This window comes from Streptomyces canus 299MFChir4.1 (assembly GCF_000383615.1).
GTDB lineage: Bacteria > Actinomycetota > Actinomycetes > Streptomycetales > Streptomycetaceae > Streptomyces > Streptomyces canus_C.
In genome coordinates, this window is the sequence record NZ_KB911600.1 from 56,764 (window position 1) to 114,434 (window position 57,671).

At 70.8% G+C, this 57,671-nt stretch carries 44 protein-coding genes (1 of these 44 running past the window's edge); 32 read left to right on the forward strand and 12 right to left on the reverse strand.

All coding sequences use genetic code 11. The features are described from left to right. Positions 1-469 carry the 5' portion of a cation:proton antiporter regulatory subunit gene (locus H293_RS0131675; protein WP_020121841.1) on the reverse strand. 17 nt of this gene lie to the left of the window's left edge, so 469 of the gene's 486 nt are visible here — the first part of the coding sequence; its start codon is at positions 467-469; its stop codon lies beyond the left edge, outside the window. Between the two features lie 74 nt (positions 470-543). Between H293_RS0131675 and H293_RS0131680 the strand changes: the two genes are divergently transcribed. Both H293_RS0131680 and H293_RS0131685 read left to right on the forward strand, forming a co-directional pair. Beyond that, positions 544-1,578, forward strand: a complete 1,035-nt coding sequence (locus H293_RS0131680; RefSeq protein ID WP_078612709.1) for a HAMP domain-containing sensor histidine kinase — start codon at positions 544-546, stop codon at positions 1,576-1,578. After that, positions 1,578-2,231, forward strand: a complete 654-nt coding sequence (locus H293_RS0131685) for a response regulator (RefSeq protein WP_020121843.1) — start codon at positions 1,578-1,580, stop codon at positions 2,229-2,231. Before H293_RS0131680 ends, H293_RS0131685 begins: the two co-directional genes overlap by 1 nt. Here the strand turns inward: H293_RS0131685 and H293_RS0131690 are convergent. Together H293_RS0131690 and H293_RS0131695 are read right to left on the reverse strand one after the other, a co-directional pair. Continuing rightward, positions 2,218-2,673, reverse strand: a complete 456-nt coding sequence (locus tag H293_RS0131690; protein ID WP_020121844.1) for a hypothetical protein — start codon at positions 2,671-2,673, stop codon at positions 2,218-2,220. The two genes, H293_RS0131685 and H293_RS0131690, sit on opposite strands and share 14 nt — an antisense overlap. Before the next feature lie 101 nt (positions 2,674-2,774). Further along, positions 2,775-5,663 (reverse strand): SpoIIE family protein phosphatase, encoded by a 2,889-nt coding sequence (locus H293_RS0131695; protein WP_020121845.1) that lies wholly within the window; start codon positions 5,661-5,663, stop codon positions 2,775-2,777. 169 nt (positions 5,664-5,832) lie between these two features. Between H293_RS0131695 and rutA the strand changes: the two genes are divergently transcribed. Continuing rightward, positions 5,833-6,906 (forward strand): pyrimidine utilization protein A, encoded by a 1,074-nt coding sequence (gene rutA, locus H293_RS0131700; protein ID WP_020121846.1) that lies wholly within the window; start codon positions 5,833-5,835, stop codon positions 6,904-6,906. A 55-nt stretch (positions 6,907-6,961) separates the two neighbouring features. On the opposite strand, the gene argG is transcribed toward rutA, so the two are convergent. Beyond that, complete coding sequence (gene argG, locus H293_RS0131705) at positions 6,962-8,416, reverse strand: argininosuccinate synthase (RefSeq protein ID WP_020121847.1); 1,455 nt, start codon at positions 8,414-8,416, stop codon at positions 6,962-6,964. 172 nt (positions 8,417-8,588) lie between these two features. Here argG and H293_RS58555 point away from each other — a divergent pair, with 172 nt between their 5' ends. Genes H293_RS58555 through H293_RS0131725 form a run of 4 tightly spaced genes read left to right on the forward strand, consistent with a single transcriptional unit; the run spans position 8,589 to position 11,370 of the window. Next, positions 8,589-8,726, forward strand: coding sequence for a hypothetical protein (locus H293_RS58555; RefSeq protein WP_158694458.1), 138 nt, complete (start codon positions 8,589-8,591; stop codon positions 8,724-8,726). 56 nt (positions 8,727-8,782) lie between these two features. Continuing rightward, complete coding sequence (gene miaB, locus H293_RS0131715; protein ID WP_028808364.1) at positions 8,783-10,309, forward strand: tRNA (N6-isopentenyl adenosine(37)-C2)-methylthiotransferase MiaB; 1,527 nt, start codon at positions 8,783-8,785, stop codon at positions 10,307-10,309. 40 nt (positions 10,310-10,349) lie between these two features. Further along, on the forward strand, positions 10,350-10,646 hold the full coding sequence (locus H293_RS0131720; protein ID WP_020121850.1) for a hypothetical protein: 297 nt from the start codon (positions 10,350-10,352) through the stop codon (positions 10,644-10,646). A gap of 10 nt (positions 10,647-10,656) precedes the next feature. Beyond that, positions 10,657-11,370, forward strand: a complete 714-nt coding sequence (locus H293_RS0131725) for a class III extradiol dioxygenase subunit B-like domain-containing protein (protein WP_028808365.1) — start codon at positions 10,657-10,659, stop codon at positions 11,368-11,370. Positions 11,371-11,507: 137 nt separating this feature from the next. Here the strand turns inward: H293_RS0131725 and H293_RS0131730 are convergent, their stop codons facing one another. Beyond that, on the reverse strand, positions 11,508-11,777 hold the full coding sequence (locus H293_RS0131730) for an antitoxin (protein WP_020121852.1): 270 nt from the start codon (positions 11,775-11,777) through the stop codon (positions 11,508-11,510). Positions 11,778-11,801: 24 nt separating this feature from the next. After that, positions 11,802-12,155: a hypothetical protein gene (locus H293_RS0131735; RefSeq protein WP_020121853.1), complete on the reverse strand. Its 354-nt coding sequence runs from the start codon at positions 12,153-12,155 to the stop codon at positions 11,802-11,804. Positions 12,156-12,338: 183 nt separating this feature from the next. On the opposite strand from H293_RS0131735, the gene miaA reads away from it, so the two are divergent. From miaA to hflX, 6 genes are all read left to right on the forward strand, one after another. Then, the gene (gene miaA / locus H293_RS0131740; protein WP_020121854.1) at positions 12,339-13,277 is read left to right on the forward strand and encodes a tRNA (adenosine(37)-N6)-dimethylallyltransferase MiaA; all 939 of its coding nucleotides are present in this window, start codon (positions 12,339-12,341) and stop codon (positions 13,275-13,277) included. Positions 13,278-13,385: 108 nt separating this feature from the next. Further along, on the forward strand, positions 13,386-13,889 hold the full coding sequence (locus H293_RS0131745) for a hypothetical protein (protein ID WP_020121855.1): 504 nt from the start codon (positions 13,386-13,388) through the stop codon (positions 13,887-13,889). Between the two features lie 125 nt (positions 13,890-14,014). Next, positions 14,015-14,884: a diaminopimelate epimerase gene (dapF, locus tag H293_RS0131750; RefSeq protein ID WP_020121856.1), complete on the forward strand. Its 870-nt coding sequence runs from the start codon at positions 14,015-14,017 to the stop codon at positions 14,882-14,884. A 287-nt stretch (positions 14,885-15,171) separates the two neighbouring features. After that, positions 15,172-17,442, forward strand: a complete 2,271-nt coding sequence (locus tag H293_RS0131755; protein WP_020121857.1) for a RelA/SpoT family protein — start codon at positions 15,172-15,174, stop codon at positions 17,440-17,442. A 757-nt stretch (positions 17,443-18,199) separates the two neighbouring features. Continuing rightward, complete coding sequence (locus H293_RS0131760; protein ID WP_020121858.1) at positions 18,200-19,738, forward strand: M1 family metallopeptidase; 1,539 nt, start codon at positions 18,200-18,202, stop codon at positions 19,736-19,738. A 134-nt stretch (positions 19,739-19,872) separates the two neighbouring features. Then, complete coding sequence (hflX, locus tag H293_RS0131765) at positions 19,873-21,369, forward strand: GTPase HflX (RefSeq protein ID WP_028808366.1); 1,497 nt, start codon at positions 19,873-19,875, stop codon at positions 21,367-21,369. A 145-nt stretch (positions 21,370-21,514) separates the two neighbouring features. Here the strand turns inward: hflX and H293_RS0131770 are convergent, their stop codons facing one another. Next, the gene (locus tag H293_RS0131770; protein WP_020121860.1) at positions 21,515-22,744 is read right to left on the reverse strand and encodes a trypsin-like serine peptidase; all 1,230 of its coding nucleotides are present in this window, start codon (positions 22,742-22,744) and stop codon (positions 21,515-21,517) included. Between the two features lie 416 nt (positions 22,745-23,160). Between H293_RS0131770 and H293_RS0131775 the strand changes: the two genes are divergently transcribed. The 4 genes from H293_RS0131775 to H293_RS0131790 all read left to right on the forward strand — a co-directional run bounded on the left by H293_RS0131775 (position 23,161) and on the right by H293_RS0131790 (position 30,629). Beyond that, positions 23,161-24,702, forward strand: a complete 1,542-nt coding sequence (locus tag H293_RS0131775) for a diaminobutyrate--2-oxoglutarate transaminase family protein (protein WP_020121861.1) — start codon at positions 23,161-23,163, stop codon at positions 24,700-24,702. A gap of 651 nt (positions 24,703-25,353) precedes the next feature. Further along, the gene (locus tag H293_RS0131780) at positions 25,354-27,366 is read left to right on the forward strand and encodes an IucA/IucC family protein (RefSeq protein ID WP_020121862.1); all 2,013 of its coding nucleotides are present in this window, start codon (positions 25,354-25,356) and stop codon (positions 27,364-27,366) included. A gap of 39 nt (positions 27,367-27,405) precedes the next feature. After that, positions 27,406-28,290: a GNAT family N-acetyltransferase gene (locus H293_RS0131785; RefSeq protein WP_020121863.1), complete on the forward strand. Its 885-nt coding sequence runs from the start codon at positions 27,406-27,408 to the stop codon at positions 28,288-28,290. A gap of 320 nt (positions 28,291-28,610) precedes the next feature. Continuing rightward, positions 28,611-30,629 carry an ATP-dependent DNA helicase gene (locus tag H293_RS0131790; protein WP_020121864.1) on the forward strand — a complete coding sequence of 673 codons (2,019 nt, stop codon included), beginning with the start codon at positions 28,611-28,613 and terminating at the stop codon, positions 30,627-30,629. 142 nt (positions 30,630-30,771) lie between these two features. Here the strand turns inward: H293_RS0131790 and lexA are convergent, their stop codons facing one another. Continuing rightward, the gene (gene lexA / locus H293_RS0131795; RefSeq protein ID WP_007385161.1) at positions 30,772-31,551 is read right to left on the reverse strand and encodes a transcriptional repressor LexA; all 780 of its coding nucleotides are present in this window, start codon (positions 31,549-31,551) and stop codon (positions 30,772-30,774) included. A gap of 561 nt (positions 31,552-32,112) precedes the next feature. Here lexA and nrdR point away from each other — a divergent pair. The 3 genes from nrdR to H293_RS0131810 all read left to right on the forward strand — a co-directional run bounded on the left by nrdR (position 32,113) and on the right by H293_RS0131810 (position 36,605). Next, the gene (gene nrdR / locus H293_RS0131800) at positions 32,113-32,691 is read left to right on the forward strand and encodes a transcriptional regulator NrdR (RefSeq protein ID WP_020121865.1); all 579 of its coding nucleotides are present in this window, start codon (positions 32,113-32,115) and stop codon (positions 32,689-32,691) included. Positions 32,692-32,854: 163 nt separating this feature from the next. Continuing rightward, complete coding sequence (locus H293_RS0131805) at positions 32,855-35,755, forward strand: vitamin B12-dependent ribonucleotide reductase (protein WP_020121866.1); 2,901 nt, start codon at positions 32,855-32,857, stop codon at positions 35,753-35,755. A gap of 142 nt (positions 35,756-35,897) precedes the next feature. After that, complete coding sequence (locus tag H293_RS0131810) at positions 35,898-36,605, forward strand: DUF6215 domain-containing protein (RefSeq protein WP_199790218.1); 708 nt, start codon at positions 35,898-35,900, stop codon at positions 36,603-36,605. Between the two features lie 4 nt (positions 36,606-36,609). Here the strand turns inward: H293_RS0131810 and H293_RS0131815 are convergent, their stop codons facing one another. Beyond that, positions 36,610-37,134 (reverse strand): TerD family protein, encoded by a 525-nt coding sequence (locus tag H293_RS0131815; protein ID WP_020121868.1) that lies wholly within the window; start codon positions 37,132-37,134, stop codon positions 36,610-36,612. A gap of 148 nt (positions 37,135-37,282) precedes the next feature. Between H293_RS0131815 and H293_RS0131820 the strand changes: the two genes are divergently transcribed. The 3 genes from H293_RS0131820 to H293_RS0131830 all read left to right on the forward strand — a co-directional run bounded on the left by H293_RS0131820 (position 37,283) and on the right by H293_RS0131830 (position 39,585). After that, positions 37,283-37,888, forward strand: a complete 606-nt coding sequence (locus H293_RS0131820; protein ID WP_028808368.1) for a YdbC family protein — start codon at positions 37,283-37,285, stop codon at positions 37,886-37,888. A 119-nt stretch (positions 37,889-38,007) separates the two neighbouring features. After that, positions 38,008-38,667, forward strand: a complete 660-nt coding sequence (locus tag H293_RS0131825) for a histidine phosphatase family protein (protein WP_028808369.1) — start codon at positions 38,008-38,010, stop codon at positions 38,665-38,667. Between the two features lie 12 nt (positions 38,668-38,679). Then, the gene (locus H293_RS0131830) at positions 38,680-39,585 is read left to right on the forward strand and encodes an ADP-ribosylglycohydrolase family protein (protein WP_020121871.1); all 906 of its coding nucleotides are present in this window, start codon (positions 38,680-38,682) and stop codon (positions 39,583-39,585) included. A 276-nt stretch (positions 39,586-39,861) separates the two neighbouring features. Here H293_RS0131830 and H293_RS0131835 read toward each other — a convergent pair whose 3' ends face one another. Further along, the gene (locus H293_RS0131835) at positions 39,862-41,409 is read right to left on the reverse strand and encodes an MFS transporter (RefSeq protein ID WP_028808370.1); all 1,548 of its coding nucleotides are present in this window, start codon (positions 41,407-41,409) and stop codon (positions 39,862-39,864) included. 187 nt (positions 41,410-41,596) lie between these two features. On the opposite strand from H293_RS0131835, the gene H293_RS0131840 reads away from it, so the two are divergent. From H293_RS0131840 to H293_RS0131850, 3 genes are all read left to right on the forward strand, one after another. Further along, positions 41,597-42,220, forward strand: coding sequence for a TetR/AcrR family transcriptional regulator (locus tag H293_RS0131840; protein ID WP_020121873.1), 624 nt, complete (start codon positions 41,597-41,599; stop codon positions 42,218-42,220). An 81-nt stretch (positions 42,221-42,301) separates the two neighbouring features. Next, positions 42,302-43,003: a ribonuclease HII gene (locus H293_RS0131845; RefSeq protein WP_020121874.1), complete on the forward strand. Its 702-nt coding sequence runs from the start codon at positions 42,302-42,304 to the stop codon at positions 43,001-43,003. 68 nt (positions 43,004-43,071) lie between these two features. Continuing rightward, entirely contained in the window at positions 43,072-43,737 is a 666-nt protein-coding gene (locus H293_RS0131850; RefSeq protein WP_078612712.1) for a hypothetical protein, read from the forward strand. 259 nt (positions 43,738-43,996) lie between these two features. Here the strand turns inward: H293_RS0131850 and H293_RS0131855 are convergent, their stop codons facing one another. Then, positions 43,997-44,629 carry a hypothetical protein gene (locus H293_RS0131855; RefSeq protein WP_020121876.1) on the reverse strand — a complete coding sequence of 211 codons (633 nt, stop codon included), beginning with the start codon at positions 44,627-44,629 and terminating at the stop codon, positions 43,997-43,999. 300 nt (positions 44,630-44,929) lie between these two features. After that, on the reverse strand, positions 44,930-47,101 hold the full coding sequence (locus H293_RS0131860) for a RecQ family ATP-dependent DNA helicase (RefSeq protein WP_028808371.1): 2,172 nt from the start codon (positions 47,099-47,101) through the stop codon (positions 44,930-44,932). A 142-nt stretch (positions 47,102-47,243) separates the two neighbouring features. Between H293_RS0131860 and H293_RS0131865 the strand changes: the two genes are divergently transcribed. From H293_RS0131865 to H293_RS0131890, 6 genes are all read left to right on the forward strand, one after another. Continuing rightward, on the forward strand, positions 47,244-49,040 hold the full coding sequence (locus H293_RS0131865; protein WP_020121878.1) for a DUF4192 domain-containing protein: 1,797 nt from the start codon (positions 47,244-47,246) through the stop codon (positions 49,038-49,040). Positions 49,041-49,699: 659 nt separating this feature from the next. After that, entirely contained in the window at positions 49,700-51,622 is a 1,923-nt protein-coding gene (locus H293_RS0131870) for a glycogen debranching N-terminal domain-containing protein (protein ID WP_028808372.1), read from the forward strand. A gap of 128 nt (positions 51,623-51,750) precedes the next feature. After that, positions 51,751-52,509, forward strand: a complete 759-nt coding sequence (locus H293_RS0131875) for an NUDIX hydrolase (protein WP_007385176.1) — start codon at positions 51,751-51,753, stop codon at positions 52,507-52,509. Between the two features lie 40 nt (positions 52,510-52,549). Continuing rightward, entirely contained in the window at positions 52,550-54,544 is a 1,995-nt protein-coding gene (locus H293_RS0131880) for an ABC transporter ATP-binding protein (protein ID WP_020121880.1), read from the forward strand. 162 nt (positions 54,545-54,706) lie between these two features. Beyond that, the gene (locus H293_RS0131885; RefSeq protein ID WP_078612714.1) at positions 54,707-55,594 is read left to right on the forward strand and encodes a FadR/GntR family transcriptional regulator; all 888 of its coding nucleotides are present in this window, start codon (positions 54,707-54,709) and stop codon (positions 55,592-55,594) included. A gap of 421 nt (positions 55,595-56,015) precedes the next feature. After that, complete coding sequence (locus H293_RS0131890) at positions 56,016-57,554, forward strand: RNA polymerase sigma factor (protein WP_028808373.1); 1,539 nt, start codon at positions 56,016-56,018, stop codon at positions 57,552-57,554. Positions 57,555-57,671: the final 117 nt, after the last annotated feature.

A 57,671-nucleotide genomic window follows, 5' to 3' on the forward strand; every position in this document is an offset into this window, starting at 1 on the left:
TCGCCGCGGCGGCGTCCACGCCCTCGCGGGTGCCCACGACGATGAGGATGTCGCCGCCCGCCAGGCGGAAGTCCGGTGCCGGGGACGGGATCGCCTCCGCTCGGCGCAGGGCCGCCACGACGGAGGCTCCCGTGTCGGTGCGCATCTTCGTGTCGCCCAGGACCCGGCCGTTCCAGCGGGAGCCGGCCGCCACCTCGACGCGCTCGGCCACCAGGCCCAGGTCGGAGGCGTAGAGAAGGCTCGCGCTGTGGTGGGAGGGCTTCAGCGCGTCGATCAGGGCGCCCGCCTCGGAACCGGTCAGACGCAGCGACTGGGCGCAGGAGTCGGGGTCGTCGGCCCGGTACACGCTCACCGTGCGGGCACCGTCGCGGTGCGCCACCACGGAGAGATGGCGGTCCTCGCGGGTCATGAGGTCGTACTGGACCCCGATGCCCGGCAGCGGCGTCGCCCTCAGGCGTGGAGCAGACACGTTTCTTCCCCTTGTGTTTCGAGTGGTCGCGGGTGCCGGGTTCGCATGCTGCCAGGCACCCGTACGGTGGCGATATGGGTGACGTGACGGATATACGCGAGCGGCGGGGACCGGTGAGGCTGGGTTCTCGGGCGCCGTACGAGAGGAGTGAGCGCAGGGCCGTGTCGCTGTTCTGGCGGATCTTCTCACTCAACGCCGCGGGCCTCGTCGTCGCCGCCGCGCTGCTGCTGGGGCCGGTCACCGTGTCGACGCCCGTACGGCAGGGGGAGGCCGTGGTCGTCCTCGCGGGGCTCGCCCTGTTGCTGGTCGCCAATGCCCTCGTGCTGCGGGTGGGGCTCGTCCCGCTCCAGCGGCTGGGTCGGGCCATGGCCGCCGCCGATCTGCTGCGTCCCGGCGTGCGCGCCCCCGTCTCCGGCCCTTCCGAGACGGCCGTGCTGATCACGACGTACAACACCATGCTCGACCGGCTGGAGGCAGAGCGGGCCACCGGCGCGGCCCACGCGCTCTCCGCGCAGGAGCGGGAGCGGCATCGCATCGCGCGCGAGCTCCACGACGAGGTCGGGCAGACCCTCACCGCCGTGCTTCTTCAGTTGAAGAGGGTTGCCGACCGGGCGCCCGAGGAGCTGCGGGGGGAAGTGGGGCAGGCCCAGGAAGCGACCCGGGCCGGGCTCGACGAGATCCGTCGGATCGCGCGCCGGCTGCGGCCCGGGGTCCTGGAGGAGCTCGGGCTGTCGAGCGCCTTGCGGTCTCTCGCGGCCGAGTTCACGACGCACGGGCTGACCGTGCGGCATCACGTCGGCGGCGATCTGCCCCGGCTGACCGAGGAGTCGGAACTGGTGGTCTACCGGGTGGCCCAGGAGGGGCTCACGAACACCGCGCGGCACTCCGCCGCCGACCGCGCCGAAGTCCGGCTCCGGCAGGTCGCGGGGGGAGTCGAGCTCCTCGTGCGGGACAACGGCAAAGGGCTGGGCGGGGCGCCCGACGGGGCCGGGATCCAGGGGATGCGGGAGCGGGCGCTGCTGGTCGGGGCGGTGTTCTCGGTGCAGGCCGGTCCCGGGCGGGGGACGGACGTGCGGTTGCGCATACCGGCCCCGGCGCAGGTGCGCTGATGGCTCGGCCGACCCGGGTGCTGCTCGCCGACGACCACACCCTCGTACGACGAGGGGTCCGGCTGATCCTGGAGGGGGAGCCGGACCTCACGGTCGTGGCCGAGGCGGGGGACGGCGCCGAGGCGGTCGAGCTGGCACGCGCGCGTGAGGTCGACCTGGCCGTGCTGGACATCGCGATGCCCCGGATGACGGGACTGCAGGCGGCCCGTGAGCTGTCCCGGCGGCTGCCGGACCTGCGGATCCTGATCCTGACGATGTACGACAACGAGCAGTACTTCTTCGAGGCGCTCAAGGCCGGGGCCAGCGGATACGTGCTCAAGTCCGTCGCCGACCGCGATCTCGTCGAGGCGTGCCGGGCCGCCGTACGCGACGAGTCCTTCGTCTACCCCGGGGCCGAGCGGGCCCTCGTGCGGTCCTACCTCGACCGCCTGCACCGCGGTGACGACCTGCCCACGCGGGCCGTCACCGAACGCGAGGAGGAGATCCTCAAACTGGTCGCCGAGGGTCACACCACCAAGGAGATCGGCGAGCTGCTGTTCATCAGCGCGAAGACCGTCGAGCGGCACCGGGCGAACCTGCTGGCCAAGCTGGGGATGCGGGACCGGCTGGAGCTGACGCGGTACGCGATACGGGCGGGGCTCATCGATCCCTGAGCCGGGGGTGCGGGTGCGCGGCACGACGCCGCCGCACCACGTATGCGCCCGCGAGGCCGACTCCGCCGACGGCGAGTGCCACCCCGATCGCCCGCTCGAAACCCGCAGGGCCGACGCTGCCGCCGGACCCGCCCTGGACACCGAGCGTCGGAAGCGGCGTGCTGAGTGGCGTGAGGAGCGGTGTGGCGGTTGGCGTGGCGACGCTCACGGTCTCGGTGCCTCTTCGGGGGAGCGCCTCGCAGGCGATGCCGTCGTCGGGACCCTGGTCCTCGTCGAGCCGGTCGGGGTCGCTGCGGTCGAGGTCGAACTCCGCCTGCGCGTCCTCCTGGAAGGCGAAGTCGGCGCAGTCCAGGTCGCCTTGAGCGTGTGCGACGCCGGTCAGCGGTCCGGTGGTGGCCAGAACGGCCAGCGCGGCGCCGGTGAGCGCGATGCGTATTGCCATGGGTCGGGTGCCTTTCGGGGTGGGGCCGGAACAGCCGTCACCGCGAATCTAGGGACGCGCCCCGCATCCGGCCCGTGGAGCTGGGCCGAACGGGCGCGCCGTCACAGGAGCGCCTCCCAGTCCTCGTCGAAGTCCGCGGGGTTCAGGAACAGCACGTCCTCCGGCTCGGCGGCGCCCCGCAGGGACTGTTCCGTCCAGATGCACTTGCCCGTGGGGGTGTAACGGGCGCCCCAGCGGGAGGAGAGGGCCGAGATGAGCTGGAGTCCCCGGCCGCCCTCGTCGGTGTCCGCGGCGTGGCGGATACGGGGCATGGTCTGGCTGCCGTCGTAGACCTCGCAGATCAGCTCGGTGGTGTGCAGCAGGCGCAGCCGGACCGGGCCGCGGGCGTGCCGGACGACATTGCCCACCAGTTCGCTGACCAGGAGTTCCGTGGTGGGGGACAGATCGTCCAGGTCCCAGGCCGCGAGCTGTTCGCGCACATGCCGGCGGGCCTGGCTCGCCGCCTTCGGGTCGTCGTGCAGGGACCAGGTGGCCATCCGGTCGGCCGGTAGCGCGTGCAGCCGGGCCACCAGGAACGCCGCGTCGTCCGCCGCCTGCTGGTCCGCCGGCAGCAGACCGGCCGTCAGCGTGTCGCACAGCCGTTCAAGGTCCACGGCGGTCCCGTCGGCGTGGGCGGCGCCGAGCAGCCGCGCCAGCTCGGCCATGCCCTCGTCGATCTCCCGCTTCGCCGACTCCACAAGGCCGTCGGTGTACAGCACGAGCAGACTGCCCTCGGGCACCTCCAACTCGGCCGTCTCGAACGGCGGTTTGGCCGCGCCCAGCGGGGGATCGGCGTCCGGTTCGGGGAAGTGCACGGTTCCGTCGGGCCGTACCAGCGCGGGCGGCGGATGACCGGCCCGGGCGATGGAGCAGACCCGGGTCGTCGGGTCGTAGAGCGCGTACAGACAGGTGGCGTACGACGCCTCGCCCATGCCGCCGACGATGTCGTTGAGGTGGCCGAGGATCTCGTCGGGCGGCAGCTCCAGGTCGGCCAGGGTGTGCACCGCGGTGCGCAGCCGGCCCATGGTGGCCGCCTCCGGCAGGCCGTGGCCCATCACGTCGCCGACGACCAGCGCGACCTGTCCGCCGGACAGCGGGATGATGTCGTACCAGTCGCCGCCCACGTCCGCGCCCTGCCCGGCCGGGAGATAGCGGGCGGCCGCCGTGCACGCGGGCAGATCGGGCAGCGCCTGGGGGAGCAGGCTGCGCTGGAGTTCCCGGGACCGGGTGTGCTCGGCGTCGTAGAGCCGGGCCCGCTCCAGGGACTGGGCGACCAGGGCGGTGATCGTGGTGAGCAGGGCGCGTTCCTCGTCGTCGAGCAGCCGCGGCCGGTCGAAGGAGACCACGCAGACGCCGAAGGTGTGGCCGGACGCCGTCAGCGGCAGGAACGCCCAGGACTTCTTCTCGCCCCGGGTGGGGAAGTCGGCCAGTTCGGGGTAGCGGGTGGCGTACTCGCGCGCCGAGGACATGAACAGCGGGAGGCCGGACGCGATCGTGTCCCAGGCGGGGTCTCCGGTCGACGCCCGGGGGCGGCTGTCGAGGTGGGCCACGAAGTCCCGGGGATAGCCGACCGCCCCGACGTGGTGGAGCCGATTCCCCTCGCTGACCTGGACCATCAGCCCGGAGGCGGCGAACGGCGGCAGCACCCGGCGGGCGACCGCGTCCACCACGTCCCGGGAGGTCGTCGCCTTGGCGAGTTCCGTGGTCAGCTCGGCGATCCGCACCGCCCGCTCGGCCGTGGCCCGTTCCGCCGCCTGGCGCTCCTGGGCCAGCCGGCGTTTCTCCGTGACGTCCTGGAAGTAGAGGGTGCGGCCGTCCGGGCCCGGCACCAGCCGTACGTGCAGCCGCCGCCGGCAGTCCGCGATGTACACGTCGAACCCGGCGGACTTCTCCTCGGCCCCGGCCTTCAGACAGCTCTCCTTGAGACCCGGGACCTGTCGGGTGGCCGGCAGGTCCCACAGCAGGCGTCCGAACAACTCCTCCTCGGAGAAGCCGAGGAAGCGTTCCGCCTCCAGGTTGGCGAAGGTGATCCGCCACTCGTCGTCCACCGCGAGGAAGCCGTCGCTCATGTGTCTCAGGGCCCTGCTGAGGGCGTCCCGCGCGATGCGGGACTCGTTGCTCTCCCAGCCGACCCCGATCATCCGCAGGGGCTCGCCCCGCTCGTCGTAGGTCGCCCGGCCGCGGGCCTGCGTCCAGCCCCACGTGCCGTCCAGGCGCCGTACGCGGTACTCGGCCTCGAAGACGCTGTGGTCGAGGATGGCCCGCTGTGCCGCCGCCAGCGTGGGTGCCAGATCGTCGGGATGGACGATCCGCATCCAGTTGTCGATCCGGCCGGTGAAATCGGCCGGGCGGGTGCCGTACAAGGCCAGGGCGGCCTCGTCCCAGCTCAGGTCACCGTTGCGGATGTCCCAGTCCCACGAGCCGACCTGAACCTCCTTCAGGGCCTGCCGCAGCCGTTCGCCGCCCAGTTCCCCCTGGGAGGGACCGGACGGCGGCGGGGCCTGGGCCATGCGCTCCTCGGTCCAGGCGACCACGTCCCGCAGGAAGTCCCAGTGCTCCGGGGTGGGTTCACCCCGCTCGCCGACCAGGACCGTCAGCGCGCCGATGCTGCGCCGGCCGCCGAACAGGGGCAGGGCGGCGAGGCCGGTGCCGGGCCAGGCGGCCTCCTCCGGCGCGTCCGGGGACACCGGTACCCAGACGCCCCTGCCCTGCTGGAGCGCGCGGGCGGGGGCCAGGGGGCCCTCCTGGTCGACGATCTCCCAGGAGCGGGTGAGGGCGGGCGGCAGACCGACGGAGGACACCAGGCGCAGCGCGGACATCGGGCCGCGCAGGTGCACGGTCCCGCCGAGCGCGCTCAGCTCACCGACCGCGTGCCCGAGCGCCAGCCGGAAGACCTCGCTCTCCGTCGCACCAGGGGTGACCGAGCCGAGGAGGGCGAGCCGCGCGTTCATGGAGGGAACTTATCGTTCCCGATTCCGGTCGAAACCTGCTTCACAGTTTCCGACGAGCTGTTTCCCGGCATTGCCTTACTTCAACTGCCCCTGTTTCCAGGGAAGTTGCCGAAATTCCGGCCGTGTACCGTGCCGTCGGACCGGGCAGTCTCCGATCATGAGGAGCGGCATGGACATCGGTGTCTTCATCCCCATCGGCAACAACGGCTGGCTCATCTCGAAGAGTTCCCCGCAGTACATGCCGACCTTCGAGCTCAACAAGGCCGTCGTGCAGAAGGCCGAGGAGCACGGGTTCGACTTCGCCCTCTCGATGATCAAACTCAAGGGCTTCGGCGGGGAGACCGAGTTCTGGGACCACTGCCTGGAGTCGTTCACGCTGATGGCGGGGCTGGCCGCGGTCACCGAGCGGATCAGGTTGTACGCCTCCACGCCGATCCTCGCCCTGCCGCCGGCGATCGTCGCGCGCATGGCGGTCACCGTCGACTCCATCGCCCCCGGACGGTTCGGCGTCAACATCGTCACCGGCTGGGCGCCCGGCGAGTACACACAGATGGGCGTGTGGCCCGGCGACGAGCACTTCGGCAACCGGTACGCGCGGGCCGAGGAGTACGTGACGGTGATGAAGGAGCTGTGGAGCGAGGGCGTCAGCAACTTCAAGGGCGAGTTCTACGCGATGGACGACTGCGTGCTCTCGCCGCGGCCGGCGAACGGGCACATCGACATCGTGGCCGCCGGGCAGAGCGGCACGGGCATGCGGTTCGCCGCCGGGCACGCCGACTACAACTTCATCCTCGGCAGCGGCGTGAACACCCCGCTCGCCTTCGCGGACAGCGCGGCCACGCTGGTGGAGGCGGCGCGCGAGACCGGCCGGGACGTCGGTGCGCTGTCCCTGTTCATGGTCATCGCCGACGAGAGCGACGCGGCCGCCCGCGCGAAGTGGCAGGACTACCACGCGGGCGCCGACCGCGCGGCGCTGGCCTACATGGCGGGGGAGTCGGCCACGGACACCACCGCCGACGACTCCTCCACGGCCCGCACCATCGTGCTGCCCGAGGGCGCCGTGAACTTCAACATGGGGACGCTCGTCGGGTCGTACGAGAGTGTCGCGCACATGCTCGACGAGATCGCCGGGGTCGACGGGACCAAGGGGATCATGCTGGTCTTCGACGACTTCCTCGACGGGATCGAGACCTTCGGGACGCGGATCCAGCCGTTGATGCGGTCGCGGGAGGGGCGGGTGTGAGAAGGGGCCGGCGCTGTCTCGCGCCGGCCCCTTCTCACGTATGTCGTGAGGTGCCTCAGTCCGTGCCGAACTCCATGGCGGCCCGGTCCAGCAGGGCCTCGTCCTCCGAGACCTCGCCGCGGGAGGCGATCGCCTCGGCGCCGCCCTCGGGGAGTTCCGGCATGGTGCCGATCAGCCCGGTCGCGGCGGCCTGGGAGGCGCCGATGGTGGGGCTGCCGGTGCCGATCAGGCCGAGGCCCGCGTACTGCTCCAGCTTGGCGCGGGAGTCGGCGATGTCGAGGTTGCGCATGGTGAGCTGGCCGATCCGGTCCACCGGGCCGAAGGCCGAGTCCTCGGTGCGCTCCATCGACAGCTTGTCCGGGTGGTACGAGAACGCCGGGCCCGTGGTGTCGAGGATCGAGTAGTCCTCGCCGCGCCGCAGACGGAGGGTGACCTCGCCCGTGATCGCCGCGCCGACCCACCGCTGGAGCGACTCGCGGATCATCAGGGCCTGCGGGTCCAGCCAGCGGCCCTCGTACATGAGACGGCCCAGGCGCCGGCCCTCGTTGTGGTACTGGGCGACGGTGTCCTCGTTGTGGATCGCGTTGACGAGACGCTCGTAGGCCGCGTGCAGCAGGGCCATGCCCGGGGCCTCGTAGATGCCGCGGCTCTTCGCCTCGATGATCCGGTTCTCGATCTGGTCGGACATGCCGAGGCCGTGCCGGCCGCCGATCGCGTTGGCCTCCATGACCAGGTCGACGGCGGAGCCGAACTCCTTGCCGTTGATGGTCACCGGGCGGCCCTGGTCGAAGCCGATCGTCACGTCCTCGGGCGCGATCTCGACCGAAGGGTCCCAGAACTTGACGCCCATGATCGGCTCGACGGTCTCGACGCCGGTGTTGAGGTGCTCCAGGGTCTTGGCCTCGTGCGTGGCGCCCCAGATGTTGGCGTCGGTGGAGTACGCCTTCTCCGTGGAGTCCCGGTACGGCAGCTGGTGCGCGACCAGCCACTCCGACATCTCCTTGCGGCCGCCGAGCTCGGTCACGAAGTCCGCGTCCAGCCACGGCTTGTAGATCCGCAGGTTCGGGTTGGCGAGCAGGCCGTAACGGTAGAACCGCTCGATGTCGTTGCCCTTGAAGGTCGAGCCGTCGCCCCAGATCTGGACGTTGTCCTCCAGCATCGCCCGCACCAGGAGGGTGCCGGTGACGGCACGGCCCAGCGGGGTGGTGTTGAAGTACGCCCGCCCGCCCGAGCGGATGTGGAACGCCCCGCAGGTGAGCGCGGCAAGCCCCTCCTCGACCAGTGCGGCCCGGCAGTCGACCAGGCGCGCGATCTCGGCACCGTAGGTCTTCGCGCGGCCGGGCACCGAGTCGATGTCGGGCTCGTCGTACTGGCCGATGTGCGCGGTGTAGGTGCACGGGATGGCGCCCTTGTCGCGCATCCACGCGACCGCGACGGAGGTGTCGAGACCGCCGGAGAAGGCGATGCCGACGCGTTCGCCGGCGGGGAGGGACGTGAGGACCTTGGACATAGGAAGATTATGCATCACCACGCATGGTCATGCAAAGCCCAAGGTCCCGCCTCCCGCGTGATTCACGTCATCCGCGATGCGTGCCGTGCCGCCCCCCTGTGCAGGCGGCGGCACGGCAGGAGCGACGCGGGCAGCAGCCGGGGCGGCGGCCGGACCTCCGGCGGCCGGAGAGGTGGCGGCGGCTGCTGGCGAAGGCCGGGTCCCCGGAGTGCGCTTCGCGGTCGTGGCCGACCGTCCCCTGGCCGGAGCGGCCGGCTTGAGCCCTTCCATGGTCGGTGCGAGCGCCCTGGAGCGGCTGCTGCGCCCGTGAGCGGCCATGGCTGAGCGCCGGGGCGACGGTCCCCGCGGAGCGCCTACCCTTGAGCCATGACCAGCAGCAGCGACCGGAGCCCGGCAGTGGACGTTTCATCTCCGAAAACGTACGAAGTGCGCACTTATGGGTGCCAGATGAACGTCCACGACTCCGAGCGATTGTCCGGACTGCTGGAGGAAGCGGGGTACGTGCCCGCCCCCGAGGGTTCCGACGGGGACGCGGACGTCGTCGTCTTCAACACCTGCGCGGTGCGGGAGAACGCCGACAACCGGCTCTACGGCAACCTCGGCCGGCTCGCGCCGCGCAAGGCCTCGCGGCCCGGCATGCAGATCGCGGTCGGCGGCTGCCTCGCCCAGAAGGACCGGGACACCATCGTGCGGAAGGCGCCCTGGGTGGACGTCGTCTTCGGCACGCACAACATCGGCAAGCTGCCCGTCCTGCTGGAACGCGCGCGCGTGCAGGAGGAGGCGCAGGTCGAGATCGCCGAGTCGCTGGAGGCGTTCCCGTCCACGCTTCCCACCCGGCGCGAGAGCGCCTACGCGGCCTGGGTGTCGATCTCCGTCGGCTGCAACAACACCTGCACCTTCTGCATCGTCCCCGCCCTGCGCGGCAAGGAGAAGGACCGCCGTACCGGCGACATCCTCGCCGAGATCGAGGCCCTGGTCGGCGAGGGCGTCTCCGAGATCACGCTGCTCGGCCAGAACGTCAACGCGTACGGCTCCGACATCGGCGACCGCGAGGCCTTCAGCAAGCTGCTGCGCGCGTGTGGCTCGATCGAAGGCCTGGAGCGGGTCCGCTTCACCTCTCCGCACCCCCGCGACTTCACGGACGACGTGATCGAGGCGATGGCCGAGACCCCGAACGTGATGCCGCAGCTGCACATGCCCCTGCAGTCCGGCTCGGACACGGTCCTCAAGGCGATGCGCCGCTCGTACCGCCAGGAGCGCTACCTGGGCATCATCGAGAAGGTCCGCGCCGCCATGCCGGACGCCGCGATCTCGACCGACATCATCGTGGGCTTCCCCGGCGAGACCGAGGAGGACTTCGAGCAGACCATGCACGTGGTCCGCCAGGCGCGCTTCACGAACGCCTTCACCTTCCAGTACTCCAAGCGCCCCGGAACCCCCGCGGCGACCATGGACGGGCAGATCCCCAAGGAGGTCGTGCAGTCGCGCTACGAGCGTCTCGTCGCCCTCCAGGAGGAGATCTCCTGGGAGGAGAACAAGAAGCAGGTCGGCCGCACCCTGGAGCTGATGGTCGCCGAGGGCGAGGGCCGCAAGGACGGCGCCACCCACCGCCTCTCCGGCCGCGCCCCGGACAACCGCCTGGTCCACTTCACCAAGCCCGACCAGGAGGTCCGTCCCGGCGACGTGGTCACGGTCGGGATCACCTACGCCGCCCCCCACCACCTCCTCGCCGAGGGCGCCGTCCTCGACGTGCGCCGCACGCGCGCGGGGGACGCGTGGGAGAAGCGGAACGCGGCCGAGGCCGCCAAGCCGGCGGGTGTCATGCTGGGCCTCCCGAAGATCGGGATCCCCGAGCCGCTCCCGGCGGCTACGGGCGGCTGCGCGGCGCACTGAGCGTCCGCCGCCGGTCACGCGGGAGGGGGCGGGGCGGGGCATGGAGCGCTGGGTGGTCCTGATCGACCGGGGTGCCGGAAACCATCAGGACGTCGACGAGGTGGCGCATTTCGAGTGCACCCGGGAGGAGGCCCGCGCCCGCCTGTACGAGATCGCCTGCACCCACCGTCCGGGCGTCGGCCTGCGCCAGAAGCGCCGGCAGGTCTACCGCGTCGGTGACGGGGACGCCTACTACGTGAGCATCGAGGGCGCGCTGTCCACCTCTCGCGTGGTGTACCGGCTGGGCGCACTGGCGTGGAGCACCCATCCCGAGTCCTGGCCCTGGGCCTGGAAGTAAGCTGCCGATCATGCTTGTAGCAGCCGCCGTCTGCCCGTGTCCGCCCCTTCTCGTGCCACCGGTCGCCGCTGGGGCCGCGCCCGAGCTCGACGGGGCCCGCGCGGCCTGCACGGACGCCCTGGGCGTCCTCGCGGCGGCCCGGCCCGACCTTCTCGTCGTCGTGGGGCCCGCCGAGCGGAGCGGACGCGGCCCGCACCCGCAGGGCGCCAGGGGCTCGTTCCGCGGCTTCGGCGTGGAGGTGGACGTACGACTCGGACCGGGACGGGGTGCGGTCCCGCAGGGGCCGCTGCCGACCTCCCTGGCTGTCGCCGCCTGGCTGCTGGAGCGCACGGGCTGGTCCGACGCCCCGATCGAGGGACTCGGGGTGGGGGAACCCCTGGAGCCCGAGCGGTGTATCCAGACCGGAAGGGACATCGCCGCCCGGGCCGAGCGGGTGGCGCTGCTGGTGATGGGCGACGCCAGCGCCTGCCGCACGCTCAAGGCACCGGGCTACCTCGACGAGCGCGCGGCCCCCTTCGACGCGGAGGTCGCGCGGGCCCTGGGCGCGGCCGACGTGGCGGCCCTGCGCGCGCTGGACGCCGAGCTGGCGTACGAACTGAAGGCCTCCGGCCGGGCCTGCTGGCAGGTTCTCGCGGGCGCGGCCGAGGGCGCGGACCTCGGCGGCTCGCTGCTGTACGAGGACGCGCCGTACGGCGTGGGGTACATGGTCGCGACCTGGTCCTGACGGTCGAGGAGCACCGGCCGCGAGAGCCGTAGGGGCCGTCGAGGAGTCCGTGGCGGAGTCCTCGACGGGCCCGGGAAACGGCGGACGGCCGGGGGCGTCCTGCCCCGCGGCCGTCCGTCGGTGTGCCGTACCGCCGTTCAGGAAGCCGGCGGCGGTGAGGGCGGCGGCGCGCTGCCGTCCCCCGGTCCCTTGGTGCCGTCGGTGTGCGCGAGGCGCTCCATGGCGTCCTTGGCCTTGCCCGTGCCGGTCTGGATCCTGGCGCTGTACTTGCCCTTGGTCTTCTCGTCCACGACCTTCGCGGCCTTGTCGATGCCGTGCTGGATCTTGTCCCCGTGCTGCTGCGCGAGGCCGGAGACCTTGTCCTTGGCCGGGCTGAGCTTGGCCTTCACATTGTCCAGGAGACCCATCGTTCACCTTCCCACTAGGGACAGTTACGTGCGGGCGCCTTCGTCGGCCTCATGATCGGCCGTCGCTTCGGCGGACTGCTGCTTGGGGATCTCGACGCCCTCGGCGGCAGCGTCCTCGACGGCCTCCGTCGCCGTCGATCCGTCCGTGTCCTCGGCCGCGTCGGTCTCGGTGACCTCGACCTTGACCTCGACCCGGGCGTCGCCCTCGACCTCAATCCCAGTCCCAGACCCGGCTTTGGCCTCGGCGTCGGTCGATCCCTTCGCTTCTGCCGCCTCCTCCGCCGCGGACCCGGCCGTCAGGATGTCGGCCTGCGTCTCGGCGGCTGACGCCCCCTCCGTGGCCTTCGACCTGCGGAGAAGTCGTGCGAAAACGCCCATATCCACTCCATACGTTACTCGTGCGGGGGAAATCCCGCGTCGTCCGGTGCGCCCGTTCGCGCCGTCCGGAGCGCCGCCTCCATGAACAGGGCGGCGGAAACCACGCAACTGGCAACGACGCCGGACCCGCGCCGTCACGTAACTCGTTCGAGGTGGGGCTTCGAGGTTTGCGAGACTGGGGCGGTGAGCAGCACACCCCCCGCCCCCCGCGTCATCGCCGTCGTCGGCCCCACTGCGGCCGGAAAGTCCGATCTGGGCGTCTTCCTCGCCCAGCGACTGGGAGGCGAGGTCGTCAACGCCGACTCCATGCAGCTCTACCGAGGGATGGACATCGGCACCGCCAAGCTGACGCTCGCGGAACGCGACGGCGTCCCGCACCACCTCCTGGACATCTGGGACGTGACCGTCACCGCCTCCGTCGCCGAGTACCAGCGGCTGGCCCGCGCCAGGATCGACGCCCTGCTCGCCGAGGGCCGCTGGCCGATCCTCGTCGGCGGTTCCGGCCTGTACGTCCGCGGGGCCGTCGACAACCTGGAGTTCCCCGGTACCGACCCCGAGGTCAGGGCCCGGCTGGAGAAGGAGCTCGTCCTGCGCGGCTCCGGCGCGCTCCACGCCCGCCTCTCCGCCGCCGACCCCGGGGCCGCGCAGGCGATCCTGCCCAGCAACGGCCGCCGTATCGTGCGGGCTCTCGAGGTGATCGAGCTCACCGGCAAGCCCTTCACCGCGAACCTCCCCGGCCACGACTCCGTCTACGACACCCTCCAGATCGGCGTCGACGTCGCCCGGCCCGAGCTCGACGAGCGCATCGCGCGCCGGGTCGACCGGATGTGGGAGGCGGGTCTCGTGGACGAGGTGCGGGAGCTGGAGGCGCGAGGGTTGCGCGAGGGGCGCACGGCCTCCCGCGCGCTCGGGTACCAGCAGGTGCTCGCGGCGCTCTCGGGGGAGTGCACGATGGAGGACGCGCGGGCCGAGACCGTCCGTGCCACCAAACGCTTCGCGCGCCGTCAGGATTCATGGTTCAGGCGCGATCCCCGGGTGCACTGGTTGAGTGGGGCTGCGGCGCATCTCACAGAACTTCCGCAGCTCGCACTGGCGTTGGTCGAACGACCGGTTACAGCCTGATCACGTCCTGGCATCGGGACGCTCCGGGCGTCATCCCGGCCTCCGGCGCCGTGCCATCATCGAGCTTCGATCGACCAAGTGGAGTCCGAGTTGGGAGGGCGCGTGGCGATGGAGGCCGGCCCTCGCGACACCGCACAAGGCACCGAGCCCCGCGCCGCCGAGAGCGGTGAGCCGGAGCTTGACGCGGAGCGTCTGAGCCCCGACGGGCCCGACGACACCCTCGGCGGTGTGACCGCCGACGGTCCCGAGCCCGAGGAGATGTTCCCGGGCGGGGAAGAGGTCGAGGTCGAGCTGCGCCCACAGCGCCGTCTGCGGATCTGGCAGCTCGCCCCCATCGTCTCGCTGGCCGCGGTCGGCTCCCTGATGTTCGCCTTCCCGCTGGCCTTCGACTTCGGCGACAGCGGAGCGGTGATCGCGATGCTGGGCCTGCTGATCTGCTCGTGCGCGGCCGGCTGGGGCATGATGGCGGCGCGCCGCGTTGGTTACACGTGGCCGGGACTGCCGCAGCGGGGGTCCGGCCGTCGCGCGGACTGGCGGGTCGCGCTCGGGTACGTGGTGCTGGTGGCGGTTGTGGTCGTTCTCGCGGTCTGGCGCGTGGCGAGGCTCCGCTAGAGGCTTCCGGGGTGCGCGGGGCGGTGTCGGTCTGCGGCTTCCAGGACGCCTGGGGCCGCGCCGATCTGCGGCTACCGCCGCGTGAGCGCCATCAGCCCCCACCGGCCTACACGTACGATCGAGACATGAGCACCCGGATCCCCTTTCTCAAGGGCCACGGCACCGAGAACGACTTCGTGATCGTCCCGGACCCCGAGAACACCCTCGACCTGCCCCCCGCCGCCGTCGCCGCCCTGTGCGACCGCCGGGCCGGCATCGGTGGTGACGGCCTGCTCCACGTCGTACGGTCCGCCGAGCACCCCGAGGCCGCGCACCTGGCCGGGGAGGCCGAGTGGTTCATGGACTACCGCAACGGCGACGGCTCCGTCGCGGAGATGTGCGGCAACGGCGTACGCGTCTTCGCCCGCTACCTCCAGCGCGCCGGTCACGTCACCGAGGGCGACCTCGCGGTGGCCACGCGCGGGGGAGTGAAGACCGTGCACATCGCGAAGGACGGTGACGTCACCGTCGGCATGGGCAAGGCGCTGCTCCCCGAGGGAGACGTCACGGTGAGCGTCGGCGACCGCAGCTGGCCCGCCCGGAACGTGAACATGGGCAACCCGCACGCCGTGGCCTTCGTGGACGACCTCGCGCACGCCGGCGACCTCTACTCCCCGCCGCCCTTCAGCCCGGCCGCCGCCTACCCGAGCGGGGTCAACGTCGAGTTCGTGGTCGACCGCGGCCCCCGCCACGTCGCCATGCGCGTGCACGAGCGCGGGGCGGGCGAGACCCGGTCCTGCGGCACGGGCGCGTGTGCCGTCGCCGTGGCCGCGGCCCGCAGGGACGGCGCCGACCCGGCGACGACCGGCAGCCCGGCGACGTACACCGTCGACGTGCCCGGCGGCACCCTGGTGATCACCGAGCGGGCCGACGGCGAGATCGAGATGACCGGCCCCGCGGTGATCGTCGCCGAGGGCGAGATCGACGCCGACTGGCTTGAAAACGCGGTTGGTTGACCATATGAATCGTCATGATCAGAGTCCCGGAGGCGTGGAAGCGCAGCCTCTGACCCCTTGTTCGATGCGGAACCACAGCCAGGGGCAGGTCAGGTGGCGCGAAATCGTAAACCTACAAACCTTCGCTCGAATGGGTGATCCGTTTCACGCTCGCCGAGAGGCGGTCAGCCGGGCGTGATGGGCTCGGTAGCATCAAGCACCGGCCCGGACGGGGGACAGCTGCCATCCCCTGAGCCGTGTCCGCCATGGGGCACCCCGTCCGCCGGTCCACGCAGCCGGAGGTGCCCATGAGTGCGGAGGCGACGAACCCCGCGACCCCAGGTCCGGTAGCAGGCCCGGCCGCCCGTTGGCGGGCGCGGATCGACCTGCGCCGTCTGGGCCGTGCCGCGCTGCTCGGCCCGGCCGCCCGCGACCGGCTGCCCGACGCCATCGGCCACGTCGCCGAGGCCCACCGCGCCCACTATCCCGACGCCGACCTCGAGCCCCTGCGCCGCGCCTGGGTCCTGGCCGAGTCCTCGCACCGCGGCCAGATGCGCAAGAGCGGTGAGCCGTACATCACACACCCGCTCGCGGTGACCCTGATCCTCGCCGAACTCGGCGCCGAGACCACGACCTTGACGGCCTCCCTGCTCCACGACACCGTCGAGGACACCGAGGTGACGCTCGATCAGGTCGGTGAGGAGTTCGGCGCGGAGGTCCGCTTCCTCGTCGACGGCGTCACCAAGCTGGAGAAGGTCGACTACGGCGCCGCCGCCGAGCCCGAGACCTTCCGCAAGATGCTCGTCGCCACCGGCAACGACGTCCGCGTGATGTCGATCAAACTCGCCGACCGGCTGCACAACATGCGCACCCTCGGCGTGATGCGCCCCGAGAAACAGGCCCGCATCGCCAAGGTCACCCGCGACGTCCTCATCCCGCTCGCCGAACGCCTCGGCGTCCAGGCCCTCAAGACCGAACTGGAAGACCTGGTCTTCGCGATCCTCCACCCCGAGGAGTACGAGCACACGCGCGAGTTGATCGTCGACAACGCCTCCCGCGCGGACGACCCGCTCGCCGAGATCGCCGACGAGGTGCGGGGGGTGCTGCGCGAGGCCGGGATCCAGGCCGAAGTCGTCATCCGGCCACGCCACTTCGTCTCCGTGCACCGGACGGCCCGCAAGCGCGGCAGACTGCGCGGCGCGGACTTCGGCCGCCTGCTGGTCCTGGTCGGCGAGGACGCCGACTGCTACGCCGTCCTGGGTGAACTGCACACCTGTATGACGCCGGTCGTCTCGGAGTTCAAGGACTTCATCGCCGTACCGAAGTTCAACCTGTACCAGTCGCTGCACACCGCCGTGGCACGCGGCGACGGCCAGGTCGTCGAGGTCCTGATCCGCACGCACCAGATGCACAAGGTCGCCGAGGCCGGGGTGGTAGCGCTCGGCAATCCGTACGCCTCGCCTTCGGACTCCTCTTCGAACCCCTCTTCGGACGCCTCGGGGGAGCAGGGCGCGTCCCGCGGTGTCGGCGCCGACGAGGAGCGGGTGGACCCCACCCGGCCCGGCTGGCTCTCCCGCCTCCTCGACTGGCAGGCGGCCGCGCCCGACGCCGACACCTTCTGGTCCACCCTGCGCGAGGACCTCGCCCAGGACCGCGAGATCACCGTCTTCCGGCCCGACGGCGGCACTCTGGGCCTGCCCGAGGGCGCGACCTGTGTGGACGCCGCGTACGCGCAGTACGGCGAGGACGCGCACGCGTGCCTGGGCGCTCGTGTCAACGGCCGGCTGGCGACCCTGAGCACCGTCCTGAAGGACGGCGACACCGTCCAGCTCCTCATGGGGCAGGACCCCGCCGCCGAACCCTCCAAGGAGTGGCTGGAGCACGCGCACACGCCCGCCGCCCGGATCGCCATCCAGCGGTGGATCGCGACGCATCCGACGCCCCCGACGCACGAGGCGCCGGAGGAGACCGCGGAGCGGGGCGGGACGGCCGGTACGACGGCCGACGTCACGACTCGGGGCGCGAACCCGTTCCGGCCCTACGTCGCGGAGCCGCCGTCTGCCGACACGCCCGACAGCGCGGGTCGGATCATCGCCGAGCCGCAGACCCACGACGACCAGGCCGCCGAACGCCCGGGCGCCGCCGTCGCCCTCGTCGACCAGCCCGGCGCGACCGTACGGCTGGCCGGCTGCTGCACGCCCGTACCGCCCGACGAGATCACCGGCTTCGCCGTGCGCGGGGGAGTGGTCACCGTGCACCGCGTCGAGTGCGCCGCGGTGGCCCGGATGAAGGGGCGCAAGGAGGTCGACGTGCGCTGGGGCGACACCGCCGAGTGCCGGGTCACGCTGTTCGCGGAATCGTTCGGCCGCCCGCACCTCCTGGCCGACCTCACCGAGGCCATGGCCGGCGAGGGCGCCGAAATCGTCTCCGCGACCGTCGAACCCCCCAGCCAGCAGCGGGTTCGCCACACGTACACGGTCCAACTGCCGGACGCGGCCCAACTCCCCGCTCTGATGAGGGCGATGCGGAACGTGGCCGGCGTCTACGACGTGAGCAGGGCGCAGACGACTGGGGACTGACAGGGGTGTCGGGGGCGGGGTCGGCTGGGGGTGAGGTGTCCTGGGGCTGGGGCTGGGGCTGGGGTCGCCGGGGGCGATGTCTTAGGGGGCTGGGCCCGCGGGGATCGACGTCTCAGGGGGCCGGGCCCGCCGGGCCTCAGGCGGTTGTTGGTCGAGTTGGGGCGAGGCCCATCCTCAGGGGGCCGGACCGGCTGGGGTCGACGCCTCGGAACGTTTGCCGGGTCGGGCCAGGCCGAGTCTCCGTGTCCGGTGTCCGGGATGGGGCCGGTACCTCAGGGGGACCCAGTTCGCACACAGCGATCGATGTCTCAGCGGGCCGGGCCCGCCGCGGCCGACGCCTCAGAGGGCTCGCCGGAGTGGGGCCAGGCCCACGCCCAGTCTCAGTGCCCCGCGTCCGGGCCGGTGCCGGCCCCCCCCAGAGGTCTCGCCCACAGGAATCTCCGTCTCAAGGGGCTGCGCCGACTGGACGAGCCCGATTCTCAGCGGCCCGCCCCCAGGACGGTGCCGAAACAGGGAGCCGCTCCCGACCCGCTTGGCGCCCGCAGGCCCCACCGCGCGCGGGGACCGATCCGCAGGCCTTGGCGCGGGGACAGCAGCCCGCAGTCCCGCGTGTGAGGACCGCTCGACACGCCTCACGCGCGCGCGTGACGGGCACAGGACCGTACGCGTCCACCTCAACGGGACCGGAGGACCCCGTTCGAGTGGGCCGGTCGCGCGTCGCCGCCGTGGCGCCCGCGCGCGCTGGTAGCGGTGGTGCATGCCGCTGACCCCCCACACCCACCCCGGCCCCGCCCACGCCGACCGGTCCGAACCCGACGCCCCCCGTCGCCGTACCGGACGCGCCCGACGACGCAAGGCGGCCGCGCTGCTCGCCTCCGCCGTCTCCGTCTGTCTGCTCGCCGCGAGCGCTCCGGCCGAGCCGCTCGGCGTCGGTGACCGCCTCTTCCCGCAGCTCGGCAACCCCGGCTACGACGTGGCGTCGTACGACCTGTCCTTCCACTATCCCGGCAGCAACAGCAAGCCGCTCACGGCCGTCACCACGATCGACGCCTGGACGACGACCGACCTCGACCGCATCAACCTCGACTTCGCGCACGGCGAGGTCCGGTCCGTCCAGGTCGACGGACGGCCCGCGGACTTCACCGGCGCGGGCGAGGATCTCGTCGTCACCCCCGACGAACCGCTGCCCCGCGGCAGCTGGATGCGGATCACCGTCCGGCACACGAGCGACCCCGTCTCCGTCGCGGACCGGGACGGCGGCTGGGTACGCACCGCGGACGGGCTCGCCATGGCCAACCAGGCCGACGTCGCCCACCTGGTGTTCCCGTGCAACGACCACCCCTCCGACAAGGCGATGTTCACCATCCGGATCACCGCGCCCGACGGTTACACGGCCGTCGCGAACGGACTCCCGACGGACGTGGACCGCGTCGGCCGGTCGACCACCTGGACGTACCGCACCCAGCACCCCATGGCCACCGAGCTCGCACAGGTGTCCATCGGCCGCTCCACCGTGCTGCACCGCGCCGGACCGCACGGACTGCCCGTCCGGGACGTCGTGCCCGCAAAGGACCGCGCCGAACTCGAACCCTGGCTCAAGAAGACCCCCGGCCAGCTCGCCTGGATGGAGAACAAGGTCGGGACGTACCCCTTCGAGACGTACGGCCTCCTCATGGCCACCGCCGACACCGGCTTCGAGTTGGAAACCCAAACCCTCTCCCTCTTCGAGAAGGATCTCTTCACCGAGCCCGCCTACCCCAAGTGGTACGTCGAGTCGATCATGGTCCATGAGCTCTCCCACCAGTGGTTCGGCGACAGCGTCAGCCCCCGCACCTGGTCCGACCTGTGGCTCAACGAAGGCCACGCCACCTGGTACGAGGCCCTGTACGCGGAGGAGAAGGCGGGCCGCACCCTCGAGGCCCGCATGAAGGCCGCGTACGGCGCCTCCGACCGCTGGCGCGCCGCCGGCGGCCCACCCGCCGCGCCCAAGCCGCCCAAGCCCGGCCAGAAGATCAGCATCTTCCGCCCGAACGTCTACGACGGCGCCGCCCTGATCCTGTACGCCCTGCGCCAGGAGATCGGCCACAGGTCCTTCGAGAGCCTGGAGCGGGCCTGGGTGCAGGAACACCGGGACGGCACGGCGTCGACCGCAGACTTCGTGCGCCTCGCCTCCCAGATCTCCGGACGCGACCTCGGCGGCTTCCTCCAGGGCTGGCTCTACGGCGAGAAGACCCCGCCGATGCCCGGCCACCCGGACTGGAAGGCCGTGGCACCCGCCGCCGCACCGGTGAAATAAGGCGGTGACGAGACGCCCCGTGCCGTGCGACCATCTTCAGGTCGGCGCGGCACGGGGCGCGGGAATCTCCCGGAGTGCTCGTGCGTTGAGTTCTGTGACCGCCGAATCGGAATCCCCATCGACGTAAGGATCAAATGACCTCCTCTTCATCCCCTTCCCAGGACACGCAGCGCCTCGCGCACACTTACGCCGAAGGTCTTCGGGCCGATGCCCTGATGGAAGAGGACGTCGCCTGGAGCCACGAGATCGACGGAGAGCGGGACGGCGAGCAGTTCGACCGCTCCGAGCGCGCGGCCCTGCGCCGGGTCGCCGGCCTCTCCACCGAGCTCGAGGACGTCACCGAGGTCGAGTACCGCCAGCTCCGTCTGGAGCGGGTCGTCCTCGTCGGCGTCTGGACCACGGGGACCGCGCAGGACGCCGACAACTCCCTCGCGGAGCTCGCCGCCCTCGCGGAGACCGCGGGCGCACTCGTGCTCGACGGCGTGATCCAGCGTCGCGACAAGCCCGACGCGGCCACCTTCATCGGTTCCGGCAAGGCCTTGGAGCTGCGTGACATCGTCGTCGAATCCGGCGCGGACACCGTCATCTGCGACGGTGAGCTCAGCCCCGGCCAGCTCATCGCCCTCGAAGACGTCGTCAAGGTCAAGGTCATCGACCGTACGGCCCTGATCCTCGACATCTTCGCCCAGCACGCCAAGTCCCGTGAGGGCAAGGCGCAGGTCGCGCTCGCGCAGATGCAGTACATGCTGCCGCGACTGCGCGGCTGGGGTCAGTCGCTGTCCCGTCAGATGGGCGGCGGCAAGGGCGGCGGCCTCGCCACCCGTGGTCCCGGTGAGACCAAGATCGAGACGGACCGGCGTCGGATCCGCGAGAAGATGGCGAAGATGCGCCGGGAGATCGCGGACATGAAGACCGGCCGCGAGATCAAGCGCCAGGAACGCAAGCGCCACAAGGTGCCCTCGGTCGCCATCGCGGGTTACACCAACGCCGGCAAGTCGTCCCTGCTCAACCGCCTCACGGGCGCGGGCGTCCTGGTCGAGAACTCCCTGTTCGCGACCCTGGACCCCACCGTCCGCCGGGCGGAGACCCCGAGCGGCCGTCTGTACACACTGGCCGACACCGTCGGTTTTGTACGGCACCTGCCGCACCACCTGGTCGAGGCGTTCCGCTCCACCATGGAGGAGGTCGGTGAGGCCGACCTGATCCTGCACGTGGTGGACGGCTCGCACCCGAACCCGGAGGAGCAGTTGGCCGCCGTACGCGAGGTGGTCAGGGACGTCGGCGCCACCGGCGTGCCCGAGATCGTGGTGATCAACAAGGCCGACGCGGCGGACCCGCTGACGCTGCAGCGGCTGATGCGGATCGAGAAGCGCTCCATCGCTGTCTCGGCCCGTACCGGCCAGGGCATCACCGAGCTGCTCGCCCTGATCGACAACGAACTGCCCAGGCCGTCCGTCGAGATCGAGGCGCTCGTGCCGTACACCCACGGCAAGCTGGTCGCCCGCGCCCATGACGAGGGCGAGGTGATCTCCGAGGAGCACACGGCGGAGGGCACCCTGCTCAAGGTGCGGGTGCACGAGGAACTGGCCGCGGAGCTCGTGCCGTACGTGCCGGCACCGGTCGTGGCCTGAGTGCCGTAGCTCTCCTGACAGGCCCGCCCCTTTTCGAGAAAGGGGCGGGCCTTCAGCGTGTTCGGGTCAGCGGCGCCGCCGCTCGCGCCTCACGACGCGGGCGGGTTGTCGGTCGCGGGCTCGGGCCGACCGCGGCCGGGAACTCTCACGGGCCGGCGAACTTCTGACTGACCGAGTCGTACACCCCCTTGGCCACCTCACCCAGCCGGGGCCCGGCCAGCCAGCCCGCGTTCACCGGACCGATCGAGGTGTTGGACACCAGCGCCGGCTCGCCGTCCGCACCCGTCGCGACCCAGCCGCCGCCGGACGAACCACCGGTCATGGTGCAGCCGATCCGGTACATCGTCGGATCCGAGGCGTTGATCGACAGCCGTCCCGGCCTGTCCTGGCACTGGTACAGCGTCTCCCCGTCGAACGGTGCCGCCGCCGGATACCCGTCGACCGTGATGCTCTCCACCCGCGGCACCGCCGGCGCCGCGAAGTGCACCGGCAGGGCCGAACCGACCGTCTCCTCCAAGGACTTGCCGCTGCCCCCCTTCTCCGGCGTCACATGGATGACGGCGAAGTCGTACGGGGCGCCTTCCCCGCCGGTCGGACCGCCCTGCGCGATCCACTGGTCCGAGGTCCCCGCCCAGTCGGCCCACCAGACGCCGTACGGAGCAAGCTCGTCCTCGGTCGCGCCGGCCAACTCCGCTGCCGAGAGCGCCTGGTCGTTGTACGACGGCACGAACGCGATGTTGCGGTACCAGCCGCCAGTCCTGCCCGCGTGCACACAATGTCCCGCCGTCCACACCAGGTTGGACCTGCCCGGGTGGGCCGGGTCCGCCACGACCGTCGCCGAGCAGACCATCGTGCCTTCGGGGGAGTCGAAGAACACCTTGCCCGCCTCGGGGACGTTGTCGTGGTACGTAGGCGACACGGCCTTCGCGTCCACCGGCGTCGGCTCCGGATCGGTCACACCCTGGTCACCCGAGAGGTCGCTCTCCTGGACACCACGGTCGGGGTCCTCGGCCCCCTGCATCCGATCCGGGTCCCACAGGCCCTCGATGACGGGGTTGATGTAGTCCTGGGCCTCGCGCAGCCAGTCGTCCCTGTCCCAGTTCTTCCAGGCGCCGTCCTTCCACTTGTCGACATCGATCCCGTGCTCCTTGAGCCGGTCCCTGATGTCGTCCGGGATCGTGATCTTGCCGTCTCCCTCGGACGCGGCCGAGGCGGAGGCCTGCGCGTTCGCCTCCGGGTCGCCCGAGCCGCAGCCGGTGGCGGTCAGTGCCAGCACCGAGGCGAGGGCCACGGCAGCGAGCACGGGGGAGGTTCTGCGGCGCGCGACCTTTTCGCCTTCGCCGCGAGCGGTCAACAACAGCGGTTCGGATCGCATTCTCTGCCTCCCCGTGGTGCGAACGAACCCAGTGCCGGAACCCGTTGCGGAACCCGGCGCCGGGACCCGGGACTTCCCGCAGACGCCCACCAGTTGGCTGTCCGGCACCGCGCCTTGGAACGGCATCACCACTATGCGCCCGTTATGGGGGACTTCACGCCGAACCGCAATGGTTCCGTCATGTCAAAGATCTGCGGACAACCCGTAACCCGCCGAACAGTCCGCGGTTGGTAGCGGTGGGGGCCTGCTGCCGGCGGACCGTCGGTCCCCCACGCCCCAATCCCCGGAGTTTTCCAGACAGTCGGGGCATCGATGTTCCGAGATGTCGAGCAAAGGGTTCCGGGGCTCCGTATGTCGGGGCGGGCGAGTCCGCGAGGGAACCGCTTGCCCCTGCGCAGCGCGACGACGGGAGAACCATGGCCGTGACCGAGACCGCATCCGGGGAGGCCATGGCGGGGCCCGCCGCCGTCGCAGAACCGTCGCAGGCCCGCTCGGCGCACGAAGGGATCCTCCGGCGCCAGTCGGCCCGTGAGTCGGCCGCGCGCACCTACGCCCGCGCCCTCCCGATCGTCCCGGTACGCGCACGCGGCCTGACCATCGAGGGCGCCGACGGTCGCCGCTACCTCGACTGTCTCTCCGGCGCGGGCACCCTGGCCCTCGGACACAACCACCCCGTCGTCCTGGAAGCCATCCGCAAGGTCCTCGACTCGGGCGCGCCCCTCCATGTCCTCGACCTCGCGACCCCCGTCAAGGACGCCTTCATCACCGAACTGTTCCGCACCCTCCCTCCCGGGCTCGCCGACCACGCACGCGTGCAGTTCTGCGGCCCCGCCGGCACCGACGCGGTGGAGGCCGCCTTCAAGCTCGTACGCGCCGCGACCGGCCGCGACGGCATCCTCGCCTTCGCCGGCGCCTACCACGGCATGACCTCCGGAGCACTCGAAGCGTCCGGTGACGCCCCCGACGTACGGGTCGCCCGGCTGCCGTTTCCGCAGGACTACCGCTGCCCCTTCGGGGTCGGTGGCCCGCACGGCGCCGAACTCGCCGCGCGTTGGACGCAGTCCCTCCTCGACGACCCCAAATCCGGGGTGCCGCTGCCCGCCGGGATGATTCTCGAACCCGTCCAGGGCGAGGGCGGGGTGCTTCCGGCCCCGGACGAGTGGATGCGGCGCATGCGCCGGATCACGGCCGACCGTTCTGTCCCGCTCATCGCCGACGAGGTCCAGACGGGGGTCGGCCGAACGGGCGCCTTCTGGGCCGTGGAGCACAGCGGCATCACCCCCGACGTGATGGTCCTTTCCAAGGCCATCGGCGGCAGCCTGCCTCTCGCCGTCGTCGTCTACCGCGACGACCTCGATGTCTGGGAACCAGGCGCCCACGCCGGCACCTTCCGCGGCAACCAACTCGCCATGGCCGCGGGCACGGCCACGATGGCCTACGTCCGTGAGAACGACCTCACAGCGCGCGCGGCAACGCTGGGAGCACTGATGCTGCAGCAACTTCGGTCTCTGGCCCAGGAGTTCCCTGTGATCGGTGATGTGCGAGGGAGGGGGTTGATGATCGGGGTCGAGATGGTGGACGGGGAGATGGAGGGAGAGGGCGAGAGCGCGGAGGGGGAGGGCTCCGCTGGGCTGTTGGGCACGGGCGGGTTCGCCGGCGCCGCTGGAGCTGGCGCCGCGGTGGTGCCCGGAACCATCCCTCCTCCTCGTCCTGCCTCTTCCGAGCTGGCCGCCGCCGTCCAGCGAGAGTGCCTCCGGCGTGGCCTGATCGTCGAGCTCGGTGGCCGTCACGCGAGTGTCATCCGTCTGCTCCCACCCCTGACGATCACCGACGAACAGACCACCGCCGTCCTCGACCGCCTCGCCGACGCCGTGGCAGCGGTGGCCCGCAGCCACGGCCCGGACGGGGAGAGACAACGGCAGCATCGACGGCGGAGCCGGGGTGAGGGGACGGGGTAGCTGCCGGGGCGGCGAGGCGATCCGGAGGAGCGGCGGGAGCTGGTGTGTCGACTGAGGTCGGGAGAACGGCGGAGGCTGATGTGTCGGCTCGGGCGGATGGAGGGGGAGGGGCTGGTGTGCGGGCCGGAACGGCACAGCTTGCCGGAATGGCAGCCGCGCCCTCGGCCGCAGCGACCGCTCCTCCGGAAGCCGGTGTGACAGCCGCCACCAGTGTCGGAGCTGGAGCCGGAGCAGACTTGGGGGCCGAGGTCGGGGGCAGGAGCCGGGTCGGAGCCGGAGCCGGAGCCGGAGCCGGAGTCGAGGCCGAGGGCGGAACCGCGGCCGGATCAGCAGCCGGAGTCCCGCCTCGCCCCGCAGCTGCCACCGTCCCTCGCGCCATAGGCCGAGTCGCACGCCGCTCGCCGACACCTCCGAGCAGCCGCCCCCATCACGTCGATTGCTCACCGATTCCCTTCCGACCACCACTCACCTCCACGCGACTAGACCGCCCTTCTCTCACCAAGCCCAACCAGCCGCCCAGGCACCAACACCGGACCGGCCCCGTCTCGGCACCACCACCACCGCCACCGGTCTCGGCATCGACACAGCCGCTTCGACCCACCGCCCACGAGTCAGCAGCCCCCGAGGCAGACCCACCGAGGAACACCGAACGTGAACACCACCCCCACCCCCCACAGCCCCACCCCCACGCACCCGCGCAGCCACTCCGACACGCCTCCCGCCCCGCAACCCCGCTCCCGCCCCGCCCATACTCCGTCCCAGGGCGGTCCGCCCGAACTGGAACGCCTGCGCGGCGGCACCACCGACCTCCTGACCCACCCCGATCCACACACCGCGGCCGAAGCCGCGACCGTGGAGAATCTGTTGCGTTGCTGGGTCCGCGAGACCGCCCTGTCTGCCCCCACGGGCGGCACCCTCCGCATCCCACTTCCCGCCAGTGGCACATCCCTCCTCGTCCCCGTCCACTACTGGTCGCCGACGGGATGGCACCGCTTCGGCCTCCCCCGTCTCGCCGACGCCCTCGAACAGGCCCCGCCGGCCGACGCCGTGACCGTCGCGGCACTGCTCACCCGTGAGTCGGCGGAGACAGAAGCTCCCGCCTCTGCCGGTGGTGCCGAACTCGTGGCCCGTGTGGCCGACTCCGTCCGCCGCACCGCCACCTTCGTCCGCGAGCGCCGCAAGGACTCCGAAGAGCGCCCCGACTTCGTCCTCGACCGTCCCGCTCCCTTCCTCGACCGCCCCGACCTCTTCCTCACCGCCGAACAGTCGCTCGTCCTCGGCCACCCTCTGCACCCCGCCCCGAAGAGTCGCGAAGGTCTCTCCGAAGCCGAAGCGGCCCTGTACTCACCCGAACTGCGCGGCTCCTTCCCCCTGCACTGGCTCGCTGTCGATCCCTCTCTCCTCGCCACCGACTCGGCCTGGACCGAAGGCGGCCGTCCCGTCGACGCCGCCCAGCTCACCCGGCGCCTGGCCGGCCCCGACCTGGCACTGTCCGAAGGACGCACGGCCCTGCCACTGCACCCCTGGCAGGTCCGCGAGGTTCGGAATCGCACTGAGACCAGCCCTCTTTTCGATGCCGGACTGCTCCAGGACCTGGGCGCCCACGGCTCCCCTTGGCACCCCACCTCCTCCGTACGCACTGTCCATCGCTCCGGCGCCTTCGCCATGCTCAAGCTCTCGCTGGGCCTGCGCATCACCAACTCCCGCCGCGAGAACCTCCGCAAGGAGCTCCACCGTGGCGTCGAGGTGCACCGGCTCCTGCGCAGCGGCCTTTCCACGGAGTGGCAGGCGGCCCACCCGGCGTTCGACATCGTCCGCGACCCGGCGTGGCTCGCCGTCGACGGACCCGACGGCAGTCCCGCCCCCGGAATCGACGTGGTGATCCGGCACAACCCGTTCAGCCCCTGGCACGACGTCTCCTGCATCGCAGGACTCGTCTCACCGCGCCCCCACGCCCGAGCCGGCGCCACCGATGACCGTCCGGACCGGGGCGGCCCGGGGGGCCGCCAGGGCAGGGACCGCTCGGAGACAGACCGACCGGCCTGGCGGTCGCGGCTGGTCGACGTCGTCACGCGCCTGGCCGCCCGTACCGGCCGCCCGAGAGGAGCCGTCGCCGCCGAGTGGTTCCTGCGCTACCTGGAACACGTCGTCCGCCCGGTGCTGTGGCTCGACGGGGAGGCAGGGATCGCGCTGGAGGCACACCAGCAGAACACCTTGGTCCTGCTGGACGGCGACGGCTGGCCCGCCGGTGGCCGCTACCGCGACAACCAGGGCTACTACTTCCGTGAGTCCCGGCGGGCGGAACTCGACGCCCGGCTGCCCGGCATCGGTACACACAGCGACACCTTCGTCTCCGACGAGGTCACTGACGAGCGTTTCGCCTACTACCTCGCGATCAACAACGTCCTCGGCCTCATCGGTGCGTTCGGCTCCCAGCACCTGGCCGACGAACGGCTGCTGCTCGCCGCCTTCCGCCGCTTCCTCACGGACGTGGCCTCCGGACCCACCCGGCTGCGCACCATGCTTCCCGGCCGCCTGCTCGAATCACCCGTCCTGCGCTGCAAGGCCAATCTGCTGACTCGCGTGCACGGCCTGGACGAACTCGTGGGCCCGGTCGACACCCAGTCCGTCTACGTCACCATCGCCAACCCCCTTCACTCCTGAGGAACATGACCCGCCCCACCTCCTGAGAGGAACGTCCCCGTGTCTCCCAGCGACGCGACTGCCGACGCCGTTTCCGCCCCCGCGCCCGACGTCGGCACCGGCACCTGTCCCGCCCCGGCCGGGGACGGCATCGCCGAGGGCGCCGCCCGGAGCACTGGCCGGAGCACCGACCAGGAGGACACGCTGGACCTGCGTCTGCCGGACGAATTCCTCGCGCTCTTCGATACAGGACAGCCGCGCTCGGACGACACCGACACCGGCCCCGACCCCGATTCCGGAACCGGGCACAGGCGCGGGCAACAGAGCTGGGGCGACAACACTGCACCGGCCTCCACACTCACCCCGGCCGACGGCGACCTGCTCGACGACGTGGCCGAGTGGGGACCGATCACGACCCCGGTAGGTGTGTTCCAACTCGTGCCCGTACGCGTCGAGCGGGACCTTTCTCTCGTCTGCCGTTGGATGAACGACCCCGCCGTGAGCGCGTTCTGGGAGCTGGCCGGGCCCCAGAACGTGACGGAGGACCACCTGCGGTCCCAGCTGGCCGACGACGGACGCAGCGTTCCCTGCCTCGGGGTGCTGGAGGGCGCCCCGATGAGCTACTGGGAGATCTACCGGGCCGACCTGGATCCGCTGGCCCGCCACTATCCGGCCCGACCGCACGACACCGGTATCCATCTCCTCATCGGCGCCGTCACCCATCGGGGGCGCGGTCTCGGCAGCACTCTTCTCAGAGCCGTCGCCGATCTCGTACTCGACAGGCGGTCCGCCTGTGCCCGCGTCGTCGCGGAACCCGACCTTCGCAACATCCCGTCCGTCACCGCCTTTCTGAATGCAGGATTCCGCTTCTCCGCCGAGGTGGACCTGCCCGCCAAGCGGGCGGCCCTCATGATCCGAGACCGGTTCCTGCGCGATCTGCTGTAGCAGTGCGTCATCGCGCAATCACTTTTGGTACACCGCTCGCGCCGAGTCGGTTCCCATCCGCGGCGAGACTTTTTCCGACGGGCTCGGACCGGACGACCTCCACCGTGCCGCCGCACCGGTCTTGATCAATTCCGGCCGCTTCCGGGTCGGGTTCGGTCCCGCCCGGCCCCGACAGGACAAGTCCCGTTGAAGCCGAACCGGGCCGAGCTGGTCCGACCTCCAAGCCGCCACTTCTCCGAGGAGCTCCCGGTCTTGATCCCGCCCCTGGACCCCGCCTTGATCACCCCTTTGTCAGTGCCGGGCCGTAGGGTGGTCGCGCTATGACGAAGCCCTCACTCCCCGAACTCCTGCATGCTGCCGTCACTGCCGTCGGCGGCACGGAGCGCCCCGGCCAGGTGGCCATGGCCGAATCCGTCGCGGACGCGATCGACGACGGTGCCCACCTGCTGGTGCAGGCCGGCACCGGTACCGGAAAGTCCCTGGGCTATCTCGTGCCCGCGCTCGCGCACGGGGAGCGGGTCGTCGTAGCGACGGCCACCCTGGCCCTGCAGAGACAGCTCGTCGAGCGCGATCTGCCGCGCACGGTCGACGCACTGCACCCGCTGCTGCGCCGCCGCCCGGAGTTCGCGATGCTCAAGGGCCGGTCGAACTATCTGTGTCTGCACCGCCTCCACGAAGGCGTCCCGCAGGACGAGGAGGAGGGCCTCTTCGACCAGTTCGAGGCCGCCGCTCCCACCAGCAAGCTCGGTCAGGACCTGCTGCGGCTGCGGGACTGGTCGCAGGACACCGAGACCGGTGACCGCGACGACCTCACGCCGGGTGTCTCCGACCGGGCCTGGGCGCAGATCTCCGTGTCCTCCCGTGAATGCCTGGGAGCGACGAAGTGCGCCTACGGCGCCGAGTGCTTCGCCGAGATGGCCCGCGAGCGAGCCAAGCTCGCCGAGGTCGTCGTCACCAACCACGCGCTGCTCGCGATCGACGCCATCGAAGGCGCCCCGGTCCTTCCCCAGCACGAAGTACTGATCGTCGACGAGGCGCACGAGCTGGTCTCCCGGGTCACCGGCGTCGCCACCGGTGAGCTCACCCCGGGCCAGGTCAACCGTGCCGTGCGCCGCGCCGCGAAGCTCGTCAACGAGAAGGCGGCCGACCAGCTCCAGACAGCGGCCGAGGGCTTCGAGCGGTTGATGGAGCTCGCCCTGCCCGGCCGGCTGGAGGAGATCCCGGAGGACCTCGGCTACGCGCTGATGGCTCTGCGCGACGCCGCCCGTACGGTCATCTCCGCGATCGGAGCGACGCGCGACAAGTCGGTCCAGGACGAGGACGCGGTCCGCAAGCAGGCCCTGGCCTCCGTGGAGGCGGTGCACGACGTGGCGGAGCGGATCACGAACGGTTCGGAATGGGACGTCGTCTGGTACGAGCGTCATGACCGTTTCGGCGCCTCCCTGCGCGTGGCCCCCATGTCCGTGTCCGGTCTGCTGCGGGAGAAGCTGTTCGCGGACCGCTCCGTGGTCCTGACCTCGGCGACCCTGAAGCTCGGTGGCGACTTCAACGGTGTAGGGGCGTCGCTGGGACTCGCTCCGGAAGGAACCGAGGGCGAAGACCTGCCGAAGTGGAAGGGCCTCGACGTCGGTTCGCCCTTCGACTATCCAAGGCAGGGCATCCTCTACGTCGCCAAGCACCTCTCGCGCCCCGCGCGGGACGGCGACCGAGTGGACATGCTCGACGAATTGACGGAGCTCATCCAGGCGGCCGGCGGCCGCACCCTGGGGCTGTTCTCCTCCATGAGGGCGGCCCAGTTGGCCGCCGAGGAACTGCGCTCCCGTGTCCCGGAGTTCCCGATCCTCCTCCAGGGGGAGGAGACCCTCGGTGAACTGATCAAGAACTTCGCTGCCGACCCGAAGACCTGTCTCTTCGGCACGCTGTCGCTCTGGCAGGGCGTCGACGTGCCCGGCCCCAGCTGTCAGCTGGTCGTTATGGACAAGATCCCGTTCCCGCGCCCCGACGACCCTTTGATGAGTGCCCGCCAGAAGGCGGTGGAGGAGGCGGGCGGCAACGGCTTCATGGCGGTCGCGGCCACGCACGCCGCCCTGCTCATGGCCCAGGGCGCCGGCCGCCTCGTACGGGCATCGGGGGACCGTGGCGTGGTCGCCGTACTGGATCAGCGACTGGCCACAGCGCGGTACGGCAGCTATCTCAAGGCGTCACTGCCTGACTTCTGGTACACGACGGACCGTAACCAGGTCCGGAAGTCGCTGGCGGCGATCGACGCGGCGGCGAAGGTCACGGAAGCGGCGGAGCTCGCCGCCGAGGCCGGGAAGGCCCAGGCGGAGCTCGAATGATCGTCGGTGGGTCTGACCCCGCGCAGGGGCAGACCCACCGACGATGCCGGGAAACCCGTCACCGGGGCCGGACAGCGCAGGGCCCCGGAACCGGCGCAGGGGTTCCGGGGCCCGGTCGGGCCGGCGAGGCCCGTCGCGGTGCTCAGACGCGCCGTAGCACCGCGACTACCTTGCCGAGGATGGTCGCGTCGTCGCCCGGGATCGGCTCGTACGCGGAGTTGTGGGGGAGGAGCCAGACATGGCCGTCCTCGCGCTTGAAACGCTTGACGGTGGCCTCGCCCTCGAGCATCGCGGCCACGATGTCGCCGTTCTCCGCGACGGGCTGGCGGCGCACGGTGACCCAGTCGCCGTCACAGATCGCGGCCTCGATCATCGAGTCACCGACGACCTTCAGCACGAACAGCTCACCGTCACCGACGAGCTGGCGCGGGAGGGGGAACACGTCCTCGACGGATTCCTCGGCGAGGATCGGGCCACCAGCGGCGATCCGGCCCACCAGCGGCACGTACGAAGCGGCCGGCTTGCCCGCGGTGTCCGTGGGCTGCACAGAGGCGCCCTGGTCCGAGCCGCGGACCTCGTACGCGCGCGGGCGGTGCGGGTCGCGGCGCAGGAAGCCCTTGCGCTCCAGTGCCATCAGCTGGTGTGCGACGGACGAGGTGCTGGACAGGCCGACCGCCTGGCCGATCTCCCGCATCGACGGCGGGTAGCCGCGCCGCTGGACGGAGTCCCTGATGACCTCGATCACCCGGCGCTGCCTGTCGGTGAGTCCCGAGCTGTCGGCCCGGATGCCTGGAGGTCGGCCCGGCAAGGAGCGCTTGTGCCCCTCCGGATTCGCGGCTTCGTTCATCGCATGCACCGGCTCGAGTCGGCCCTGGGAACGGTCCTGGGCAGTGATGGTGGCACTGTCTGCGGTCGTGGTCACGTCGGCCCCTCTCGATGGTCTCCCTGCTGGACAACGGTAGTTGCTTTCGAAAGGTTGCGCCAAACACACGTTCGAGTGAAAAATCGCGGATGACCTGTCGCGATCATGTGTCTGGGTGTATGGCTAACGCGCCGCCTGCCGAACAAAAGGGCCCATTGCTGTACTCTTCACCGCCGGATGGCGACCTCACGGGTTGCTGGCCCAGTCTGCCACCCAGTGCCCTGTCGGCCGGGTAACGGCTCCCATCTGTGCGGGAATCCCACGTCCCCTTCTTGTGGCGCCCACGGTATCTCCGCATGCGTCGCAGCGATACGGCTGTGCGTCGTGTTCGCCGGGCGCCGGGACGGTCGTATGGCACATGCCAATAGGGGCGCGACACGCGTGGACGGCGTGTATGGCGTGCCAATCCCTACATGTAGTGCTTGGATTGCTACAGCGACCCAGAAGTTGTGGTCCCCCGGGTCTCCGCACCCGCTGCGATCGCCTATGCTGGGGGCTGCTTCGAGGGGCCCATGGGGCTCAGCGAGGCTATTGAGTCTGCTGTGAGGAGGTTGGGAGTTCATGCACTGCCCCTTCTGCAGGCACCCCGACAGCCGCGTCGTCGACAGTCGTACGACCGACGACGGCACGTCGATCCGCAGGCGCCGCCAGTGTCCGGACTGCTCCCGTCGTTTCACGACCGTGGAGACGTGCTCGCTGATGGTGGTCAAGCGGTCAGGAGTCACCGAGCCTTTCAGCCGTACCAAGGTCATCAACGGTGTGCGCAAGGCATGCCAGGGGCGGCCTGTCACCGAGGACGCGCTCGCCCAGCTCGGCCAACGGGTCGAGGAGGCGGTGCGAGCCACCGGAAGCGCCGAGTTGACCACCCATGACGTGGGGCTGGCCATACTCGGCCCGTTGCAGGAGCTCGATCTCGTCGCGTATCTGCGATTCGCCTCCGTCTACCGGGCGTTCGACTCGCTCGACGACTTCGAGGCCGCGATCGCGGAACTGAGGGAAGACACGGGACCCCCCGCCGCGGACGACGAGGACCGCGGAGAGGCTGTGGGCGGCGACGAGGCCGCCTCGGGGAGCCAGGAAGACGATCGCGGGCCCGGAGGGACTGCTCAGGTCCCCGAGCCCGCCCGCGCCGCCGACTGATCGGCGGGCCGGGGCCGGGGTCATGGCCCCGGGCCGGCCGGACGGCGGCGAACCAGGACCTGTTGCGGGCGGTAGCGAGTGGGCGCCCGCAAACCAGACAGAACACCGTGCCACGGGAACAACGGGGCACTTCAGGGCGTTTTCGCCCGTACAGGGAGGCGGCATGACAGAGACGGCGAGCGGTCCGGCACGGAGTTCCCGCGCCAAGGGCACCAAGGCGACTGCGAACAAGGGCCTGCGCATCGAGCGCATCCACACCACCCCCGGAGTGCATCCGTACGACGAGGTGGAATGGGCGCGTCGTGACGTCGTCATGACCAACTGGCGCGACGGCTCGGTCAACTTCGAGCAGCGTGGCGTCGAGTTCCCCGACTTCTGGTCGGTGAACGCGGTCAACATCGTCACCAGCAAGTACTTCCGCGGTGCCGTCGGCACCCCCCAGCGCGAAGTGAGCCTCAAGCAGCTCATCGACCGCATCGTGAAGACGTACCGGAAGGCCGGCGAGGACTACAAGTACTTCGCCTCGCCCGCCGACGGGGAGATCTTCGAGCACGAACTGGCGTACGCCCTCCTGCACCAGATCTTCAGCTTCAACAGCCCCGTGTGGTTCAACGTCGGCACGCCCCAGCCGCAGCAGGTCTCCGCCTGCTTCATCCTGTCCGTCGACGACTCCATGGAGTCGATCCTCGACTGGTACAAGGAAGAGGGCATGATCTTCAAGGGCGGCTCCGGCGCCGGCCTGAACCTCTCCCGCATCCGCTCCTCCAAGGAGCTGCTGTCCTCGGGCGGCAACGCCTCGGGTCCCGTCTCCTTCATGCGCGGTGCCGACGCCTCCGCAGGAACGATCAAGTCGGGTGGCGCCACGCGCCGCGCCGCCAAGATGGTCATCCTCGACGTCGACCACCCCGACATCGAGGACTTCATCGAGACCAAGGTCAAGGAGGAGGAGAAGATCCGCGCCCTGCGCGACGCGGGCTTCGACATGGACCTGGGCGGCGACGACATCACGTCCGTCCAGTACCAGAACGCCAACAACTCGGTCCGTGTGAACGACACGTTCATGAAGGCCGTCGAGACGGGCGGCAAGTTCGGCCTGACGTCCCGTATGACCGGCGAGGTCATCGAAGAGGTCGAGGCCAAGGCCCTGTTCCGCAAGATGGCCGAGGCCGCGTGGGCCTGTGCCGACCCGGGCATCCAGTACGACGACACCATCAACCACTGGCACACCTGCCCGGAGTCCGGCCGTATCAACGGCTCGAACCCCTGCAGCGAGTACATGCACCTGGACAACACGTCCTGCAACCTCGCCTCGCTGAACCTCATGAAGTTCCTGAAGGACGACGGCAAGGGCAACCAGTCCTTCGAGGCCGAGCGCTTCGCCAAGGTCGTCGAGCTCGTCATCACGGCGATGGACATCTCCATCTGCTTCGCGGACTTCCCGACGCAGAAGATCGGTGAGAACACGCGCGCGTTCCGCCAGCTCGGCATCGGCTACGCCAACCTCGGCGCCCTGCTGATGGCGACCGGCCACGCGTACGACTCCGACGGCGGCCGCGCCCTCGCCGGGTCCATCACCTCTCTGATGACCGGTACCTCGTACAGGCGTTCCGCCGAGCTCGCCGCGGTCGTCGGTCCGTACGACGGCTACGCCCGCAACGCCCAGCCGCATCTGCGGGTCATGAAGCAGCACTCCGACGAGAACGGCAAGGCCGTCCGCATGGACGACCTCGACACGCCGATCTGGGCCGCCGCCACGGAGGCCTGGCAGGACGTGCTGCGTCTCGGCGAGAAGAACGGTTTCCGTAACGCCCAGGCGTCCGTCATCGCCCCGACCGGCACCATCGGTCTCGCGATGTCCTGCGACACCACCGGCCTTGAGCCCGACCTCGCGCTGGTCAAGTTCAAGAAGCTGGTCGGCGGCGGCTCGATGCAGATCGTCAACGGCACCGTCCCGCAGGCCCTGCGTCGCCTGGGCTACCAGGAGGAGCAGATCGAGGCGATCGTCGCCCACATCGCCGAGAACGGCAATGTGATCGACGCCCCCGGGCTCAAGCACGAGCACTACGAGGTGTTCGACTGCGCCATGGGCGAGCGCTCCATCTCCGCGATGGGCCACGTCCGCATGATGGCCGCGATCCAGCCGTGGATCTCCGGTGCGCTCTCCAAGACGGTCAACCTGCCGGAGACGGCGACCGTCGAGGACGTCGAAGAGGTCTACTTCGAGGCCTGGAAGATGGGCGTGAAGGCGCTCGCCATCTACCGCGACAACTGCAAGGTCGGCCAGCCCCTCTCCGCGAAGACCAAGGAGAAGGCGAAGGCCGAGGTCACGGAGAAGGCCGAGGCGGCCATCCGTGAGACGGTCGAGAAGGTCATCGAGTACCGCCCGGTCCGCAAGCGCCTCCCGAAGGGCCGTCCCGGCATCACGACGTCCTTCACGGTCGGCGGCGCCGAGGGCTACATGACCGCCAACTCCTACCCGGACGACGGTCTCGGCGAGGTCTTCCTGAAGATGTCCAAGCAGGGCTCCACCCTCGCGGGCATGATGGACGCCTTCTCCATCGCGGTCTCCGTCGGTCTCCAGTACGGAGTGCCGCTGGAGACGTACGTCTCGAAGTTCACCAACATGCGCTTCGAGCCGGCCGGTATGACGGACGACCCGGACGTGCGGATGGCGCAGTCGATCGTCGACTACATCTTCCGCCGCCTGGCGCTCGACTTCCTGCCCTTCGAGACCCGCTCCGCACTCGGCATCCACTCCGCCGAGGAGCGTCAGCGCCACCTCGAGACCGGCTCCTACGAGCCGACCGAGGAAGAGGTCGACGTCGAGGGCCTGGCCCAGTCGGCGCCGCGCACCCAGGAGCTGAAGGCCGTGGCCACGCCGCGCGCCGAGGTCGAGGCGGCCAAGCCCGTCCCGCAGCAGGCCCACACCAGCGCCGAGTTGGTGGAGATGCAGCTGGGCATCCAGGCCGACGCCCCGCTGTGCTTCTCCTGCGGTACGAAGATGCAGCGGGCCGGTTCCTGCTACATCTGCGAGGGTTGCGGCTCCACCAGCGGTTGCAGCTGATGTGAGGTAGGCCGTCCAGGGCGGTGCAGTCGTACGTCGACTGCACCGCCCTCGGTTTTTCCGTTTCTCCGCAGGACGATCACACGTTAGGCTCCCCCAGCGCACGACCGGCGCGAACGGCAGGGTGGGGAACACGGGGAACATGGCTGAGCAGCAGATTGCCGATGCCGCGGTGAACGTGGGAGGGCCCGAGAAGGGCCCGAAGGGGTGGGGCCAGGCCGTAGCGGCACTGGTGGTGGTCGGGGGTCTCGCGGCTCTATTGTTGTCAGGGACCTTTCAGCAGGAGTCCGGTGATCCTGAACCGGCCGAGTGCCACACCTCGGACGACGACCGGCCGTCCAAGCCCGTCTCAGGGGTGCAGTTGTGCACGGCGCTCAACCGGGCGGACCTGCCGACACTCCTCGGCACTCCGACCGAGTACGCGGTGAACGCCAGCGGCAACGAGAGCGTGGGCAACTGGGCTGACGGCACCAAGACCGTCACGCCCGAGGCGGAAGTCCAACTGGATACCTACACCGTGAATCTCTCGACGTCGGACGACGACATCCCGGTGGCCGAGATGGCCGGCTTCCTGGGGAGCTCGGCGCGGAACAGGACCATAGGCGGGCACCCGGCCGTCCTCTACTCGGACCGGACCGTCGCCCTCAAGTTCAACCTCGGTGGGGGCAAGGTGGACACCGGCCCCGGCGGCATCGCCCGCAGCCTGCTGGTCGCCAAGGACACCAAGGACGGCGGCGGCTTCTACGAGGTCTCCCTATGGCGTCAGGACGATGTCCCACCCGATGACCTCGCGTTGTTCCGCGTCGCCGAGACGGTGCTGCCGACGGTCCCGGGCTGGACCGTCGGCTGAGCCGTCACTGCCGGCCCATGCTCCGGGTGAAGGTCGCGGGGTCGTCGTCGAAGCCTCGGATGCCCGGGTGGAAGTCCCAGGTGCCGGATTCCTGACGTACGAACTCGCCGACCCTCGCGGCCGTGGCGCCGAGGACGCCGCCGAAGTCGTCCTCGGCCAGGACCGTGTAGCCCTCCCGTATGCGCAGACCCGGGTTGATCACACCGACGAAGGTGCGGTGCGCGGAGCGCTGCTGGATGACGGCGCCGACGACCACGCGCGTGTACCGGTCGTCCAGCCGGTCGAGTTCGAGGGTCATGACCTCGTCCCAGCCGAAGCCCTTGCCGTCCTTGCTGTCCCGGTTGAGATAGATGGTGCCGTCGGGGGAACGGCTGTCGAAGTGCACCACATAGGCGGGATCGCCGTACGGATCGCCCGCCACGTAGGTCGCGGCGACGATGTCCAGGTCGGTGGGCGGCTGCCCCGCCGGACTCGGATCCCACTTGAGCGCGACCTCGACCTTGCGGATCCCCTTGTTGATGCCGCTCACCAGATGTCCCCTTCCCCCTGTGACCACGGTCCGAACTGCCGGTCGGGCAGGCCCGGTTGTCCATCCTGCCACGCGCGTGTGTCACTCGTGGGTCACCTCTGCCGCCGAGAGTGACCGGCGCCACGCTCCGTGGCCTTACCATGGCGCGGTGCTGGTCAAGTGGATTCGCTGCACCGTGGTGGACCGCCGCGGCTTCGAGCGGGGGCAGCGAAAGTGGGCGGGGCTTCTGGGAGAGCCGGGGTTTCGGGGACAGGGCGGAGGCTGGAGCCGGGGGCGGCAGGGTGTGGCGCACATCTTCTCCTTCTGGGAGAGCCGTTCCTTCTACGACTCCTTCATGGCGCGTTCCCATGACCGGCTCGCGGCGGCCCAGTCCGGCACGTTCAAGGACATCCAGGTCAAGTTGTTCGACTACCGCTTCGACGTGAAGACGGGCTTCGAGCCCCGGTTCACCGATGCCGACCTGGTGCGGTTCGCCCACTGCCGTGTCCATGAGGGGCGCGCGGAGCACTTCAGCCTCATGCAGGAGAAGGTCTGGAATCCGGCGATGGCCGGCTCACCCGGCATGATCCGCGGCTTGTTCGGCGAGGCTCCGGGGCACGAGTTCCTTGTGCTCTCGATGTGGCGGTCGGCCGCCGAGCACGGCAAATACCGCACCGAACGGGTGGAACGGCTCGCCCTGCGGGCCCAGACCGAGGCCGATGTCGCCGCCCTCACGGGTGACATCCTGGACCTCGAACCGGCCTGGACGGTTTGATGTCCGAACCCACCGGACGTGCGCCCCTGCGCGGCCGATGGTGCGGGAAATGTGTGACCTACGCCGTATGGAGCCCGTACGAGTCCTCGATACGCCCTCACTCGATCTAGGGTCTTGGCATGGCACGACCACGGCGAATCGTCCTTGTCCGGCACGGGGAGTCAACGGGCAATGTTGATGACACCGTGTATGAACGCGAGCCCGATCACGCCCTGGCCCTGACGGAACGGGGCTGGCGGCAGGCGGAGGAGACCGGAAAACGGCTGCGGGAGGTGTTGGGCCGCGAACAGGTCAGCGTGTACGTCTCCCCGTACCGTCGTACGCACGAAACCCTTCGCGCCTTCCATCTGAACCCCGAACTCATACGGGTGCGCGAGGAACCCCGGCTGCGGGAGCAGGACTGGGGGAACTGGCAGGACCGCGACGACGTACGTCTTCAGAAGGCGTACCGCGACGCCTACGGGCACTTCTTCTACCGGTTCGCGCAGGGCGAGTCCGGGGCCGATGTGTACGACCGGGTCGGCGGCTTCCTGGAGAGCCTGTTCCGCAGCTTCGAGGCGCCCGACCATCCGCCGAACGTCCTGATCGTGACGCACGGCCTGGCCATGCGGCTGTTCTGCATGCGCTGGTTCCACTGGACGGTCGCCGAATTCGAGTCGCTGTCGAATCCGGGGAACGCGGAGATGCGGATGCTCGTTCTCGGGGACGACGGGAAGTACGCCCTTGACCGGCCCTTCGGGCGCTGGCGGGAGCCAGAACCGTACGGGATCACCGATTAGAGTGGCTGACCGATGACCGCTGACTCATCACCCGACGGGCGCCTGCACCGCGCCCTGGCCAGTCTGCGCGGCCTGGCCGTGGGAGACGCGCTGGGCTCGCAGTTCTTCGTGCCGGTGAACTACCCCCTGCTCAAGAATCGCGAGCTGCCGCCCGGCCACTGGCAGTGGACGGACGACACCGAGATGGCCTGTTCGGTCGTGGCCGTCCTGGCCGCCCACCGCCGCGTCGACCAGGATGTCCTGGCCCAGTCCTTCGCCGAGCACCACGACTTCGACCGGGGTTACGGCCCCGCCGTCAACCGACTGCTGCGGCTGGTCCGCGAGGGCGGGGACTGGCGCGAGCTCGCCGCGGCCCTCTTCAACGGGCAGGGTTCCTGGGGCAACGGAGCCGCGATGCGCATCGCGCCCCTCGGCGCCTTCTACGCGGACGATCCGGAGCAGGCGACCCACCAGGCGGAGATCTCGGCGTACCCCACGCATCAGCACCGGGAAGCGGTCGTCGGCGCCATGGCCGTCGCCGCAGCCGCCGCGCTGGCCGCCGCCCCCGGTGGTCCGCCCAGCCCTGGCGCGCTTCTGGACGGTGTCATCGCGCTCGTCCCGAAGAGTGCCGTCGGCGCGGGGCTCAGGCGAGCCCGCGACATGCTCGACTACGGCGACGCCACCACCGTCGCGGCCGTGCTGGGATGCGGGCGCCGTACGACGGCCCATGACACCGTGCCGTTCGCTGTCTGGTCCGCCGCCCGCTCCCTGGGGGACTACCAAGAGGCGTTCTGGACGACCGCCCAGGTCGGCGGCGACGTGGACACGACCTGCGCCATCGTGGGCGGTGTGATCGCCGCGGGGAAGGCCGGGGCACCGCCCGCCGAGTGGGTGGAACGGACCGAGGCGTTTCCGGAGTGGTTGCGGGTGCCGGAGTAGGAGCCCGTGCCGGACCGCGTCATCTCGTCGAAACTCTCCGTGCAGGACGGGAACTCTGCGTAACCATCGGCTCGTTGTCATGACAGTTGCGGTGCGACGGATGGGCCGGTGCGCGCAGGAGGCACGTGAGAGGGGCGGGGTGGAGTCATGGGGTGGTGGCTGCTGCTCGCCTTGATGAGCGCGGTTCTTCTGGTGCGGATGGCCGGCCCGTCGTCCTCGCCGTCGATCCCACGGACTCGGACCGGCCATCCGCGGCTCACCGCGAGCCCGGCTCCCTCAGCCGAGACCCGGTCCCGCCGTGCCGGCGAGCGCCTCCAGGTCGCTCTTGCGTACCTTGATCACCAACCAGGCGGTGGCCAGGGCCAGTACGGCCATCGAGGCGGCGGCCACGAAGCCCGACGAGATGCCCTGGGCGAGCACCTCGTGTCCCCACGGGGCGGGCAGTTGGTGCGTCTTGGCGAACTCCGCCTTCTGTTCCGCCGAACCGTCGGCCATGAAATGCGGCAGCTGCTTCTCCGCCTCGTCCTTGCTGGCCGACCCGAACACCGTCGTCAAGATGGACAGACCGAGCGAACCGCCGACCTGCTGGGTGGTGTTGAGCAGCCCGGAGGCCGCGCCGGCCTCGTGCTGGGCGACGCCGGAGACCGCGGTGATCGTCAGCGTCACGAAGTTCAGGCCCATGCCGAAGCCGAAGATCAGCATGGGGCCGAGGACTCCGCCGACGTAGGAGCTGTCGGAGCTGATGAGGGCCTGCCAGGCGAGCCCGGTCACCGCGAGCGCCGAACCGGCGAGCATGAACGGCTTGGGGCCGAGCACCGGCAGGAATCGCTGCGACAGGCCCGCGCCCAGCGCGATGACGACGGTCACCGGGAGGAAGGCGAGACCGGCCTCGATCGGGGTGTAGTCCAGGACGTTCTGGACGAAGAGCACGATGTAGAAGAACATGCCGAACATCGCGGCAGCGAGGCTCAGCATGATCACGTACGTGCCCGAGCGGTTGCGGTCGGCGAACATCCGCAAGGGGGTGATCGGCTCCTTGGCGCGCGACTCGATGAACGCGAAGGCGAGCAGGAGCACCACGGCGATTCCGAAGGACCCGATGGTCAGGTTGTCCCGCCAGCCCTCGTCGGCGGCGCGGATGAAGCCGTAGACCAGCAGGGCCATGCCTCCCGTGGAGGTCAGGGCGCCCGCGATGTCGAAGCGGCCGCTGTGCCGTTGCGACTCGCTGATGTACAGCGGGGTGAGTACGGCGATCAGCACACCGATCGGCACGTTGACGAAGAGCACCCATCGCCAGTCGAGCCACTCGGTGAGCATGCCTCCCGCCAGCAGGCCTATGGCGCCACCGCCCGCGGAGACGGCGGCGAAGACCCCGAAGGCCCGGTTCCGCTCGGGCCCCTCGGGAAACGTGGTGGTGATCAGCGCCAGCGAGGTCGGCGACGCGATCGCGCCACCCACACCCTGCAGGACACGGGCGGCCAGCAGCTGCCAGGGCTCCTGGGCGAGACCGCCGAGCAGCGAGGCGAAGGTGAACAGCAGGATGCCGGTCATGAAGACCCGGCGGCGCCCGAGGATGTCACCGGCGCGGCCGCCCAGAAGCAGCAGGCCGCCGAAGGTGAGCGTGTAGGCGCTGACGACCCAGGTGAGGTCGGTGGTGCTGAACTTGAGAGCGTCTTGAATGTGCGGCAGCGCGATGTTCACAATCGTCGCGTCGAGTACCACCATGAGTTGGCAGGCCGCGATGACGGCGAGCGCGATGCCGGGTCGCCCTTCCCGGCGGGCCGCACCGCGTTTCTGATTTTTGATCAACTGAGAGGTTGTCACTATGGGTCCCCCACAAGCGCGTTAGTGAACGGTCGCGTTCACTGTTGCGTCAACGGTAGTGAGTCCCCAGTAGTGAACGCAAGCGTTCACTTAAGTTTGTTGGCGCGTGGCGTGTCCCCCTGTGTCGCCGCGCGGTGTCCCGTCCCTCCCCGAAATCCCCGCTTCCCTGTTCGCTGGAGACACTCAGATGGTTACCTCGCGCTGGACGGCCGCCCCCGCTCAGACGGCCTCCCTCCGTCGGCGCGGCGCCGTGCTGGAGCGTGCGATTCTCGACGCCGCGCTGGAGCAGCTCAGTACGGTCGGCTGGAACGGCCTCACGATGGAAGGTGTCGCCGCCGGAGCCCAGACCGGCAAGGCCGCGGTCTATCGCCGCTGGCCGTCCAAGGAGGACCTCGTGGCGGACGCCCTTCGGGCCGGACTGCCGCGCTTCGAGGAGGTCCCCGACCTCGGCGGAGTGCGCGAGGACCTGCTGGAGTTGTGCCGCCAAGCGCGCGAGGCGATGTTCTCGCGTCCCGGCTTCGCGCTGCGTTCGGTCATTCACGAATGCGACCAGGCTCAGGCGGAGCGCTTCCATGCCGTGATCTACAACGGAGTCGTGGAGCCGAGCGTCAAGCTGCTCCGCCAGATCATCACCCGTGGAATAGAGCGGGGTGAGGTGCGGCCCGACGCGGCGAACGACTACGTCTTCGATGCCATCCCCGCCATGATGATGTATCGCTCCAAGATGCGCGGTAGCGAATGGGGTGGCCAGGATGTCGAAGAGATGATCGACCAGTTCATGCTGCCGCTGCTGCGGTCGAGCGGACCGTGAGTGCTCTTCGTGGACGTCTCGACGCCGTCCGGGGCAACCGGGTGTCGCAGGGTGATCCGAACGGCGTACGCTAAGGGCGCCATGCCGTACGAACCGCCTACTCACACCGTCGAGCGCTCTCTTCGTGCCACGACCGGAGCGAAGATCATCGCCGGTGTCGACGAGGTGGGGCGAGGTGCCTGGGCCGGCCCTGTCACCGTCTGCGCGGCGGTCACCGGACTGCGCCGACCGCCCCAAGGCCTCACCGACTCCAAGCTGCTCAGCGTCAAACGCCGCACCGAACTCGCCGAGGAACTGAGGACATGGGTGACGTCGTACGCCCTGGGCCACGCCTCTCCGGAAGAGATCGACCACATGGGCATGACGGCCGCCCTGCGGATCGCCGCCGTGCGCGCCCTGGAGGCACTTCCGGCCCGGCCGGACGCGGTGATCCTCGACGGGAAGCACGACTATCTCGGAACACCCTGGAAGGTCCGGACCGTGATCAAGGGCGATCAGTCCTGCGTGGCGGTAGCGGCGGCCTCGGTGATCGCCAAGGTTCAGCGCGACAAAATGATGGCCGAACTGGGCATCGACCATGCAGACTTCGGTTTCGCGGCCAACGCCGGGTATCCCTCGCCCGTGCACAAGGCCGCGCTGGAGGTTCGGGGCCCCACCCCGTACCACCGGTTGTCGTGGGCGTATCTTGATGCGCTGCCTCAGTGGCGGCACCTCAAGAAGGCCCGCACCTGGGCGGACGGAAGCGTTCCGGCGATCGAGGGCCAGCTCGGCTTCGATTTCTGACGATTCCGCTCGCACTGATGTGCCACCCGCTGACGCGAGCCGCACCAACGTTTGATAAATATCAGCCCATGCCTCTCATTCCCCAGGAGCCTCAGATTCACGAGAGTGCCCAGGGTCCCCGCGCCACTCCGGCCAGCGGCCGCACCGCGCCGACCCCCCGTCCCGTACCCGGTCCACGCCCCGTGGCTCCACCGCGCCCCGGTCGTCCCGGCCCGCTGCGGCCCGCGCCGCCGGCGCAGCGGACGCCGCACGACGTTGCCGTGGCCAAGCCCGCAGTGCCGGGCCCCGCTGCCCCTGCCCCCTCCGCCCCGACATCGGTCTCGGCTCCAGCCGCGGCTTCGGCGGCCCCGCAGGTCCAGCTCATCCCGGCCTCGGCCGTCGGTGCGCTCGACGCTGCCGAGGAAGCCGTAGACCTTCTGCTGGAGTCCGGCCGTGCCCCCGGGGAGGTGCTGGTGATCACCACCGGTGAACAGCATCCGTGGGCCGCCCATGAGCTGTCCTTCGGTGAAACCGCCTACTGGGCCCAGCACGACGCCGGTGACGACGTGTTCTACGCGGACGCCACGGCGGCCTCGCGTGCCGTGTCCCGTCCGGTGGTCGTGGTCGCCGTCAACGGCGGTTCCGCCGAGGCGGTCGCCGAGGCCCTGCCTCTGGCCCACGCCCGGGCCGGTGCCCTGCTGATCGTCTGCGGCGACCCGCAGCAGATCAACTCGGTACTGGGCGCCGGCGTCTGAGCCGGTTTCGGTAGGTCCGGAAGGACACCGGGGGGCGAGGAAAGGTGCCGCCTGCGCGGCACCTGCACGGCGAGCCCTCAGGCATGCCCGCGTTTGAGTGGACCTCCGGTTCGGGCCTCATGCCAAGGCGGTTCAGGGGCACGGGCACCCGGTGCGCCAATTCGGTTCAGGAAAACGTGCGCACCCGGTACGTCACGACGTCGTGGGCCGTACGTCACGGACGTACGGCCGAAGAAGGGTGATCGGGGTGGACTCGGCTTCAGCGAGCCGCCGCGCGGCGCAGGACCTCCGAGGCGGCGCCGCCGGTACGCGGGAGCAGAGGCGGTGACTCGGACGTGGCGAAGGGCTCCGGTGCCGAGTCCGCGTTCGGCCGGCGTCCGCCGCGTCCCTCGCCGAGCACCTGCCAGCCGTCGCGCGTCAGCGTGATGTACGCCCCGCAACGCAGCCCGTGCAGGGTGCAGGCGTCACGCAGTCCCCACATCCACGCACCGTCCTCCTCCGTCCAACGCGAGTCGCCCTCGCGGCAGTAGAGCAGCACGGCGGTGCGCACGGGGGTGCGGCGCCGCAGGTCGTGCGGGATCACCCGGCGCAGCTGGGCCAGCAGCGTGTTCCGGAACATCCAGCCGTCGGCCGGTGCCGGACGGCGCGTGAACGAGGCACTCGCACGCAGCCGTTCGTCCGGGTCGAGGACCGCCACGATCGCGGTCGCCGGTTTGGGACGGTGCCGCGAGTGCAACCCGCTGACGACCTCGCGCGGGTTGCGCAGCAGCGGGATGCCGGCCTCCGCCCACTCGGCGGGTTCGAGCAGACGGGCCATAGGGTTGGCGGATGCGGCGGACAGGTCGGCTGACGACGTGGACGCCGCGGAGGACGGAGCGAGTCCGAAGGTCACGGTCCTCCCTTCGGCTACGCGCCCATACGGCGGGCGGGGTCGGATTCGGGGGAGCGCGCACCGCAGCAGAGCCCTACCGGTCTACCGGTCTACGGACAAGCCGTGCGGGGAGCGGACTTCAATTCTTCCTGTCGAACTTGGTTGCGGCAACGAGCAATTGGGTCCGCCGACCCGAATCAGGTCGTTCGTGGCTTATATCCCTACCCCGTGTTTTGGCGGAAGACGCCCGGGGCCTCCGAGCCCCGCGGTTGGGGGCCGCATCGGTCGCGCGCGTGACGCTCTGTCGACTGTGGTTCCTGCTCAGCCACGTACGGCCAGCACCAGAGGCAACACCCCCTGGGCACCTGATCGCAGCAGCAGTCGGGAGGCGACTGCGAGGGTCCAGCCGGTCTCGGTCATGTCGTCGACGAGCAGGACGGGACCTGCGGCTGCCTGCAGCGCTTCCCGCAGGGGCGGAGGCACGACGATCGCCCCGTGCAGGGCCCGCAGTCGCTGAGCACTGTTGGAGCGGGGCAGGGCCAGGTCGTCGGTGTGGTCCGTGTAGGCGAGGGATCCCAGGAACGGGAGGCGGCCGACGGCGGAGATCCGGCTGCCCAGCGAGTGGACCAACTGGGGCCGACCGCGCGAGGGAACGGTGACCACCCCGACAGGGCGGGCCGGCGCGTCCGGGGCGCCGGAGGCCCAGCCGTCGGGCGACCTGGCCCAGTCGGCCAGAACGGTCACGACGGCGTTCGCCACGTCGTCGGGGACGGGGGCGTCCGGAGTCTGGGGTGCGAGCAGCGGTCGGAGGCGGTTGCCCCAGCCGATGTCCGACAGTCGCCCGAGAGCCCGACCCGGCAAAGCCTGTTCGCCGGACGCAATACGGCCCTTCAGGTCGACGCCGATGGCCGGCAGGCCCGTGGGCCACATGCGGCGGGGCTCCACCACGGCACCGGCGCGGGAGAGCGAGCCGCCTGCCGTGTCCAGGGCGGCAGCGGAGATGTCGGTGGTGAAGCGGGGGCCGGCGCAGTTGTCGCAGCGGCCGCAGGGAGCTGCCTGCTCGTCGTCCAACTGCCGCCTCAGGAACTCCATACGGCAGCCCGTGGTGGTGGCGTAGTCGCGCATGGCCTGCTGCTCGGTGGCGCGCTGCTTGGCGACCCAGGCGTAGCGCTCGGCATCGTAGGACCAGGGCGCTCCGGTGGCGATCCAGCCGCCCTTGACCCGGTGGACCGCGCCGTCCACGTCCAGCACCTTGAGCATGATCTCCAAGCGGGTGCGGTTGAGTTCCACCAGCGGTTCGAGCGCGGGCAGCGACAGCGGCCGGTCCGCCCGGGCGAGGGCGTCCAGGGTGCGCCGTACGGCTTCTTCGGGCGGGAACGCGACTGAGGCGAAGTAAGACCAGATCGCCTCGTCCTCACGGCCGGGCAGGAGCAGCACCTCCGCGTGCTCCACACCGCGTCCCGCGCGGCCGACCTGCTGGTAATAGGCGATGGGGGAGGAGGGCGAGCCGACATGGACGACGAAGCCGAGGTCGGGCTTGTCGAACCCCATGCCGAGCGCGGAGGTGGCCACCAGCGCCTTGACCTTGTTCGCGAGGAGGGCTTCCTCGGCCTGTTGGCGTTCGGCATTTTCCGTCTTTCCCGTGTACGAGGTGACGGTGTGCCCGCACTGCCGCAGGAAGGCGGTGATCTCCTCGGCGGCGGCCACCGTCAGCGTGTAGATGATGCCGGAGCCCGGCAGATCGTCCAGGTGATCGGCGAGCCAGGCCAGCCGGTGGGCGGCGTCGGGCAGGTGGAGTACGCCGAGGCTCAGGCTCTCGCGGTCGAGTGGGCCGCGCAGGACCAGTGCGTCCGAAGCGGTGCCGGTGCCCAGCTGCTCCGCCACGTCAGCGGTGACCCGGGCATTGGCCGTGGCGGTGGTGGCCAGCACCGGCACCCCGGGCGGGAGGTCGGTCAGCATGGTGCGCAGTCGGCGGTAGTCGGGGCGGAAGTCGTGGCCCCAGTCGGAGATGCAGTGCGCCTCGTCGACGACGAGAAGGCCGGTGGTGGCCGACAGCTCGGGCAGGACGTTGTCACGGAAGTCCGGGTTGTTGAGCCGCTCGGGGCTCACGAGCAGCACGTCCACGGTGCCCGCGGCGACCTCGGCGCGGATGGTCTCCCACTCCTCGGGGTTGGAGGAGTTGATGGTCCGGGCGTGGATGCCGGCCCGGGCGGCGGCCTCGACCTGGTTGCGCATGAGCGCGAGCAGCGGAGAGACGATCACGGTCGGCCCGGAGCCGCGCTCGCGCAACAGGGCTGTGGCCACGAAATACACCGCGGACTTGCCCCATCCCGTGCGCTGCACGACCAGGGCCCGGCGCTTGTCGGCGACCAGCGCCTCGATCGCCCGCCACTGGTCCTCGCGCAGCCGCGCCGATCCGGTGCCGTCCCCGACGAGCCGGGCGAGGATCCGGTCGGCGGCCTCGCGCAACTCCGTCTTGCTCGTGTGCGTCATGCCCCCCATACAACAGGACGCCTCCGACAGCGGGGCGTCCCGGCGGCCCGGCTGTGGATGACCGGACGGGGGTTGTCGTGGCCCTGATCGGACTTATCCACAGGCCCAAACGGAACCTCAAGATCCGCGAGATCGTCTGCGCATGACGAACCACAGTGAAACGACCGGATCCGCCGCAAACGGCAATGACCGCGAGCGGAACCGCGACGGACGGAACCGCGACGGACGGAATGGCGATGGACGGCACGGTGTCGAGCGGAGCAACAGCGGAGGGCCCGGCGACGGCCGGAACAGCAACGGGCGGATCGGCGACGGGCGGGACGACGACGGCTCGGGGATCGGCGACCGCGTCGGATTCGACGCCCATGGCGCCGAACACCAGGTCACCCTGCGGACTCCGGGCGAACTGGCCGACGCACTGCCCTACCTGCTCGGGTACCGGCCCGAGGACAGCATCGTTCTGGTCGCCCTGCACGACCGGGGCGGCCGCGGCCGGTTCGGTGGGCGGGCCCGGCTGGGCATTCCCGCGAACAAGGACGACTGGCCGGCCGTGGCCCGGCAGCTGGCCCACGGGCTGATCACCGGCAGCGAGCGCAGGGGCGCCCGCCCCGAGCAGATGGTCGCCTACCTCTGCCAGGAGCCGGGGGTCGGCGAGACGGGCAGGCAGATCACGGAGCGGCTCGCCCCGCTCGCCGGCCTGCTGCGCACGGAGTGCGGTCGGCTCGACGTTCCCGTGATCGAGGCGTTGTGCATCTCCGACGGCCGCTACTGGTCGTACTGCTGTCCGAGCGAGGACTGCTGCCCCGCGGAGGGACTTCCGATGGGTCTGCCCGGAACATCGGTGCTGGCCGCCGCGGCCACGTACGCCGGACTGCAGGTGCGCGGGACGCTTCGCGAGCTGCGGGCCAGGCTCCAGCCCTGGGAGACCGCGGCCGCGCTGGAGCAGGAGGTCGCCCTGGACACGGCCGGCATGGCCCTGGTTCCCAGGATGCTCGACCAGGCCAGCCGGGGGGACGTGGCCGAGAGGACGCTGCGCCTGGCCAGGCGCACCATGGCACGCTTCGCCGAGGCGGCGCCCGTGTCGGGCCCGCTCCAGGCCGACCTGCGCGACGACGAACTCCTGGGACACGAAGACGCGGCGGAACTCATCCTCGGTCTGCAGGACCGCACGACCAGGGACCGCGCGGCGGAATGGATGGAAGCGGAGGAGGCCGGACCGGCCCTGCGTCTGTGGCGCGCATTGGCCCGCCGGTGTGTCGGACCCTACGGCGAGCACGCGGCGGCGCCGCTCACGCTCGCCGGATGGGTCGCCTGGTCCGCGGGCGACGAGATCGAGGCCAGGGAGGCGCTGGCCATGGCCCTGGGCGCAGATCCCAGCTATCTCTTCGCCCGGCTCCTGCACCAGGCCTGCAACGAGGGACTCGACCCGGAATCCATCCGCCGCTGCCTGCGAGCGGAGCGCGAGGGACGTGATGCATGCGCGCGGCCGGAGGCCGCTCAGTCCGCCGAGGCGGAGCCGGGCGAGGGCATGGCGGGGCTGAACATGCCCGGCCCTGACGGGAATCGGGCGTCACCCGCGGCCGCTTGCGAAGAAACCATGGAGGTGTCCAGGAACCCCAAGGACGCGCCGGCTGTGCGTCTGTCCCCTGCCGAAGGAGCGCTGCCGCCGTGCCCGTCCGGTGCCGACCGGAATCTGCCGACGCCATCGCCCGCGGCCTCCCGCCGACGCAGGCGGGTGCGTCCCGGCGCTCGCACCGATGCCCGTCCCCATCCCACCGAGACGGAGGGGCGACAGCCCTGCGCCGAGGAATCCCGTCCGCGCTCCCGCCCGGCCCGCGGTACGCGTCCCGGTACCGTCCGCCGCACCACGGGCAAGGACGAAGCGCGCCGGCCCGAGGGCACTCGGCCCGGGGGCGAGGCCACCGAGGAAAAGCGATGAGCGACCGGTCGAAGGGTGTCGCACGAGGCTGGTCACACCTGTGCCGTCGGGTGAAGGCCCTGGCCCGCCGCCATTCGGTCGGCTTCCGGGCCCATGGGCGTGACCCTGAACAGGCCCGTCCCGTTCACCTGAGTGGCGGAACCCCCTACCGGGCCGTACCGCCGCATCGCCCATGCCCTTCAGGAGCCCCGCACCGGGCGCCGAACACGCCCGGGCCGCGCAGAGTGCAGAGGAAGCGCCCCTTGCATCAGCCGACTCCGCCCTCCGCCGAGGACGGCCCCGCCGCCCTCGGCGCGCCGACGACGGTGTGGAAAGGAAGTACCGGTCCGCCGCGGGCCATGGACACCGGTATGCCTGAACCTAGGTTCCCGAGCGGCACCCAGCACACCGCGGGAGCGGGGGAACATCGCCCGAACCCGAACCCGACTCCGGAACAGGACCGGAAGTACACCACTCCCTCGCTGCCGTGGGACCGTGACCCGCCTCCGTCATCGGGGCCAGTACGACGCCCGCCGACATCCACGAGGCAGGGCCGGACTCCGCCTCCGACGGCGAACCGTCCTGCCCGCCCTCCTTCACCCGTGCCGTCCAGGCCGACACAGAACCCTTCCCCGGCCCCTCAAGGCCCGGCTGGTCTCCCGCCGGCGCACTCGGTCCTCATCTGCGTGGCGCTCCCGGGCCTCGCCATCTCCACAAACCAAGGGCAGTTGACCGGTCAGGGGCTGGAGGGCTTCTACCGCGCAGGCAGGCGTGTGCTCTCCCGGTGTCAGATTCGTGTCGCGGGCCGTGAGCCACTCGCGGTCCAGGCCCGGACGACCGCGGCGGATCGCGCACGCTTCGTGGCCACCGCGCGTGTCTCCCAGGGGGGAGGCCCGGACCCTGACGTCGTCGTGGAGCGCACCCGCCACGCGGACGGGACGGAACGCATCACGCTGCACAGCGCCGCCGCCCGTCCGCTGCGGCTGCCGGTGGAGTTGGCGCTCGGTACGGACATGGCGGACCTGGGCGCGATCGCCTCGGGCCGAACGGGACCCGAACTGCCCGCCGTCGTCCACGACTCCGGCCTGCGCTGGTCCTGCGCGGCCGGCGGGGCATCGGTCACGGCCGACCCACCACCCGCCGACGCCCTCGCGTCGGCAGGCCTGCTGCGCTGGGAGTTCGAGCTGCCCCCCGGAGGCACCGTCGGTCTGGAGCTGCGCGTGCGTCTGGAGGGCGCGGGCCCCGTCCGAGCTGTGGGGCGAGCGGCGACCAGCCCCCTGGCCTCCGCCCGCGCGACGGGAGACCACCCCGCGGTCCAGCCGCTCCTGCGCACGAGCATCGACGATCTCCAGTCCCTACTGCTGCGCGACCCCGCGCACCCCACCGACACCCACCTCGCGGCCGGAGCCCCATGGCGCTGCGGCCTGGCACCGGCCGACGCGCTGGTCGCGGCCCGTATGACGTTGCCGCTCGGCACCCGGCTCGCCGCGGGCACGCTCCGCACCCTGGCGCGCACCCAACTACGCGGGCAGACACGGCAGTCCGGCATGATTCCCGGGCCGCGCCGGGACGCGGGCGCCCACCTCCCGGCCTGTTGCACGGGGACCGAGGCAACCCTGCTCTTTCCCGCTCTCCTCGCGGAGGCCTTCCGGTGGGGGCTCTCGCCGCAGGAGACGGAAGAGCTGCTCCCGACTGCCGAACGGTGTCTGGGCTGGCTGCGGGCCGCCGTGGGCGAGGCGACGTATCTGTGTGACCCACAGCCCGGCGGCCCCGTCCGCTGCGAGACACAGGCGTATGCGCATCGCGCGGCCGTCCTCGGTGCCGACCTGCTCGACGCGTTCGACAGACCCGGCGGCGCGACGTTGCGGCAGTGGGCCCGCGCACTGCGCACGGCCTTCCGCGAGGACTTCTGGGTCCATGACCATGACCACAGCGGTGGCCGACCGGCGGCCGCTCGGGCCCCCGACGGACGCCTGGTGCCGCACCTCGGCGCCGGGGCGGTCCATCTCCTGGACACCGGACTGCTTGGTGGCGGCGCACAGGCACCCGGTCTGCTCGACAGGGTGCAGACCGAACAACTGGCCCGGCTGCTCGGGAGCCCGGCCATGGACTCCGGCTGGGGGCTGCGCGGACTCGGCGCGAAAGAGGCGGGATACAACCCGTTCGGCCATCGCACCGGTGCCGTACGAGTCCACGAGACGGCCATCGCGGTCTCGGGTCTGGCCGCCGCCGGGTACGAGAAGGAGGCCGGCTCGCTCCTGCGGGGCCTGCTGGCCGCGGCTGAGGCCTTCGGCCACCGGCTCCCCGAGATGTACGCGGGTGAGCAGCGCACCGACGGGAGCGCTCCCCTTCCTCACCCGGCGGCCTGTCGTCCCGCGGCGACGGCAGCGGCCACCGCAGTTCAGCTGCTGAGCGCCCTCGCGGGAATCCGCCCCGATGTCCCGGCGGGGACCGTCACACTGCGCCCCGTGCGCAGCGCGCCTCTCGGCGAGCTTGGTCTGACCGGACTGAGGATCGCGGGGGCCCCGTTCTCGGTACGGGTCAGCAGACTCGGGCTCGCCATGGTCGAGGAGGCCGCCGAAGGGCTGCAACTGAGTGCGTGACCTCGAACGACGCTGTTCCGGCAGCAGCGCGCAGGGGAGGACGCGACCTGTTCGGACGGCAATGGATCAGGACCGATGCGACCCGCGAAGGGAGTGTTTATCGTCAGGCAGACGACTATGATCGCCGCATGCCCTACGACCCGTCAGCCTTTCCGCCCTTCGCCGTCACCGTGGACCTGGTCGTACTCACCGTGCGCCGTCACGCCCTGTGCGCGCTCGCGGTACGCAGGGGCGAGCCGCCGTTCCAGGGACGCTGGGCGCTTCCCGGCGGTTTCGTACGGGCCGACGAGGATCTGGCGCAGGCCGCTGCCCGCGAGCTGGCCGAGGAGACGGGACTGCGTGCCCATGACCCGGCCGTCCCCGTCCAGGACAACGGAGCACACCTGGAACAGCTCGCGACCTACGGCGACCCCAAGCGTGATCCCCGGATGCGCGTGGTGAGCGTCGCCCACCTCGCCCTCGCCCCCGACCTGCCCGCCCCCCGGGCAGGCGGTGACGCCAGCAACGCGCGCTGGGCGCCCGTCGAAGAACTGTTGCAGCAGGGCGGCTACGGTCGGGACGGCGAGCCGGTCGTGCCGCTCGCCTTCGACCATGCGCAGATCCTGTCGGACGGAGTGGAGCGCGCCCGCTCCAAGATCGAGTACTCGTCGCTGGCCACCGCGTTCTGCCCGCCCGAGTTCACCGTCGGAGAGCTCCGCCGGGTCTACGAGGCGGTGTGGGGCGTGGCACTGGACCCGCGCAACTTCCACCGCAAGGTGACGGGCACACCGGGCTTCCTAGTCCCCACCGGCGGCACCACCACGCGACAGGGCGGCCGCCCCGCCCAGCTCTTCCGGGCCGGCGGCGCCACTCTTCTCAACCCCCCGATGCTGCGCCCCGAGGTGTGACGGCCCAGAAAACCGGACATAACCCGCTATCTTGCTACGGGTGATCCAGGCCTTCGGACTGACCAGCAATTCCCGCAAGGACCTTCCGCCCGCGGTCGACGACGTGTCCTTCGAAGCCCCGGCGGGCCGCGTCACCGCGCTTCTCGGAGCGTCGGGCGCGGGCAAGACGACGGCGCTCAGACTGATGCTCGAACTCCAACAGGGCCGTGGCCTGACCTACTTCAAGGGTCGCCCGCTGCATCGCATCGCGCACCCCTCGCGAGAGGTCGGCGTCCTCCTGGGCGAGGTGCCCGGCCATCCCGCGCGCACGGTCCGCGGACATCTGCGCATGCTGTGCGCCGCGGCCGGCGTCCCGGTCCGGCGCGCGGACGAAGTACTCGAAGTGGTGGGCCTGGTCAGCCTGCGCGACGAGCGGCTCGGCACTCTGTCGCGTGGCATGGACCGCCGCCTGGGCCTGGCCTGCGTCCTGTTGCCGGACCCGCACACACTCGTGCTGGACGCTCCGGCCGACGGGCTCTCCGCTCGTGAGAGCCACTGGCTGCACGGCATGCTGCGAGCGCACGCCGCCCAGGGCGGCACGGTCCTCTTCACCACGGCCGAGCCCAAAGAGGCCGCGCGCGCCGCAGATCACGTCATCACGCTCGAGCAGGGCAGGCTCGTCGCCGACCAGGCGGCCGCGGAGTTCGCCCGCACCAGACTCCGTCCCCGTGTCGCCGTCCGTACCCCCCATGCCGTCCGCCTCGCCGCCCTGCTCACCAAGGAGGCCCGCACGGCTCACCGCTCCGTCGAAGTCGTCCGGGAAGGGGGCAACCGTCTGTCCGTGTACGGCAGTACATGTGCCGACGTCGGCGAGACGGCCTTCAGGCACGGCGTCCTGGTGCACCAACTCGCCGACGAGATCGGGGACATGGGGCCCGGAGCGGATCTGTTTCCCGGTGAGATGGCGGAAGCGGCACAGGCGGCGTGGGAGAGCGTCACGGGACCGGAGTCCGGGCTCGCCGGCAATGAGGCTGCCGGAGTGGCGGCGACGGCAGTGCGAGGAGGTCAGGCGCACGACAACCCCTCAGCGCCGGGCGGCTCGCACCCGCACGGTGAGCGGGTGCCCGCCGACCGGGGCGCGCCCGGTGACCAGGCGGCACACTGCGGTCCGGACCCCGGCAGCGGTCCGGCCGTGGGAAGCGGTGACGCCGCTCTGGGCCCCGCCGTCGTCTCCAGGCCCCCCGCCCCCCTGCCCTCCCTCCCGCCCCCCATCTCCGTCAGGTCCGCCCCCAGCCCCTTGCGCCCTCTGCGCTACGAACTGCGCCGCGCGGCAGGGATCGGCACCGGGTTCCTCACCGTCGCCGTCGTGCTCGTCGCGTCCGCCCTTACCGCCGTACTCCTGGCACGCGTCGGTCACACCCCGCAGGCGCGTCTGCTGGCCGCCTGGCCGAGGGAGCTGCCGCTGCCCCCGGCCGCGCTCGGGGCCGGACTGCTCGGTGCACTCGCGTTCGGCGACGAGTTCCGCCACCCCGCCCTGGCCGCGGATCGCGGCACCGTGCCCCGTCGGCTGGGCCTGCTCACCGCGAAACTCGCCGTCGCCACCGTCACCGCGCTTGCTCTCGCTTTTCTCACGGTGGGCTGTGACGCCGAAGTGCTCTATCTCGTCTACGGACGGGAACTCACGGAAGTTCCCGCGGACTGGCTGGCGCTGAGCGCGAGTTGGTTCGGGCTCGTGGTCGGTTGTGCCTGGTCCGGCGTCCTGGCCGCCGGCGTGTTCCGGTCCACCACGGCCGGGCTCGCGGCGGTGGTCGCCGTGCCCGTTCTCGTCGTACCCCTCGTACAAAGAGCCCTCGAGGGGGCGTCCGTGCGAGCGGCGGCGGGTTTTCCCGCGCGGCTGCGCGAGGTCTTCCTGCTGCAGTGGCCCTTCGGCGGAGAGCGCTATCTCGTCGGAGCGGTGCGGGTGATCGCCCAACCGGTGGGCGGGGCACTGGCGTTGTCGCTGACCGCTCTGCTGTGCGCATATCTGCTCACCACCCTGCGTGGCAGGGTCCGATGACGACCGCCCGTGCGCTTCCGGTCCCGACCTGCGCACAACTTCCCGACGAAAGCGCATTTCTTTCCGATAAGGCGTCAATTGCGACGGGGTGAGCGATCACCCTTTCGTGTGCTTTTCACCAAAGACCTCAAGGGAGTTGGAGGCGGCGCCGACAAAGGATCCGTGAGTACCCTTGCGCACACCATGATGACCGCCGCCCGCTCCGCCGACTCCGGTCTGGCCGGCCCGGGCGATCTCGACCGCTACTCCTACGCCGAGGCCCCGGCCGCAGGCCGCGTCGGAGCCTCCGTCTGGGACGGCTCGGACCCGGAGCTGGGCCGCGTGGGCCGACGGGCCGCGGGCAGCCGCGGGCGCGGACTGCACGGCCAACTCGTCCAGCAACTCGGCCAGATGATCGTCTCCGGTGACCTGGGGGCCGACCGGCCGCTGGTCCCCGAGGAGATCGGCCAGCGTTTCGAGGTCTCCCGTACCGTGGTCCGTGAGTCGCTCCGCGTCCTGGAGGCCAAGGGGCTGGTCAGTGCCCGCCCGAACGTCGGCACGCGCGTGCGTCCCGTCAGCGACTGGAACCTGCTGGACCCGGACATCATCGAATGGCGGGCTTACGGGCCGCAGCGCGACGACCAGCGCCGCGAGCTGAGCGAGCTGCGCTGGACGATCGAGCCGCTCGCCGCGCGCCTGGCCGCGGGACATGGCCGGGAGGATGTCCAGCAGCGCCTCGGTGACATGGTCGAGATCATGGGGCACGCCATGAGCCAGGGTGACGCGCTCACCTTCTCCCGTGCCGACGCCGAGTTCCATGCCCTGCTCATCCAGCTCGCGGGCAACCGCATGCTGGAGCATCTGTCCGGGATCGTCTCCGCCGCCCTCCAGGTCTCCGGGAACCCGGTCACCGGCTGTGACCGGCCGAACGAGACGTCCTTGGCGCATCACGGACGTATCGTCGACGCCCTCGCCACCGGCGATGCCGCGGCGGCCGAAGCGGCCATGCGTCAACTGCTCACCGTTCATCCCGAGGTCGAGCGTGTGGTGCCGGCGCCGCGCGAGCACTGACCGCGCACCGCGGACGGCGCGGTCGAGGATGTCCTTCTCCTCCTGCGGCATCGTCCGGCCGCCGAGCCGTCTCCGTCGGACTCCGCGGGATCTCCAGGGATCCTGCGGGTCCGACGGTGCGGTGACGGCACCCCGAGGCTCTGCTGGCCCGAACGGACGCGTGACCTTGTCTGTCCGTGTCTGACCGTTTTTGACTGCTTACGGGGTGTGACTCGGGCCACGCAGATTGGGCGTAACGCTCGCGGGAACAGCGCGATGACCTAAGAGGTGACAGCCGCGGAGGGAATACGGACGCCGTTTCAGGCGCTGTGAGTCCTCCCGGCCCCCGCCCGCGCCGTCGGCCACTCCCAGGCCGGTGGTCGGCTCCTGTCCGCTGTGGACGGGGCCGGAAGCCGTTTTCCAACGTTCCGAGAGGTTGTTCGTGTCGGCCAGCACATCCCGTACGCTCCCGCCGGAGATCGCCGAGTCCGTCTCTGTCATGGCTCTCATTGAGCGGGGAAAGGCCGAGGGGCAGATCGCCGGCGATGACGTGCGTCGGGCCTTCGAAGCTGACCAGATTCCGGCCACTCAGTGGAAGAACGTACTGCGCAGCCTCAACCAGATCCTCGAGGAAGAGGGTGTGACGCTGATGGTCAGTGCCGCGGAGCCCAAGCGCACCCGAAAGAGCGTCGCAGCGAAGAGTCCGGCCAAGCGCACCGCCACCAAGACGGTCGCGGCGAAGACGGTGACCACCAAGAAGGCCACCGCCACCGCCACCCCGGCGGCTCCTGCCGCTGAGCCCGCAGTCGAGGGCGAAGCGCCCACGAAGCCCGCCGCGAAGAAGGCGGTCGCCACCAAGAAGGCGGCCGCGAAGAAGACCGTCGCCACCAAGAAGACGGCGGCGGCCAAGAAGACGACCGCCAAGAAGGACGACGCCGAGGCTGTCGAGGAAGAAGCCCTCGAAGAGATCAAGCCCGGCGAAGAGGAAGAGGAGGGGGCCGAGAACAAGGGCTTCGTCCTCTCCGACGACGACGAGGACGACGCGCCTGCCCAGCAGGTCGCCGTGGCCGGTGCCACCGCCGACCCGGTCAAGGACTACCTCAAGCAGATCGGCAAGGTCCCGCTGCTCAACGCCGAGCAGGAGGTCGAGCTCGCCAAGCGCATCGAGGCCGGTCTGTTCGCCGAGGACAAGCTGGCCAACGCCGACAAGCTCGCCCCCAAGCTCAAGCGCGAGCTGGAGATCATCGCCGAGGACGGCCGCCGCGCCAAGAACCACCTCCTGGAGGCCAACCTCCGTCTGGTGGTCTCCCTGGCCAAGCGTTACACCGGCCGCGGCATGCTCTTCCTGGACCTCATCCAGGAGGGCAACCTCGGTCTGATCCGCGCGGTCGAGAAGTTCGACTACACCAAGGGCTACAAGTTCTCCACGTACGCCACCTGGTGGATCCGTCAGGCCATCACCCGCGCGATGGCCGACCAGGCCCGCACCATCCGTATCCCGGTGCACATGGTCGAGGTCATCAACAAGCTCGCGCGCGTGCAGCGCCAGATGCTCCAGGACCTGGGCCGCGAGCCCACCCCGGAGGAGCTGGCCAAGGAGCTCGACATGACCCCCGAGAAGGTCATCGAGGTCCAGAAGTACGGCCGCGAGCCCATCTCGCTGCACACCCCCCTGGGTGAAGACGGCGACAGCGAGTTCGGTGACCTCATCGAGGACTCCGAGGCCGTCGTCCCGGCCGACGCGGTCAGCTTCACCCTCCTGCAGGAGCAGCTGCACTCCGTCCTCGACACCCTGTCCGAGCGCGAGGCGGGCGTCGTATCCATGCGCTTCGGTCTCACCGACGGTCAGCCGAAGACCCTCGACGAGATCGGCAAGGTCTACGGCGTCACGCGCGAGCGCATCCGCCAGATCGAGTCGAAGACCATGTCGAAGCTGCGTCACCCGTCGCGTTCGCAGGTGCTGCGCGACTACCTCGACTAGGCCGTCGTCGTACGACACCGAAGGCCCGGTCCCTCCTCGGGGGCCGGGCCTTCGTGCTGCGCGCACAGGCGCCCTGCATGACTCTGGGTTTCCGATCACCACCCGGAGTGAGGAGCA

Coding starts and splice junctions, on each gene's coding strand:
- H293_RS0131680 (WP_078612709.1), top strand. CDS start 544: ATGGGTGACGTGACGGATATACGCGAGCGGCGGGGACCGGTGAGGCTG.
- H293_RS0131685 (WP_020121843.1), top strand. CDS start 1,578: ATGGCTCGGCCGACCCGGGTGCTGCTCGCCGACGACCACACCCTCGTA.
- H293_RS0131690 (WP_020121844.1), bottom strand. CDS start 2,673: ATGGCAATACGCATCGCGCTCACCGGCGCCGCGCTGGCCGTTCTGGCC.
- H293_RS0131695 (WP_020121845.1), bottom strand. CDS start 5,663: ATGAACGCGCGGCTCGCCCTCCTCGGCTCGGTCACCCCTGGTGCGACG.
- rutA (WP_020121846.1), top strand. CDS start 5,833: ATGGACATCGGTGTCTTCATCCCCATCGGCAACAACGGCTGGCTCATC.
- argG (WP_020121847.1), bottom strand. CDS start 8,416: ATGTCCAAGGTCCTCACGTCCCTCCCCGCCGGCGAACGCGTCGGCATC.
- miaB (WP_028808364.1), top strand. CDS start 8,783: ATGACCAGCAGCAGCGACCGGAGCCCGGCAGTGGACGTTTCATCTCCG.
- H293_RS0131720 (WP_020121850.1), top strand. CDS start 10,350: ATGGAGCGCTGGGTGGTCCTGATCGACCGGGGTGCCGGAAACCATCAG.
- H293_RS0131725 (WP_028808365.1), top strand. CDS start 10,657: ATGCTTGTAGCAGCCGCCGTCTGCCCGTGTCCGCCCCTTCTCGTGCCA.
- H293_RS0131730 (WP_020121852.1), bottom strand. CDS start 11,777: ATGGGTCTCCTGGACAATGTGAAGGCCAAGCTCAGCCCGGCCAAGGAC.
- H293_RS0131735 (WP_020121853.1), bottom strand. CDS start 12,155: ATGGGCGTTTTCGCACGACTTCTCCGCAGGTCGAAGGCCACGGAGGGG.
- H293_RS0131745 (WP_020121855.1), top strand. CDS start 13,386: ATGGAGGCCGGCCCTCGCGACACCGCACAAGGCACCGAGCCCCGCGCC.
- dapF (WP_020121856.1), top strand. CDS start 14,015: ATGAGCACCCGGATCCCCTTTCTCAAGGGCCACGGCACCGAGAACGAC.
- H293_RS0131755 (WP_020121857.1), top strand. CDS start 15,172: ATGAGTGCGGAGGCGACGAACCCCGCGACCCCAGGTCCGGTAGCAGGC.
- H293_RS0131760 (WP_020121858.1), top strand. CDS start 18,200: ATGCCGCTGACCCCCCACACCCACCCCGGCCCCGCCCACGCCGACCGG.
- hflX (WP_028808366.1), top strand. CDS start 19,873: ATGACCTCCTCTTCATCCCCTTCCCAGGACACGCAGCGCCTCGCGCAC.
- H293_RS0131770 (WP_020121860.1), bottom strand. CDS start 22,744: ATGCGATCCGAACCGCTGTTGTTGACCGCTCGCGGCGAAGGCGAAAAG.
- H293_RS0131775 (WP_020121861.1), top strand. CDS start 23,161: ATGGCCGTGACCGAGACCGCATCCGGGGAGGCCATGGCGGGGCCCGCC.
- H293_RS0131790 (WP_020121864.1), top strand. CDS start 28,611: ATGACGAAGCCCTCACTCCCCGAACTCCTGCATGCTGCCGTCACTGCC.
- nrdR (WP_020121865.1), top strand. CDS start 32,113: ATGCACTGCCCCTTCTGCAGGCACCCCGACAGCCGCGTCGTCGACAGT.
- H293_RS0131805 (WP_020121866.1), top strand. CDS start 32,855: ATGACAGAGACGGCGAGCGGTCCGGCACGGAGTTCCCGCGCCAAGGGC.
- H293_RS0131810 (WP_199790218.1), top strand. CDS start 35,898: ATGGCTGAGCAGCAGATTGCCGATGCCGCGGTGAACGTGGGAGGGCCC.
- H293_RS0131825 (WP_028808369.1), top strand. CDS start 38,008: ATGGCACGACCACGGCGAATCGTCCTTGTCCGGCACGGGGAGTCAACG.
- H293_RS0131830 (WP_020121871.1), top strand. CDS start 38,680: ATGACCGCTGACTCATCACCCGACGGGCGCCTGCACCGCGCCCTGGCC.
- H293_RS0131840 (WP_020121873.1), top strand. CDS start 41,597: ATGGTTACCTCGCGCTGGACGGCCGCCCCCGCTCAGACGGCCTCCCTC.
- H293_RS0131845 (WP_020121874.1), top strand. CDS start 42,302: ATGCCGTACGAACCGCCTACTCACACCGTCGAGCGCTCTCTTCGTGCC.
- H293_RS0131850 (WP_078612712.1), top strand. CDS start 43,072: ATGCCTCTCATTCCCCAGGAGCCTCAGATTCACGAGAGTGCCCAGGGT.
- H293_RS0131860 (WP_028808371.1), bottom strand. CDS start 47,101: ATGACGCACACGAGCAAGACGGAGTTGCGCGAGGCCGCCGACCGGATC.
- H293_RS0131865 (WP_020121878.1), top strand. CDS start 47,244: ATGACGAACCACAGTGAAACGACCGGATCCGCCGCAAACGGCAATGAC.
- H293_RS0131875 (WP_007385176.1), top strand. CDS start 51,751: ATGCCCTACGACCCGTCAGCCTTTCCGCCCTTCGCCGTCACCGTGGAC.